Origin of the sequence: Aeromonas caviae, assembly GCF_000819785.1 — a bacterium.
GTDB lineage: Bacteria > Pseudomonadota > Gammaproteobacteria > Enterobacterales > Aeromonadaceae > Aeromonas > Aeromonas caviae.
In genome coordinates this window covers 128,586-178,302 of sequence record NZ_CDBK01000034.1, presented here as the reverse complement: position 1 = coordinate 178,302, position 49,717 = coordinate 128,586, and the positions used below count along the sequence as shown (strand labels likewise).

The window sequence follows — 49,717 nt, the reverse complement described above, 5'->3', positions numbered from 1 at the left end:
GAAAACCAGGGGCGATTCAGTAGGTCTGATTAGCGAAGCGTAATCAGACGTTCGTGAAAACCGGTTGCCGCTGTTCTGTTGGCCACCCCTCTTCTCTCTCTTTTGCCTATAGCTACGGAACAAATGGCGTGGACGATTACGCTTCGCTAATCGACCCTACTTGCCCTGCTTGATTCAACGCTCTGCTGCTTGTCGATGGCTTCACTTGGGATGGTATGTTCCCCCTCATCCCCGACCCTTCTCCCGCAAGGGGAGAAGGGAGCCCAGATCGCAGCAATTTTGGAATGTGTGACAGCTACACCGGTTGGCTGGCGGGATACGATCCCCTCTCCTCTTGGGAGAGGGTGAGGGGAGGCGCCGCTGGGTACAACAAGCCAGGGGAATGGCAACGCCGCCAATCAGTTGTCGAAGTTCCACTCGATGGGCAGCTCAAGATCGAAAACAAGCTGATCCCCGTCGAGGGTGAAGGCCACGCTGGTCTGGTGCTGGTCGTATTCGTCGATAAGGCGGCAGCTCTCGGAAAAGTTGGATTCGTAGCCAAGGCGGGCAGTGCCGCCGGTGCGAGCCTCGTCGAGTTCCACCCCCAGCACCCGCAGGGGCTCCTTCTGGCTGAGCTTGACCCGGCTGTCGCCCACATCCACCAGCCGCTCCAGCAGGGGGAAGAAGTCCTGCTTGTTGGCCTCGATGGCCCGGGAGATGGCTTGCTCCAGCTCGGTGGCGCTGGCAAGGGCGGGATCCAGCGTGTAGCGGGTCTGGATGCTTTCCTGAGTCATATAGTGCTCCTTGGGGCAATGAAACTGCGTCGGCCATCAGCACGATAGGCGGTGAATAAGGCGAACCTAGCCATTAAATAAGGTGGTGATTCATTCTGGTGGATAAAACCATCATAAAAAGCCGATGAAGGCAGCATATTGCTTCTCATCAGGCGGGAATGCGGCCATTGCGCACCAGGGCCCGGCGGATATTTTTGCACATCTTGCCGAAGCGGTTGAGCTCGTCGAAGCTGGGCGGGATGCCGCGATCGATCTGATATTGCCAGTAGCAGAGGTCCGTATCCACCAGCTCCATCAGCTTCTTGGGGCAGCCGATGCAGGTGTTGTCCGGCCCGCATTTGAAGGTATCCGGTTGATAGAGCGGAAATTCCGCCTTCACGGCGTCGATGATCTGCTGCATGGCGGTCATGCGGTCCGGCTTTCTGCTCACGGCTCGTTCCCCGGCGGCTTGTATGGGGGAGTCATTATATCCCTGACAAAATGTGGGCCAATGACGCTTAGGAGGTAGTCCGCCTTGCTTGCAAGCCAACGCACCCCGGATCCTGCGCCAGCTTCCCTCTGGTGGCCTCTTCTGTCTGGCGCCGTTTCGGGTCATGATGAAAGCCCCGAACGAACCACTTTTTGACTGACCCCTCTGGAGGTGTGATGAGACCCTGTGCCCTGCTGTTGCTTTTTCCCCTGGTGTGCCAGGCCGAGGCCAGTCCGAGTGAACCCGTGCAGGAAGGTACCCTGGCCAATCAGCAGCTGATCCGGGATGCCATGGTGGGGGTCGCATCCTGGGTGGCCACCAAGGGGTGTGACGCGCCGGAGCGCTTCGTGCCAGTGGTGCTCCAACTTCCCGAGGGGGAGCCGGGCAGTCGCTATTGGCAGGAGCGCTGGACGGTGACGGGCTGTGGCAACGACTATCCCGTGGTGATCGATTTTCGGGAGACCGGGATGCAGAGCGCCATGTGGACCATTGCCCGATAGGGTCGGCGCCGCCATCTGCGAGCTGCAAAAATGACAACGCCCGGCAAGCCGGGCGTTGGAACAGCGTGAAGGGGAAAGCCCGTCATCAGAAGTCGTGGTAGAGGGGCCAGCCGAGCAGGGGGTGGCGGATCCCGGCGCGCATCTCCATGTTGTCGAGCTTCTCCGGCGAGGCGTCCTCTTTTTGCAACTGCTGGTACTGACGCACAAACCCCAGGGTATGCAGCAGGTTGGGCACAAAGCCCGGGCTCAGCTCCTGACGCAGGGCGGCGGCCATGTCGGCGGGCAGCGCATTCAGCATCAGGGTGAGCTGGGCGGCGAGGTAGTCGGTGTCGTACCAGCCCTCGTCGAGCTCAATCTCCCGCGCCAGCTTGCGCTTGAGATCCTGTTTCACCTTGAGGGGGGCGGCACCGCTGCCCTTGCCGCAGAGGATGCGGTAGAGCAGCGCTTCGGCCAGCTTGTCCTCCATGGTGGGGTGGTCGCTCTCGCAGGCGAAGAAGTGCTGGTCGATGAGCGCCATCAGGCGGCTCTTGTTGTGCTCGGTCAGCGCCTTCTCGTACTCCTGCCACCCTTGCCACTCCTCCACATCGGGCGGGCTGGAGATCTTGTCCAAGAGCCGCGCATCCACGTCACCGTAGAGGCTGTTGCCAGCCTGCTTGGGGCTGACGGTGATGAGCATGGACCAGCCCTTCTGGAACGGCTTGATGGGGCCTTCCGGCGCCTGCAACAGGGCCAGGGCCTTGGCCGGATCCCGTTGGGAGAGCTCCTGCAGACCGAGGCTCACCACGCCGATGACGTCGTGGGCGGCCTGCTCCAGCAGGTGCATCTTGTACTTGTTGTAGTACTTGTCGGCGAATTTGAGGCTCATCAGCACCGCCTTGCCCTTGATGGCGGCGAGCTGCTGCTGACTCAAGAGTTCGTTGTCGCGGCCAAAGCGCAGCACCTGGGTCAGAAAGGGGCCCTGGTTGGCATCGCGAATGACTAACTGCATGAATGGGCTCCTTAATCCAGAAAGCTGAACATGTCGTCGACGTCGCCGTACTCGTCTTCCTCGACCTTGTTCTTCTCTTTGGCCTGCATCACCAGCTCTGCGGCAAACTTGTTGATGATGCCGTCCCAGGTGGAGTGCTCGTTGCGCAGCAGCGACTTGATGGATTTTTCCACCTCGGGGGCCAGCTCGCGAATGAGCATCAAGAGGCTGCGCGGGTCGTCCAGCGCATAGTCGTGGCTGTCTTCGGCCTGCTGGCGCTCGCTGTAGCGCAGGGACTCTTCGAGATCTTCCTCTTCGGCGTGCAGCACGTCGCGATAGCCTTCGTCCTCTTCATAGCGATCGCCGCGATAGAACTCGATAAAGGGGATGGCGAGGTAGAAGAGACCGGCCGGATCTTCGGCCACGCACTCGAGGATCTCCCGCTGCTTGGCTTCGCTATCCTGGGTGCGGATCAGGTAGTTGAGGAAGTCGAAGGTGTGCTGTTGCAGCTCGTCGGCGTTGTTCTTGATCGCCTCTTCCCAGTAGAGGGGCTGCTGGCAGACGATGTCGCGGATCCGCTCCGGGGTCATCAGCTCGGAGATGATGGAGGGGAAGGAGATGTCGTGCTGGCCGTTGATCTGGGTCAGGGTAACGATATCAATGTTTTCAATCACTTCTGCCAGCTGGTCGTCAGACATGGTCTTGGCGATCAGCTCGAACTTCTCGCTGGCCTGCTTCGGCTCGATGACGGCCAGCTCTTTGATCTCGATGGCGGTAATTTCTATCAGACTGTTGCTCATGCCTTGCCCCAATTAGAAACGGACTTCGTCGTACATATCCTGATCGCCCTGGTCGTCGCCATAGCGGTCGCTGCCGCCGTGGTAGTCGGCGTCGGCATTTTCCCCGTCTTCCTCTTCTTCGTCGTGCAGCTCATAGTCGTCATCGCCGCGGTGGCTGCCGCGGGGCAGCGGGTTGTCGAGCAGGAACAGCACGGCGCAGGCTTCCATCAGCTGATCTTCGCTCTGGGCCCGCACCGCTTTGACCAGCGGCAGGGCGGCGTTGTTGAAGCCGACGCTCACCTTGAACTCGTCCCAGGAGGGCTGCTCGCCGCTGGCGAGCCACTTGTTCCACTGCCCCTTGGCTTTGGGCGGGAACTGCACCCGGCCATAGAGGGCGAGCGGCAGGTATTCGGGCATGAACTCCAGCATGCTCATGTCGGCCAGCAGCAGGGCCTTCATCTGGTCGGTGAACTGCTCGAGCCCCTTGGGGTCATCCTGATCCCGGTAGGATTCGATGTTCTCGCTGGCATCGCTTTGCAGGGCCTTGAGCCGTGCCTGGTCCCATTTTTTTTGCATAGTCGCTCTTCTTGCCTGGTGGCTCAGGGGTAGAACTGGTCCCACATCTCCTGCATGGCAGCAGCGGGATCGGTCACGATGACGTTGTTGAAATCCTTGATAAAGGCGGCCCGCTGTTTCGGATCGGACAGCACTTCATAAGCCTGCTTTACCTGGTGCAGCCGGGCGGCTGCCTGCTCTTTCTCTTCTTCGCTCGCCCCGTGCAGCTTGTCGGGGTGGTACTGGTTCGACAGCCGTCGATAGGCTTTCTTGATGTCGTTTTCACTGGCGTTGGACTTGACGCCCAGCACCCGGAAGTAGTTGTTCATGACGGATCCTGCCTCACTGGCATGGTGGAATTCATCCTGTGTCGGCCTGGTGGCGGAACGTCGGCAAACCAGGCTCGGCAAAAACCGGAGATTTTAACGGAAAGCCGGCGCCTCTGCCATGAAAGTGCGGTCTTTCTGTACGAAAAGAGCGGGCGGTGCGAGATGGCGGCGGGGCTACACTGGCAGAGGGGGGCGGCAGGCCCCGGCGTTGCCCGGCCCCCTCTTGTCCGAACCATCCGGATTCTGCCGTCACAAGGAGTCATCGCCATGGTCAAGTCCGCGTTTTTCGTGCTCGCGCTGGCAGGCAGTGCCGCCTCTGCAAGCGACATATTGCCCGCCTCGCCGCTGATGGGGGATGTCACCAGGGCCCAGTTCATGGAGCGCGCCGCCCAGCGCTTCGCCCTGCAGGACAAAAACGGTGACGGCGTGCTGTCGGTTGCCGAGAAAGAGGCCAACCTGGCAAAGCTGGCTGGCGTAATGCAACAGGCTGGCAAGCCGGTCCCGGAGCGGATGAGCCAGCTCAAGCCGTCGCGGGAGACCACCAGGGCCCAGTTCATGGCGCGGCAGGAGGCGCTCTTCACTCGCCTGGACAAGAACGGTGACGGAGTGATCGGGGAGTCTGAGCGTCTCGACATCAAGGCCAATTTGGAGAAGCGGGCGATGGAGGCCGCCCAATAGGACGGGTTGTCAGCCCTCTGATGAAAAAGAGCCCGGTAGCGATACCGGGCTCTTTGCATCTCTGGCATGAAGGGGGCTACCAGCTTGCCCAGAGCAGCCGCAACCTGAGCCCCCAGGCGCTGCTCCAGCCGGTGGTGCTGCTCACCAGAGCCCCATCCTTGATGACGAGGAAGGTTGGCGTCACCCCCACCTGCCAGCGGGCGGCCAGATCCCCGGACTCGTCGTTGTGGGTGGGGAAGGTCAGCCCCTTCTTCGCCATCCCGGCGCGCAACGGCTCATCGCTGCCGGAGCGCAGGGCCACCGTCAGCACATTTTCACCCTCCTGCCAGAGCTGCTCCACCGTGGGAGTGGTGAAGCGGCACACCCCGCACCAGCTGGCCCAGTAGTAGACCAGCAGGGGCTTGCCGCGGCTCTGCTCGGCCAGCGTGGTGGTGGTGCCGTCCTGCAGGGTGAAGGGGGCCTCCATGGCACCCGCCGGCAGGGTGGGGCTGCGCCACAGATCCACCAGGGTGGTGATGACGAGCGCCATCAGCAGCAGCCAGAGCGCCTCCTTGCCCCAGCGGCGCCAGCGGGGGGCCTTTATGCCTGCATCCTCGGCCATGGCTTAGCTCCGCTTGGCCAGCTCGGCTTTGACCAGCTGCTCCAGCTCGTCATAGGGAATGGCACCCGGCACCAGCTGGTTGCCGATAAGGGTCGCCGGGGTGCCTTGCACGCCGAGCAGGGTGCCGATGCGCAGGCTGTTGCGCAGCTCTTCGGTGGCCTTGCCTGCGGGCTTGAGGGTCAGGTTGTCGGTGGCGGCCAGCGCCTTGTTGATGTCCGTCTCGGTCAGCATCCCCTGCTTGCTCATGAGCTTGTCGTGCAGGGGGAGGAAGCGGGCAGGATCCTGTTGCCACAGGGTCAGGCTGTACTGGGCCGCCTTGGCGGAGGTCTGCCCCTTGAACGGCAGCAACTTGATCACCAGCCCCAGATCGTCCGGATAGGCCGCGAGCAGCTTGGCGACCGCCGGGTCGAACTGCTTGCAGTAGGGGCAGTTGTAGTCGGTGAACAGCACCAGGGTCAGCTTGGGATGCTTGGCACCGAGGCGCGGGCTGGTGGGGCTGTTGAACAGCACATCCTGGTTGCCCTTGATGAAGTCACCCATCTGGGCCTGCTGGGTCGCGGCGTTCTGTTTCTCCCAGGATTCGGCTGCCTCGTCGAGGATCCCGGGGTTGGCGATCAGGGTCTCGCGAATGAGCTCCTTGATGCGGGCCTCCTGCTCCGGGGTGAAGGGGGCGGCGTGCAGCGTGGGGGTGCCCAGGGTGGCGGCTACCAGGGCGGTGCAGAGGGTCAGGGTTCGCAATCTCATGGCATTCTCCTTAGAAATGGGTGGCATCGGCCTGAACGAGGCCGGCCTTGTGCAAGCTGTCGAGCAAGTCGGCCTTGTCCAGCAGGGGAGAGAGGATCTCCCCTTCCGGCAGGCCGGGCCCGTAGATCTGGTTGAAGGGAACGGCGGCGGCGCCACGCTGGCGCAGGAAGGCGGAGATGGCATCGCTCGGCCGGCTCCAGTCGCCGCGAAGGGCCACCACGTCCGGGGCCGACAGGGCGCGCTGCACCTCGTCACGCAGCAGCACGTTGTATTTGTTGGCCTTGCAGGTGACGCACCAGTCGGCGGTGACATCCACGAAGACCCGCTTGTTCTGGGCCAGGGCGTCGGCGATGGCCTGCTCGGAGAGCGGCTGCCAGGCGATGCGATCGACGCTGCCACCCCCTTTCACCGTGAGGGCGCCCCCCAGCAGCAGGGCGCCGCCGATGAGTGCCGAGAGGGAGAGGGCTAGGGTGAAACCGCGCAGGCCATAGCGCCAGAGGATGCCCATCAGCAGTGCCAGCACCATGGCGGCCATCAGCCAGCCGGTGGCCGTGCTGCCCAGATGGTTGCCAAGCAGGCTCGCCAGCCAGAGGCTGGAGCCCAGCATCATCAGCCCGAGCAGGATGCGCAGTTGCCCCATCCAGCGCCCCGGTTTGGGCAGCCAGAGGGCGAGGCGCGGCAGGGCCGCCACCAGCAGCCAGGGCAGGCTCATGCCAAGGCCGAGGGCCGTGAAGATGAGCCAGAGCTGGCCGAGGGGCGCCGCCAGTGCAAAGGCCACCGCGGTGCCGAGGAAGGGGGCGGAGCAGGGAGTGGCCAGCAGGGTGGCGAAGCTCCCCTGCAGGAAGTGACCGCCGAGCCCCTCGCCGCCGCGGGTGGCGAGGCGAGTGTTGAGGTTGCTGGGCAACCTTATCTCGAACAGCCCCAGCAGGTTGGCGCAAAACAGCAGAGTCACCGCCACCATGAAGCCGATGAAACCGGCGCTCTGGAACTGGATCCCCCAGCCTACGGCTCCTTGAGTAGCGCGCAGCAGGCTGCTCATGGCTGCCAGCACCCAGAAGGAGGTGATTATCCCGGCGCTGACGGCGAGGAACTGCTTGCGCACGCCTCCTTGTTCGCGCCCCTGCTGCTGCAACACGGTGCCGAGTTTCAGGGCCAGCACCGGCAGCACGCAGGGCATCAGGTTGAGGATGAGACCGCCGAGCAGCGCCGCCCCCAGCAGCCAGAGGAGTGGCTGCCCCGGGGCCGGCAGGGCGAGGGGATCGGCGATGGTGGCGCGGGTCTGCCAGGCCTGCTCGCCGCTGGTGAGCAGCAGGCCGAGGGATTGGCCGCGCAAGTCTGGGGCATCCCCCTGCCAGCCGTCGCTGACCGGCACCCGGGCAATCAGGGTGGTGCCGCTTACCTCGAGCGCGGGCTTGCCGAACTCGGCCCCCTCCAGCGCATCGATGAAGAGCGCAGGTTCCTGCCAGCCTTCTGCCCGCTCGGCCCGCAGTTGCAGCTGGTTGTGCTGGTAGCCGAGCTCGACCCGGGTGTCGGCGGGCAGCGTCTGTGGCAGGGTGCTCATGGCCCGGGCCCAGGCGAAGTCGAAACCGGCCGGCGCCTGCCCATCCGCCGCCAGGGTGAAGGGGTAGTCGGTCAGGATGCAGACGTTGCTGCAGGTGGAGAGGCGCAAGGTGCCCTTGAGCGGCTGCCCGGCCGGGTAGCTCAGGCTCAGGGGGAAGCGTACCTGCTCCTGATAGCCCTGGGTGTTGAGCCCGGCCACCTCGAAGGGGCGCGGCGTGGGCCAGTGCCACTGGAAGTCGCCGACCGGCTCATCCCACAGGATCTGGGGCGCAATGCCCCCTTCACCCGGGCTGTGCCAGTAGGTCTTCCAGCCTGACGCCAGCTGGACATCGAGCAGGATGCGGGTTTGATCCGGGACGTTGCGGTCGGCTTGCAGCCTGACCTTGGCGTGACTGTTCTGGGGGCGGGTGAGCCACCCCGTATCGCTGGCCAATCCGCTGGATTGCCACAGCAGGCTGCCCAGTAGCAGGGCCGCCTTGAAGAGATTCGACATGTGTTGGGTCTCGCAAAAAAATGAGTGACAGCAGGCTGAAAAAGCGCGGCTGAACTCATTCCCGCCAGACGCAGAGGGTGAGGTGCAGTCGCCGCTCCGGCGGCGAGACATTGATGGGGGGAGGCAGTGCCGGCGCGCGCCGTGACAGGGGCACCAGCAGGGCAATCACGAAGGCGATGGCGAAGAAGAGTTGCTCCACGCACAGCAGACTGGCGGCGCTCAGCCACTTGCCGTTGAGCTGGCAGCTATTGGGCTGCACACTGGCGGGCGTGCCCTTGTCAGCCTGGTCGTCTGCTGAGGCGAACTGGGGCAGGGTCTGGCAACTCACTGCGTGATCGAGCAGGGCGAGGCGGGCCAGCGGCTGGGCCGCGCAATTGAGCACCAGCAGGCAGACCAGCAGCAGGAGTCGTGTCGCCGCGCGTTGTTGCAAAATCATGCTCGCCCCGTTCATCAAGATGGCCACATCCTAGCGGGCAATGGCGGGTGGGGCAAGCCGGGGTGGCCGGTGGCGTCCGGGGCTGGTCGGTTCTGTCTGGCGAACGCTTGTTCGCTAAAAGGGGGACCAGTATACTGCGCCGAGTCAAATTCCGAGGTGTTCGATGCTCAAACTTGCCCGTGTGCTGCTGCTGGCACTGCTGCTCGTCTTCTGGTTCCTGTTCGGCCTGTTGCTTTGTCTGGTGCGCCCGCGCCACCCGAACAACGTCTATGTCTTCGCCCGCATGTATCATGCGGTCTGCCCGCTGATCGGCCTCAAGGTCCGGGTGACGGTGGCCGACGAGGTCAAATCGGTGGGACCTGCGGTCTACGTCTGCAATCACCAGAGCAACTACGACATCTTCACCGTGACCGGCGCCGTGCAGCCCGGCGTGGTGGCGGTGGGCAAGAAGAGCCTGCTGTGGCTCCCCTTCTTCGGCCTTATCTTCTGGCTCTCCGGCAACGTGCTGATCGACCGCTCCAACCGCTCCCGCGCCATCGGCACCATCGGCCAGGTGGTGGATCGCATCAAGCATCGCGGCACCTCCATCTGGATGTTCCCGGAGGGGACCCGCTCCCAGGGGCGTGGTCTGCTGCCGTTCAAGGCGGGGGCCTTCCACACTGCCGTCCAGGCCGAGGTGCCCGTGGTGCCCATCGTCTGCTCCAGCTACTTCGGTCAGGTCGATCTCAACCGCTGGGACAACGGCGAGGTGCTGCTGGAGGTGATGGCCCCGGTGTGCAGCAAGGAGCACGGCGCCGCCGGCATCCGCGAGCTCTCCGACACCTGCCGGGAGAAGATGGAAGCCAAGCTGGCGGAGCTGGATGGCAAGCTTGGCCATCGGCCGGCGGCCTGAGCCCGGTTGCAGAGAAGAGAGGGAGCCGCTGGCTCCCTTTTTTATTGGTGAAAATCACCATCTTGTTGGTTTTTTTCACCACGCTGTATCCGGTGAACATCCATCGTTAACTTTCATCTAATTGTAAATAAAGGAAAAAATATTCTGGCACGGCTCTTGTAATGTCATGGGAAGAGAGTGACACCCCATCAACAAGGAGCCAGACCATGAGCGTATTCAGCCGCCTGACCGACGTGATCAATGCCAACCTGCACAGCCTGCTCGACAAGAGCGAAGAGCCGGAGAAGATGCTGCGGCTGATGATCGAGGAGATGGAGCAGGTCCAGGTCGAGATGAGAACCCAGGCCGCCCGCGTCATCGCCGAACAGAAACAGCTGGAGCGCCATCAGCAGGCGCTGCGCAACCAGATCCAGGAGTGGGCAGCCAAGGCCGAACTCGCCATCCAGAAGGGCCGCGAAGATCTGGCCCGTGCCGCCCTCACCGAGAAGCTGGCGGAGATGAAGCAGTGCGAGCGGCTGGAAGAGGACAAGGCGCGGGTGGCCGAAGTGCTGGCCCAGCTCACCGCCGACAGCGAGCGACTGGCGGCCAAGCTGACCGAGGCGCGGGAGAAGCAGAAGATGCTGACCCTGCGCGAGCAGACCGCCCACAGCCGCATCCGCGCCCGTGCCCAGGTGGACAACCAGCGCATGCACGAGCTGGTGGCCCGTTTCGACGGCTTCCAGAACCGGGTCGATCAGCTGGAGGCCCAGCTGGAGGCGGCGACCCTGGGGCAGAATCCGTCCCTCGAGGCCCAGTTCCGCGAGCTGGAGCTGAACGACGAGATTGAGCGGGAACTGGCCCGGCTCAAGGGTCAGAAGGTGGAGGCATAACCATGACACCCTGGCCCAAGGATCTCGCCCATCGCAAGCTGACCGGGGTCTGCGCCGGTCTTGCCAGAGGGCTGGGGGTGTCCAGAGTGACGGTGCGGGTGGTGGCCCTGCTCGCCCTGATCCTGATGCCGCCGCTGGCCCTGGCGCTCTATCTGGTGGGGGTGCTCGTCATGCCTCCCCGCCGTGAACTTCAACGCTGGCTGGGGTGATCTCCGGATCGCCCCGTCGGCAAGTGCAAGCCCGTGAGGAGCACAACATGCTGGAATTTATCGTTTTGATCCTGGTGCTGATCGGCATGGCGCTGACCGGATTCACCGTGCTGGCCATGCTGCTGGTGAGCGGGGTCTTCGTGCTATTTGGCGCCCTGGCCGGCATGTTTGCCCTCATCATCAAGCTGGCGCCCTGGTTGCTGGTGGTGCTGGTGGTGTGCTGGCTACTCAGCAACAGGCGCAAGCAGTCGAACACCTACCGTTAAGCCTCCCTGATTTCGCATCCTTCCTTGGCCACTGCTTGCAGTGGCCCTTTTTATGGGGGCGACACTGTGTCGGTGTGCGGGGTGGCAAGCCAGGAAAGGCTCCAGCCGTGCCACAACGCCGGATCGTGTACCAGGCGCTCCTTGAACGCCTTGCTCTGCTGCTTGAGGCGGTACTCGAGGCGCAGCGCCTCGCGTTTGCCGGGGACCTCCTGCTGCCATACCAGGGAGAGGGGGCCCTTGCCGCGCAGGGCTCTGGCCCCCTTGCCGCTCTGGTGCTGACGCAGTCGCCGCTCGGGATCCGTGCTGATCCCCGCATAGAGTGCCCCGGCGCCGGTGCGCACCAGATAGACAAACCAGCGGGAGGGAGTGGTGGTGACGAGGGTCACGAGGTGCGCCACCTGACCCGCTGGCGCCCAAGCCGGTGCAGGGGCAGCAGGCTCACCAGCAGGCCGGCCCAGACGAAGGCAAAGCCCACGGATTTCACCGGATCCGGGATCTCGCCAAACCAGAAGAGGGCGAGCAGGAAGGCGAGGCTCGGCTCTATGTATTGCAGCAGCCCCACCGTGCTCATGGGCGTGCGCGCCACCGCATAGCAGAACAGCCCCACCGGCAGCAGGGTGGCGGGGGCACTGCCCATCAGCAGCAGTCGCTCGGTCCAGTCACCGGCCATAAACTGGCTGGTGCCCTGCAAGGTCAGCCAGCCGATGATCAGCAGGGCGACGGGCAACTGCACCAGGGACTCCAGATAGAGGCTGGTACCGGCGTCCAGTCTCACCTTCTTCTTGATGAGGCCGTAGAGGGCGAAGTTGGCACCCATCACGAGGGAGAACCAGGGCAGCTCGCCGTAGGAGAAGAGCATGTAGGCGAGCCCCGCCAGGGCGAGCGCCACCGCCAGGTGTTTTTGCGGGGTGAGCTTCTCTTTGAGGAAGAGCACCGCAAAGGCGATGTTGAACAGCGGGGTCATGAAGAAGGCGAGGCTGGTGGCCAGCACCTGGCCCGTGGTCAGGCACCAGGTGAACATGCACCAGCTGATGGACATCACGGGGCCCGCCAGCAGCACGAGGCCGAGCTGCCGGGGATCGCCGCGCAGGGCCCCCCAGGGTACCCGATGGCCGAGGAGCAGAAGCAGGCCTCCCAGCAGCACCACGGACCAGAGCACCCGGTGGGAGAGCAGTTCCCACATGTTGATCTCGGGCATGAACTGGTAATAGAGGGGCAGCATGCCCCACAGCACGAATGAGAGGGCCGCGCTGCCGGTGCCCATCCAGTTCTTCATCTCTCTCCGTTTATTAAACTAAACAATGGCGGCTGCATGATAAGTATCCGCCGCCCCTTTCACAAGCGGGAGCGGGGAGAAAACTCTGGTACTATCGGGCCCATGAACCGACTCGATCCCCTGTTTGAACAGATCCGGGCCTGCCGCCTGTGCGAGGCCCACCTGCCGCTCGGCCCAAGGCCGGTGATCCGCGGCAATGAGCGCGCCCGTCTGCTCATCATCGGCCAGGCCCCCGGCACCCGGGTACACGCCAGCGGCATCCCCTGGGACGATCCCTCCGGCGATCGGCTGCGCTTGTGGCTCGGGGTGGACAAGGCCACCTTTTACGATGAATCCCGCATCGCCATCATGCCCATGGGGCTCTGTTACCCCGGCAGGGGCAAGTCGGGGGATCTGCCGCCGCGCCCGGAATGTGCCCCCACCTGGCACGACAAGGTACTGATGCTGCTGCCCAACATCGAGCTGACCCTGCTCATCGGCCAGTATGCGCAGGCTTACTACCTGAGGGCGGCGGCGAAAGGATCGCTCACCGAGACGGTGCGACACTGGGCGGACTATGGCCCGGCCTGGTTGCCGCTGCCGCACCCGTCCCCGCGCAACACCCTCTGGCTCAGGAAGAACCCCTGGTTCGAGCAGGCGGTGATCCCCCATCTGCAGCAGCGGGTCGCTCCCCTGCTTGACCCGGCAGGCTAGAGCGCCGGCTCGGCCTGGGGCTTGGGCTTGCTGCGGGCCATGGCGACCAGCGGCAGTATGATGCACAGGCACCCCAGCAGCAGCGGCAGCCCTGGCTGTTCGTCAAACAGCCAGACCCCGATGGCGACCGCCATCAGCAGCCCGGTGTACTCCGCCGAGGCGATCTTGCTCGCCTCCGCCTTGCGATAGGCCATCACGCACAGCCCCGCGTAGACCATGATGAGCGCCGAGGAGCCGAAGGCGGGCCACCACATCTGCCATTGCCACTCGCCCCCTTCCCACCAGGCCAGCGCCAGGATGAAGGGCATGCTCAGCACATTGGTGAAAAACAGGGTCTGGGCGATGGGCTGCTGGAGCGGGATACGCTTGATCAGCAGGTTGTTGACCGCCAGGGAGAGCGCCACCCCGAGCGCCGCCAGGGCGGCCCAGTTTACTTCGGTCGGGCGCAGCACGATGAGCACCCCGACGAAGCCGAGCAGCGCCGTCAGCACCTTCTGGCGCGAGAGTGCCTCCCCCGCCAGCCAGACCGCGAGCGGCACCATCAGCAGCGGGGCGGCATAGAAGAGGGCGTTGGCGGTGGCGAGCGGCAGCCGGGTGAGGGCGACCACCATCAGGCAGACGCCGACGGCCCAGATGTGGGCCCGCAGCAGGTGCCACTTGAGGGCTACCGGCGGGTTGCGCCGCCAGGACCAGAGCAGCCAGGGGGCGAGCAGCAGGGCCGCGGAGAGCTGGCGGAAAAAGACAAACTGGAAAATGGGCTGGTCCGGCTCCAGCACCTTGACCAGGGCATCGGAGAAGACCGCCACCATGTTGCCGAGCACCAGATAGAGGATGCCTATCCCGACTGCATTCATACCACCTCCAGATTCAGATGAGGGGAGGGTAGCCCGCGGCCTGTTATCCAGTAAAATGATAAAAAATCATCACGCATGAGAAATTTGGATAATGAAGCTGCCCCCCCTGCGCGCCGTTCAATATTTCGAGGTGGTTGCCCGCCTGCTGAGTTTTTCCCGCGCCGCCCTGGAGCTCAATGTCAGCCAGAGTGCGGTCAGTCACCAGATCCGTCTGCTGGAGGATTTTCTGGGGGAGCGGCTGCTGCTGCGCCAGGGGCGGCTGCTCTCCCTGACGCCCCAGGGGGAGATCTATTTCGAGGGGATCGCCGCCGGGCTGGTCCAGATTGCCCAGAGCAGCGAGCAGTTGCGCGGTGGCGGCGAGATGCGGGTGCGGCTCGCGGTCTACAGCTCCTTTGCGGTGAAGTGGCTGATACCGCGCCTGGCCGGGCTGCGCCAGCTCTATCCCGAGCTGGATCTCAGCCTGGAGATGGTGGCGGAAGATCCCGAGCTCTCCGACAGGGTGGCGGACGGTTTCATCACCGTCTCCCCCGAAGGGCCGGGTTACATGCACGATCTGCTCTATCGGGAGCGGCTGATGCCGGTGTGCAGTCGGCGGATGTGGCAGCAGGTGGAAGGGGAGTGGCCCGCCACCCTGTGGCAGTTGCCGCTGCTCTCCATCCAGGCTATCTACCGCGAGAAGGGGGAAGATTGGCGGCGCTGGGCCGAAATGGGGGGACTGACCATTCCCCCCGAGGCGAGGGTGCACCATTTCAGCCATATCCTGCTCGCGCTGGAGGCGGCGAACTGGGACCAGGGAATGGCGCTCATCAATGACTACATGTTGCAGCCGGAGGATCCGCGTCTGGTGCGGCTGCCCCTGCACGCCCTCGAGACCGGCGACAACTTCTATTTCGTCTTCAAACGCTCGCGCGCCCATGAACCCGCCATCAGCCGGTTGCGTCAGTGGCTGTGGCAGGAGTCGCAGGCGAGCCTGAGACCCGGGGAAAACGAGCCTCTCAGGCGCGTCTGAACGGGCTGGGCGCCCTATGCAGAATGGACGGCACAGCCCACGACGAAGGTGTCTGATTCGGGAGGCCTGATGGCACTGGCGAGACCAGGGCCATCAGGAGCGGGTCAGGTGCGCTTGAACTGGCTCAGTACAAAGAGGGTGGTGGCGCAGACTACGACCGAGGGACCGGCCGGGGTGTCCTGATACCAGGAGAGGGCAAGGCCCCCCAGCACGGCGAGACAGCCTGTCAGGGCGGCAAAGCCGGCCATCTGCTCCGGGGTCTGGCTGAAGCGACGGGCGGTGGCGGCGGGAATGATCAGCAAGGAGGTGATGATGAGCGCCCCGACGAACTTCATGGCCACGGCGATGACCAGGCCTATCAGCAGCATCAGCACGCAGCGCAGCACATCCACCCGCACCCCTTCCACCCGGGCCAGCTCTTCCGAGATGGTCATGGAGAGCAGGGGGTCCCAGAGCCGCCACAGGGTGAGCAGCACCAGGGCGCCGCCGCCGTAGATCCAGAGCAGGTCCATGGGCTGCACCGAGAGCAGGTCGCCAAACAGGTAGGCCATCAGATCCACCCGCACGTTGTCCATGAAGCTCAGGGTGACCAGACCCAGCGACAGAGCGCTGTGGGCCAGAATGCCGAGCAGGGTGTCGGTGGCGACCTGCTGGTTGCGGCTCATGATGACCAGCAGCATTGCCATGGCGAGGCAGCAGACCACGACCGCCAGGGTGAGGTCCACCTGCAGCAGGATGCCGAGGGCAATGCCGAAGAGGCAGGCATGGGAGAGGGTGTCGCCAAAATAGGCCATCTTGCGCCACACCACGAAGCTGCCCAGGGGCCCGGCCAGCAGGGCGATGCCGAGTCCGGCCGCGAGGGCGTATAACAGAAAGCTGTCCACGTGAAGATCCTAGTTGTTGCGAGAGGGCAGGCGGATGACGGGGGCCTGCGGTTCATGATGATGGTGTTCGCCATCGCAGTGGTGATGGTGGGTATAGACCGCCAGCACCTCCCGCTCCGGTCGCCCGAACAGGCGGGCAAATTCCGGGTGGCGGGCCACGCTCTGTGGCTCGCCGTGGCAGCAGACGTGGCGATTGAGGCAGATCACCTCGTGAGTGCTGGCCATCACCAGGTGCAGATCGTGGGAGACCATCAGCACGGCGCAGTGGAACTCGGCGGCCAGCTGGCTGATGAGGGCATAGAGCTCGATCTGGCCCGTGATATCTACCCCTTGCACCGGTTCGTCCAGCACCAGCAGCTCGGGTTTGACCAGCAGGGCGCGGGCCAGCAGTACCCGCTGCATCTCGCCACCGGAGAGCTTTTGCATCCGGTTATCCAGCAGATCCTGGGCGCCGACCCGATTGAGCGCCTCCTCGATGGAGAGGCGGCTGTTCTTGCCAAGCTGCAGGAAGCGGCGCACCGTCAGGGGGAGGGTGGGGTCCAGATAGAGGCGCTGGGGTACATAGCCGACCCGCAGATCGCGGCGGCGGACGATGTCCCCCGAATCTGGGCGGAGCAAGCCCAGCACCAGCTTGCTCAGAGTGCTCTTGCCCGCCCCGTTGGGGCCGACCAGGGTGGTGATTTTGCCTTTGTTCAGGGTAAAGGAGACCTTGTCGAGCACGAGTCGTCCGTCAAATGAGAGACAGACCTCTTTCAGCTCCACCAGTTGGGTCATGACAGCTCCGGGGTTTACAGCCTGTGAGAGTTATAATATAACAGCGATGTTGGTTTGTTATATTATCACACACATACTCCCTGACGAGACCTCTATGCGAATTCTTGCTCTGATCACTGCCCTGATGGCGGTGAGTCTGCCTGTCCGTGCCCTTGAGGTGCTGACCACCATCAAACCCCTGGGCTTCATCGCGGCGGCGATCACCGATGGCGTGAGCGAGCCCGGGGTGCTGCTGCCCACCGGCGCGTCGCCCCACGATTTTTCCCTGCGCCCTTCCGATATTCGCAGCATCAACGAGGCCGATCTGGTGGTGTGGGTCGGTCCGGAGCTGGAAGGCTTCATGGCCAAACCCCTTGCCCGGCATCCTCATGTATTGACCCTGACCCAGGTTCCCGGCATGTCGCTGTACAACTATGCGACCCAGGGGGAGCATGACGATCATCACCATGATGACAAGGATCATGACCATGCCGCCCACGACCACGGCTCGCACGACGAGGGCCATGAAGGGCACCACCACGAAGGGGTGGATCCCCACATCTGGCTGGGTCCAACCCAGGCCAAGGTGATTGCCAAGGCGATTGCAACCGAACTGGGCAAGCTGGACCCTGCCAACCAGGCGCGCTATGCCGCCAATCTCGCGGCCTTCGAGGGCAAGGTGAACGCCCTGGACAAGGTGATCGCCGTGCAGATGGAGGCGGTGGATCAGAAGGGCTACTTCGTGTTCCACGAAGCCTATGGATACTGGGAGCGTCACTACGGCATGAGCTCCAAGGGACACTTCACCGTGAGCCCGGAGCGTCGCCCGGGAGCCAAGACGCTGATTGATATCCGCAAGGCGCTGGAAGAGAAAAAGGCGAGCTGCATCTACGCCGAGCCGCAGTTCTCCCCGGCGGTGATCGAGTCGGTTGCCCGCAATACCGGGGCCAAGGTGCTGCTGCTGGACGAAGTCGGCGAGCAGGTGCCGCTCGGTCCGGACGGTTATCCGCAATTCATGCAGCAATTGGCGGACGCCTTCGCCCAGTGCCGCTAGGCCTTGCCCGACATTGACGATAGAGGCGGCGCGGCCAACTATACTGACCTCCAGCATCTGATATGGAGTGTCAGTCATGAAATGGTTGCTCGTCTCTGCCTGCACGCTGACCCTGCTGGGATCCGGCATACAGGCATCCGGTCTTTCCGAACACATCGCCAGCCCGGAACTCAGGGCAAAAATGCAGGCGGTCTATGGCGCCAGAGCGATCCAGCGGTCCGAGGCCTTCTCTCGTCTGCTGACGCCAAGGGCCGGAACGACGGACCAGCAGAAGCTGGAGCTGGTGAACAACTACTTCAACAACCTGACCTACAGCGAGGATCCCAGACTGTGGGGGGATGATGATTATTGGGCCAATCCGCTGGAGTTCATCGGGGCGAGAGGAGGGGATTGCGAGGACTACAGCATCGCCAAGTACTATACCCTGATGGAGCTGGGGGTCGACGAGAAGAAGCTGCGGCTGGCCTATGTGAAGGCAATTCGTTACAACCAGTTCCACATGGTGACGTTGTACTTCCCGACCATCAAGTCAGATCCCCTGGTGCTGGACAACATCAATGGCCGCATCCTGCCGGGGAGCAAGCGCAATGATCTGCAGCCGGTTTACAGTTTCGATGCCAAAAGCATCTGGATCATGAAATCCCGCCGCGAGGGAACCCTGGCGGGGAGTGCCGATCGCCTGGCCCAGTGGACCTCGATGCAGAGCCGGTTCTCCAGCGAGCATCTGCGCTCCCCCCGTCGCCAGCTATAACTTGCCCGCCGCCTTCAACTCCTCGAAATATTTTCCCGCGCCCGGATGCTGTTCGACACTCAGCACCGGGCCTATTTTGTTGCGCGCCTTGTGAAACAGGTTCGCATAGCCATAGGTCTGTTCGTTGAAACTGGTTTGCTGGCTCAGCATGGCCCGGGTCAGCCGATAGACCTCGTCATCGGGAGTGGCGGCATTGGTCACCAGGGTGGCGGCGATGGCGAAGGTGGGGGTTGCCTTGAGGTTGCCCGGGTAGATGCGTGCCGGCACCTGGCTGCGCTGGTAATACCTGACCCCTTTGAGCAGCTGGTCCCTTACGGGCCCCTCGATCGCCAGGAAGCGCACGGCGCAGCGCTTGGCGGTGTCCAGCACGATGCGGTTGGGATGACCCATGACAAGGCCATAGGCATCGATCTGTTTATTGCACAACGCTTCGGAGAGATTGGCGACGCTCTTCAAATCGAGATCCTGCTCCTTTGCGCCCAGAACATTGAACAGGGCCAATGCCGTTTGACGAGTCCCTGAACTCTTCAGGCCCATGTCGATGGGGGCCAGCTTGAGCTGCTCCAGGGTGGTGATATCCCCATCGGCTCGCACCACTATGGTGAAAGGTTCGGCGTGGGTGGCAAAGAGCGCCCTCAGCTCGGGTTGTGGCTGGGCAGCGAAAGGCCCGGTGCCCTGGCTGGCCTGATAGAGCCAGTCGGACTGGACGAGCGCATAGGGTACCTCTCCCGTTTTCAGCTGGCGGAGATTTTCGATGGACCCGGAGCTGGCCTGTAGTTTGCAGGGCATCGTGGGGTCACTTTTTTTGGCCAGTCTGCAGAACTCCTTGATGACCTGGTAATAGATGCCTTGCTCCCCCCCTGTGCCTATGGTCATGGTGGTCGCGTGCAGGGTCGGTTGCCACAGCAGGGCGAGCAGCAGCAGCGGGATCCTCATGATGCATTCTCCTGAGTGGCATAACCATCGATGCCCCAACTGCGCAGCATGTCCACATCGCTTACGTCGCCGGCTTCCGCCAGCAAGGTGTAGCCGGAAGCATGGAGGCATTGGGAGAGCAGGTTCCAATAAAGGGGGGACTGGGTGAGCTGGCAACTGATGAAGACGGGTCTGATGGGGTCGAGTCTGGCCAGATTGTCGTTGTTCATCGGGATATTGCTGAACGCCAGCTCAATCCCCTGGGACTGGAGTGCAGTCAGTCGCTCCTCGGCCAGGGGAGGGAAGATAGCCAGATCCCAGCGCCAGTCCAGCGTCTTGCCACGAGCGCTGGCCAGCACGTGGGCAAACTGCGCCCAGTCTGGATGGCCGAGCAGGCTGAGAGGTAGCTGGAGCCCTTCCGCCTTCTGGGTCAGCCAGTCGTTGAGCAGCGCCCGAATTTCATCCGGCGAGCTGTCCGTGGTGGGGGGGTGCTTGGGTAACAGGCGGCTGTAGAGCCTGATACTCCCCTGAGTGGAGAAGAAATGCTGCTGATAGGTATTGCCATCGGTGTCGACCAGCCCAACGAGCTTCTGGTGGGTCGGGAGAGCGTCGTGCTTGCCAAGCTGGGTGATCTTGAGCCGTTGTTGCAGCAGGTCCCGCTTGCGTTCAGAGACCAGCTGGTTGATGGAGACGACGACTTCCTGCAATTCGCGAAGCCACGGGGTTGGCAGGTTGCCGCTGAACTGGCGTTTGCGGATCCGGGTCAGTTGCAGACTGACTTGTTCGAGGGGGCGCAGCAGGCGGCGGCACACCCAGGTGATCACCAGGCTGAACACCAGCAGGCCGACGAGCAACGCGAGCCCGGTACGACTGATGGCGTTCCACAGATGCTGGTAGGCGTAACCCTTGTGCCCCTCGAGCGTGAGGGTACCGAGAATACGCCAGCCGTCGGTCAACTCCTGCTCAATTTTAACCGGCGGCATGTCGATAACAGAGGGGAGCCAGCCTGGAATATTTTGCTGTGCGGTGTGGAACACCTTCTGGAACAGCACCTGGCCATCCGGATCCAGCAGGACGACGGAGTTGACGAAACCTCCGTCGAACATGGCGTTCACTATGGTCTCGGCAAGGACCTTGTCATCGTTGAGCAAGGTACCCTGCAGCACCAGCCCCAGCGCGGTGATGGCGGTTTCAAGGTTGGCCGACATCTGGTCGAGAATAGACTGTCGTACCGTGGTGATCTCCAGCACGAGCAGCAGCGCGGCGCCGATGGTGAAGAGGATTAGGATGATTACATTTAACAATTTTGCCAATGACATACCCACTCCATGGAGATGTTTTTGCAACATTTTCTGGGCCGGAGAGCACCACAACCGGACTTGGTTCTTAAAAATAGAAAAAAATGGCTGAAAATGACGATCATTTCTGCCCATGCTGGAAGGTTATGCATAAAATGTGAGTTTCGTGCATGGAGCTATGAACTTTTTGTAAGTATTTAGGTCTAAAAGCCAGATATTCGGTTTTCATAATAAAAACTCATAAAAACAGACCCACAACCACCACCCTTAGATCTAATAACAGGATAGCGGATGAAACGTCTCCGTCCCTTGGTAGCTCAGGCTGCCAATTGGGAACCCCCGGTTCCCCGCAAGCATTTCTATGCCATGCTATTGCTCACGGCCATGACGCTGTCAGCAGTAGCCGTATTGCCAGCTCCCGGTGACATCCTGGAGCGGCCACTGCGTCTGGAGTTGCCGATCGCCACCACGGGCACCGCAACCAACGAAGACAACACCGACTTCAACGACATTCCGGATCACGAGCTGGTCGAGTCAGCTGCTCCCGAAGACGACATCCCGGCCGATGCCACGCCTCAATGGCAGGATTACCGGGTGCGCAACGGCGAGAATCTGACCACCATCTTCAACAACCTGGGGCTGTCCACCACCACCCTCTACAAGGTGCTGGATGCGGATGCCAAGAACAACCTGGCGCGTCTCAAACCCGGTCAGACCATCGAGTTGCTGATCGATCAGGACAACATTCTGCAGCAGCTGAAGATCCGCCTGAACATCAAGCAGACCCTGGTGCTGGAGCGTACCGACGACACCTATAGCGCCAACATGCTCAATGAAGAGGTGGAGTGGCAGCAGAAGAGCTATGACGGTGTCATCAACGGCAGCTTCTACGTCAGCGCCCGCAATGCCGGGATCCCGGCCAACCACATCCAGAAAATTGCCAACCTGTTCCAGTGGCGCCTCAACTTCGCCAAGGATTTGAAAAAGGGTGACAAGTTCAAGGTGCTGGTCCGCCAGGAGACGGTCGAGGGCAAGAGTACGGGCAATACCCAGTTGCTGGGGGTCGAGGTGTTCAGTCAAGGCAAGGCCGTGTCAGCCTGGTTGTCGGAAGATGGCAACTATTATGACGGTCAGGCAAACAGCCTGGAGCGCGGCTTCCGCCGTTATCCGACTCACAGCCGTTACCGGGTCAGCTCCAGTTTCAACCCGAATCGCCGTCATCCCATTACCGGGCAGGTCCGGCCCCATGAGGGGACCGACTTTGCCCTGCCAGTAGGCACGCCCATCATGGCGACCGGTGACGGTGTGGTCCTCAAGGCAACCAGCCACCCGCTGGCAGGCACCTATGTCGTGATCAAGCACGGTCGTACCCTGATGACCCGTTACCTGCACCTGAGCAAGCTGCTGGTGAAACCCGGGCAGAAGGTGAAAATGGGCGACAAGATAGCCCTCTCCGGCAACACGGGCCGTTCCACCGGTGCTCACCTGCACTACGAAGTACGCATCAACAACCGGCCGGTGGATCCCATGAAGATCAAGCTGCCGATGGCGGAGCCGCTCTCCGGCAAGGACAAGCGTCAGTTCCTCGCCAAGGTGAAGAGCTACCGCAAAGAGATGGAGGCGGGCTGAACGGCGCCCTCCTGACGAAAAAGGCCCCGCCAACTGGCGGGGCCTTTTCATTGCAGAACGGCTTCAATAACCCTTGTCAAAGTCGATCCGGCCGTCCAGCTGCTGACCATCGATGAAGCGGATGTAGTTGCGGATGAAGATCTGGGCCACATCTTCCGGGAAGCTGTAGGCGCTGTTGTGGGGCGTCACGATGAGATTGGGCTGGTGCCAGAGCGGGCTGTCAGCGGGCAGAGGTTCCTGCTCGAACACATCGAGCACCGCCATAGCGGGCTTGCCGGCTTGCAGTGCCGCCAGCAGCTCCCCCTCATGGACGGCATTGCCCCTGCCGACGTTGAAGAAGATGGCGCCCGGTTTGCAGTGGCTGAAGCGTTCGGCGGTGAAGAGATGGCGTGTCTCGCGGGTGGCGGGCAGCACGCTGACGATGACATCGGCCTGGGCCAGCATCTTGTTGAGTGCCGGCAACTGGTACACCTGATCGAACCCGGCACGCTCACGGCCACTGTGACTGATGCCGAGCACCCTCATGCCAAAATGCTTGCCGGTGTGGGCGATATGCTGCCCGATGCTGCCGGTGCCGAGCAGCAGCAGCGTCTTTCCCTTCAAGCCCTGATAGGGATGGCTCTGCCAGACGCCCTGTTGCTGCTGCTCGCGATAGAGTGGCAACTGGCGGGTCAGGCTGAGCAGATGGCCGAACACATACTCGCTCATCAAGGGGCCGAAGATGCCGCGGACATTGGTGAGCAGGTAGTCGCGGCGGCAACTGGCGTCCAGCAGCACGTCGACTCCGGCATAAGTCGACTGGAGCCAGCTTAGCTTGCCGGCCTTGGTCAGCAGCGGCTTGGCCCGGGCTGGCTCGGCCATCAGGATATGAGCGTCGCCGATAAGCTGTTCGGCCTCGGCCTGATTGTCGGCCCGAAGAATGTGCAGATGGGGAAGATGGGCCGCCTTGAGCAGGCGTTCATAGTGGCTGTTGTCCTGACTCAACAGCAGCAGGGTACGTTGGCTCATACTCTTGTTCCTTATCGTGTTTATGGCAAGGCGAGAGGGATGCTGTCTCCATCTTACCCCAGTTGATCGGGCAAGATAGTCGAGCAGGGCGCTTTTTCATTTTTAGACGGGGCCCTCGTGGGCTACAATCTGCCCCACATTTTGCAAAGGATCCGACTCCAGTGTTTGGTGACAAGTTTTATAAGCGACTGGCCGAGCTGCAGCCCTGGCAGCAAACCGTCTATACCCTGGCGCTGGCAGAGCGCATGTACCCCAACTATGTGCTCTTTACCCAGGCCTCCGGTTTCGGGGATGCGAGGGCATTCCGTCACGCGCTGGATCAGATGTGGAACTACCTGACGGTCAAGGGATCCCGCGTCAATCTTGGTGCCATTCTGGAAGCGTTTGAAGTCTACATTCCCGATCCCTGCAAGTTTGAATCCTACGGCGCCTATCCGGCACTGGACGCCTGCGTGGCGCTGGGTTGTGCCTACAACTCGGTGATCTGCCGGGTGGGGGAAGAGGCCAACGACGCCAGCCATGCGTCTGTCGGCACGGTCGCCGGCTTCATCGAGATGCTGGAAGAGCGGGATCTCAGCGATGATGAGCTCTATGAGCACGAGTACATGGAAGCGGAGCTGGAGTTCCAGGTCGAACTGCTCAAACGGGTGGCCCATGAACGGGACAGCGACCGCATCCTTGCCATCCGCGCCTTCGCGGCCCAGGACGGCGTCTCCAACATCGGCATCAGCCTGGAGGCGTAACGCCATCGCGTACTGCCCATAAAAAAAGCTCCCGGTCGGGAGCTTTTTTTATGGCTGCGGTTCAGGCCCGCTCTTCAGTCAGGGGGCTGACACTCAGCACGGGGGCGGCATCGATGCCGTCGGCATTCATCATGGCGGAGATGCGTTGCAGGGATGAGAGCAACAACCCCTGCTCCCAGTTCTCCAGTGCCTGAAAGCGTTGAATGAAACTCTCCTGCAAGGGGGTTGGAGCCTGGGCAAGCAGGGCGCGTCCCGCGTCAGTGAGCGTCGCATGCACCTTGCGTTTGTCGGTTTCGCTGCGAATGCGCTGCACCAGCTGGCGGCTCTCCAGCCGGTCCATGATGGTGGTGGCGGTGGCCTGGCTCATGTTGGTGTGATCCGCCAGCTGGCGCATGGAGATCTGGCCAAGCTCGTCGATCCCCTTGAGCAGCAGGAGCTGAGGCGAGGTCAGGCCGGCCTCCTTGATCAAGCGCTTGGAGTGCATGTCGATGGCACGGATGATCTGGCGCAGGGCGATCAGCACTTCATCATGTTTTTCCATGGGGTCTGGGTCATCGCAGGGCTGTGGAGAGGCGCGAAATTCTCCGCCTAATCCATAACAAGGTCAATATGGTTTTTGATGTAATGGTTTTAGCTCTAATGAATATTGTGTTAGGTTATCGGACAATTGCCCCATTCCAACCCGATATTTGAGGAGTGAAATCATGCATGACGACCTGGATATCAAGTCCCTGGTTGCCGACCTGCGTGTGGTCAGAGTTCGCTATGAACTGCCGGATACCGCAGCATTTGTGCGTTATCAACCTGCCTATGACGAGGACCCCAACAACCTCAAGGTACACCACTACGATGGTGAGCTGCCGCTCTCTTGCAGCAATACAGGTTCTTTCAGTCTAAAGGAGTTGGTCAATGAGTTGCGCTATGCCTATGTGCTGGTTCACCTCTTCCCCGACGAGAGTGCCATGAACTTCTATCTGGCGGGTCTGGACAATGGACTGGCACAGCTGGAGTTCATCGGTGGCTCCTATGACTTCAACCGCCTCTGGATCACCAGCGGTGTCTCCAATCTGGGGGTGCCGATGGCGATCTTCCTTGGCAAACGCCACGCAGTGAACGGCCAGCCGTCGGTGACCCTGGTGGATCACCGTGAGCAGGTGGCAGGTCGTCTGGCCTATCGCGCCATCGGCGGTGCCGGCGATCACGTGGGTGAAGACTTTTTCAACAACGACTAAGGAGGCCCGATGCGAGCAACCAAAGGGCTTTTGAAAGGCCTCAATCCCACCATGGCCATGACGGCCCTCACCGTCGTGACCCTCTTCCTGCTGTTCGGCGTCTTTGATCCGGATACCGCAGGCACCTGGTTTACCGGGGCCAAGGACACCATCATTGCTGGCTTCAAGTGGTATTACATCCTGGTGGTCGCCCTGTTCCTGTTCTTCGCCGTCTACTTGATGTTCAGCCGCTTTGGGAGCATCCGGCTGGGCGACGACGACCAGGTACCGGAGTTTGGCTACTTTGCCTGGTTCTCCATGCTGTTCAGCGCAGGCATGGGCATAGGCCTGGTGTTCTGGAGCATCGCCGAGCCCATGTATCACCTGCAGGGCAACCCCTTCATCACCGAAGGCATGACGCCGGAAGCGGCCCAGATCGCCATGCGCCTCACCTTCTTCCACTGGGGTCTGCACCCCTGGGCCATCTATGTGATCGTCGGCCTGTCGCTGGCCTTCTTCAGCTACCGGCGCAAGTTGCCGCTGGCCATCCGCTCCGTGCTCTATCCCATTCTTGGCGATCGCATCTACGGCTTCTGGGGCCATGCCGCCGACGTGCTGGCGGTGTTCGGTACCGTGTTCGGGGTGGCGACCTCCCTTGGGCTGGGAGTCTCCCAGATGAACACCGGCCTCAACCAGATGTTCGGCATGGGCGTGTCACAAGCGAACCAGCTCTGGCTCATCGGTGGCATCAGCCTGATTGCCACCCTGTCGGCCATCTCCGGTGTTGGGCGCGGGGTGAAGATTCTCTCCGAACTCAATATCTGGTTGAGCGTGTTCGTGCTGGGCCTCTTCCTGGTGCTGGGGCCGACCACCTACATCCTCAACGCCTATGTGCAGAACATCGGTGATTACCTGCAGAACATCGTCAAGCTGAGCTTCTGGACCAATACCGAAGCCAACGGTACCTCGGCCTGGCAGTCTAGCTGGACCGCGTTCTACTGGGGCTGGTGGATTGCGTGGGCCCCCTTTGTCGGCATGTTCATCGCGCGCATCTCCAAGGGCCGCACGATCCGTGAATTCGTGCTCGGTGTTCTGCTGGTGCCCTCCCTGCTCGGCATGCTCTGGCTCACCGTGTTCGGCGGGACTGCCATGAACCTGGAGCTGTTCGGTGGCGGCGGCGTAGTGGAAGCGGTCAATCAGGATGTCACCATGGCGCTCTACAAGACGGTGGAACTGCTGCACTGGGAGACCTTCGGCTGGATTGCCAAGGGGGTGCTGACCCTGCTTATCTGCACCTACTTCATCACCTCCAGCGACTCGGGCACGCTCGTGATTACGACGCTGCTCTCCATCGGCGATCAGGATCCCCCCGTGCTGCACCGCGCCATCTGGGGGCTGGGGCAGGGGCTGGTCGCGGCCATTCTGCTGGTCTCCGGCGGACTTGCCGCCCTGCAGGCCGCCAGCATCATCGCCGCGCTGCCCTTCTCGGTCATCATGCTGGCCATGTGCTACTCCCTGATGCAGGGGCTCAAACAGGAGAGCCAGCACCAGTTCGAATACAGGCAGAAGCTCAAGCGCCATCCGGGGTCGGTCAATCTGAGCCTGATGGATCGCATCGGTCCGGGCTGATGACAGGTTCGGTCAAACGAAAGGGGAACCTCGCGGTTCCCCTTTTTCATGCCTGTTCGGCGGTCGGTAGCTACAGCATCTGCTTGAGTCGATAGAGCAGGTCAAGGGCCTGGCGCGGGGTCAGCTCGTCCGGGCGTACTGCTGCCAGCTCCTCCACCACAGGATGGGGTTGCGGGGCGAGAGTGACCGGAGCCGGACGGCTTTCGCCGGCGGCCACCGGAGTGGCACTCTCCAGCTCATGCAGTTTGTGGCGGGCCTGGTGGATCACCGATTTCGGCACCCCGGCCAGCGCCGCTACCTGCAGGCCGTAGGAGCGGCTGGCCGCACCTTCCTGCACCGCGTGCATGAAGGCGATGGTGTCGCCGTGCTCCACCGCATCCAGGTGGACGTTGGCCAGCCCGCTCATCAGCTCGGGCAGGCGGGTCAGCTCGAAGTAGTGAGTGGCGAACAGGGTGTAGGCGCCAATCTTGCTTGCCAGCTGCTCGGCGCAGGCCCAGGCCAGCGAGAGGCCGTCGTAGGTGCTGGTGCCGCGGCCAATTTCGTCCATCAGCACCAGACTGCGGGCGGTGGCGTTGTTGAGGATATTGGCGGTTTCGGTCATCTCCACCATAAAGGTGGAGCGGCCGGAGGCGAGATCATCCGACGCCCCGATACGGGTGAAGATGCGGTCGATGGGGCCGATGCGGGCGCTGTCGGCGGGCACGAAGGCACCGATATGGGCCAGCAGCACGATGAGCGCAGTCTGGCGCATGTAGGTGGATTTACCGCCCATGTTGGGGCCTGTGATGATCAACATCCGCCGCTCCCGCTCCAGCCGTATCGGGTTGGCGATAAAGGGGTCGGTCATCACCTGCTCCACCACCGGATGGCGGCCCGCCTCGATGAGGATCTGATCCTCGTTGATGAGGGTGGGGCAGCGATAGTCGAGGGTCTCTGCCCGCTCGGCCAGGTTGGCCAGCACGTCCAGCTCCGCCAGTGCGGCAGCAGACTCCTGCAGATCGCCGAGGTGGGGCAGCAGGGCGTCGAGCAGCTCTTCGTAGAGACGTTTTTCCAGCGCCAGCGCCTGGGCCTGGGCGGTGAGCACCTTGTCCTCGTACTTCTTCAGCTCATCGATGATGTAGCGCTCGTTGTTTTTCAGCGTCTGGCGGCGGATGTAGTGGGCCGGCACCAGGTGGCTGTTGGCGCGGCTCACCTCGATATAGAAGCCGTGCACCTTGTTGTAGCCCACCTTGAGGGTGTTGATGCCGGTGAGCGCCTTCTCCCGCTCCTCAATGCGGGCCAGGCTGGCGGTGGCGCCATTGGCCAGATCCCGCAGCTCGTCCAGCTCCTGATTGAACCCTTCACGGATGACGCCGCCATCGCGGATGAGCACCGGCGGCACCTCCATCACGGCACGCTCCAGCAGGTCGAACAGCTCGGGGAAGGTGCTCGCCCGCTCGCGCAGCTGCTGCACCGCCTCGTGCTCGCTTTCCGCCAGCAGACGCTGCAACTCGGGCAGCTGAGCAAAAGCCTGCCGCAATCGGGTCAGATCGCGCGGGCGGGCCGAGCGCAGGGCGAGGCGGGCCAGCACCCGCTCCACGTCGCCGACCTGGCGCAGCAATCCGCCCAGCTCGTCGTAAAGGTTCTGCTCGATGAGCTCCTTGATGGTGCTCTGGCGACCTTTGAGGATCACCCGATCGCGGATCGGCTGGTGGATCCAGCGCTTGAGCAGGCGGCTGCCCATCGGCGTGGCGGTGCAATCGAGCACGGCGGAGAGGGTATTGTCGTGACCGCCGGCCAGATTCTGGGTCAGCTCCAGATTGCGGCGGGTGGCGGCATCCATGATGACCGCATGGTCGGGCTGCTCCAGGCGCACGCTGCGAATGTGGGGCAGGGCGGTGCGCTGGGTGTCTTTCACGTACTGCATCAGGCAGCCGGCGGCGCACAGGGCGGTCTCGCTCTGCTCGACCCCAAAGCCCACCAGATCCTGGGTGCCGAACTGCTGGCACAAGAGCTTGCGGGCGGTGCCGAGCTCGAACTCCCACTCCGGGCGGCGGCGCAGACCGCGGCGACCCTCGACATGGTGCAGGAAGGCGAACGATTCGGGGTAGAGCAGCTCCGCCGGATTGGTGCGTTGCAGCTCCGCCAGCAGGGTCTCTTCTTTCTCGAACTGGTTGATGAAGAAGCGTCCGGAGCCGATGTCCATGGTGCCGTAACCGAAGCGGCGGCCATCGTGGTAGACGGCGGCGATCAGGTTGTCCTGCCGCTCGCTGAGCAGCGCCTCGTCGGAGACGGTACCCGGGGTGATGATGCGAATGACCTTGCGTTCCACCGGCCCCTTGCTGGTGGCGGGATCCCCCACCTGCTCGCAGATGGCGGCCGATTCGCCGAGCTGTACCAGCTTGGCGAGATACCCCTCGATGGCGTGATAGGGCACCCCGGCCATCGGGATGGGACTGCCGGCCGACTGGCCGCGCTTGGTCAGGGAGATGTCGAGCAGCTGGGAGGCCTTGCGGGCGTCGTCGTAGAAGAGCTCGTAGAAGTCACCCATGCGATAGAACAGCAGGATCTCCGGGTTCTCGGCCTTGAGAGTCAGATACTGCTGCATCATGGGGGTGTGGGCGCTCAAGTTGGCGCCTGGCGCTTGGTATTGTGCTGTCATGTGCTATTCCAGAAGGTGCTCTTGCGGGCAAACGTCTGCCGTCATGGGTCTGAATCTGGGGGCCATTCTACATGCTCGAGGCAAGATGGTGAGGAGGAATCTCCGTCTTGGGGGCAAAGCCGGCATCCCGTCGCGGATCTGTGCATCCGGATCATGCTGACCAGAGTGGCCTGGGGGGAGCCTGGCCCAGAAGAGGCATGGGGGAGGAGAAATAGCATCCCCGCACGGATGCGGGGATGGGAGAGACGGGGAGAGTGTCGCCCTCAGTACATGGCTTCGTCGCCGCTCAGCATCTCGTGCAGTTTGGCTTTCTGCTCGGGTGTCAGCACCCGGCTCACCTCGAAGAGGTAGTGGGCGCGATGGTAGCGGGCCTCGGCCTGTACGTCGCTGATGGTCTGCAACTGCTTTCTCGCCGCCACTTCATCCCATTTGCCGGACTTGATCATGTTGACGATGACGTCCTGGCCGATTGCGTCGAGCTTGATTGAGCCCAGCTCCCTGGTGGCCTGCTCGCGCAGCCCCTTGATCTGCTCCACCTGGGCGCTGGAGAGGTTCAGCTCCTGGGCCAGGGAGGTCTCGCTCTGCAGCTCGGCGGTGCCCTCGGTGGCAAAGGCATGGGTGGCGATACACATTGCGAGGGCTGTCATGGCGACGTTGAACGGATGCTTCATCCGGCTTTCTCCTTGGTCTGATGGGATGGAAACCGCATGCATGGCGGTGTTGGAACATGATAACGAGCAGCCATGTACTGGAGCTTAAGCGACGACAACTTGCTGACGCAGTGGCCCCGGGGTCGGTTGCCCGAGGAGCGGGGCAACTGCATAATGAGCGCCATATTTCGCCTGGAAGAGGCCGCAAGAGGACGCGATGATGGGACTTGAAGCAGAGATCTCCCGCTTATCCCGGGAACTGGGCGAGGCACTGCTGGTCAGAGGCTGGCTTGCCGCCACGGCGGAATCCTGCACCGGCGGCGGGGTTGCCACTGCCATCACGGATACTGCCGGCAGCTCGGCCTGGTTCGATCGCGGTTTCGTGACCTACACCAACGAAGCCAAACAGCAGATGCTCGGTGTCAGCATCGACAGCCTGTTGCGCCACGGCGCCGTCAGCGAACCCGTGGTGCTGGAGATGACCCGGGGCTGCCTGGCTCGCTCCGATGCGGGTATCTGCGTGGCCATCAGCGGTATCGCCGGGCCTGGTGGTGGCAGCGAGGAGAAACCGGTCGGCACTGTCTGGTTTGCCTGGGCAGATCGTACCGGTCGTCACCACTCCCTGCTTGCCCGTTTCGATGGGGATCGCCATCAGGTGCGCCAGCAGGCGGTCAGACAGGCCTTGTCCGGACTCCTGGCACTGCTCAAATAAATTGGGCTTGATACTGTATGCATAAACAGTATACTTAGCCCAACTTCACTTCTTACTCACGATTCCCAGCGGAGATTGGCATGGATCAGAACAAACAGAAGGCACTGGCGGCTGCGCTGGGCCAGATCGAAAAGCAGTTTGGCAAAGGCTCCATCATGCGTCTGGGCGACAGCAAGACCATGGATATCGAAGCCATCTCCACCGGCTCTCTCTCTCTGGACGTGGCGCTGGGGATCGGTGGTCTGCCGTGCGGTCGTATCGTCGAGATCTACGGTCCGGAATCCTCCGGTAAAACTACGCTGACCCTGCAGGTGATCGCCGAAGCCCAGAAGAAGGGCAAAACCTGTGCCTTCGTCGATGCGGAGCACGCACTGGATCCTATCTATGCCGCCAAGCTGGGCGTCAACGTCGACGACCTGCTCATCTCCCAGCCGGATACCGGTGAACAGGCACTGGAGATTTGCGACATGCTGGTGCGCTCCAATGCCGTCGACGTCATCATCGTCGACTCCGTGGCGGCCCTGACCCCGAAAGCGGAAATCGAAGGCGAAATGGGTGACTCCCACGTCGGCCTGCAGGCCCGACTGATGTCCCAGGCGCTGCGTAAATTGACCGCCAACATCAAGAACGCCAACTGCCTGTGCATCTTCATCAACCAGATCCGGATGAAGATTGGCGTCATGTTCGGCAGCCCGGAGACCACCACCGGTGGTAACGCTCTGAAGTTTTACGCCTCCGTGCGCCTTGACATCCGTCGTACCGGCGCCATCAAGGAAGGGGACGAGGTGGTCGGCAACGAAACCCGCGTCAAGGTCGTCAAGAACAAGGTGGCGCCACCCTTCAAGCAGGCTGAGTTCCAGATCTTCTATGGTGCCGGTATCTCCAAGGAGGGCGAGCTGGTGGATCTCGGCGTCAAGCACAAGCTGATCGACAAGGCGGGCGCCTGGTACAGCTACAACGGCGAGAAGATCGGCCAGGGCAAAGCCAACGTGATGAAGCTCTTCTCCGAAAACAAGGCACTGGCTGCCGAGGTGGAAGTGAAGCTGCGCGAGCTGCTGCTCTCCGGCGCCGCGCCGGTGGAAGAGAAGGCCACGGCTGCCGAATACGACGAGTTTGAAGCCGAAAACGAACAAGAGTTCGAATAAGGAATGAGGAAAGGCCGGGTTGATACCCGGCCTTGTTGTTTATGGCGGATGAATCTGTGAACGAAACGGGCGAGCCCGTCGAATTGACCTTTGAAGAGCAGCTGGCGGCCGCCCGTGCCTACGCCATGCGCAGTCTGGCCCGTCGCGAGAGTGCCGAGTCGGAGCTGGCCAGACGCCTGCGTCAGAAGGGATTCGAGGAGGAGGTGGTCGCCGTTGTACTCGACCATTGCCGTGGCTATGGCTGGGTCAATGACGATCGTTACGGTGCCATGGCGGTGCGGGTTGGTGCGGCCAAAGGCCATGGTCCGCTCAGGATCCGCTTCGATCTGCGCCGCAAGGGGCTGGATGACACCCAGATCGAGGCTGCCCTGGATCAACCCGAGCTCGACTGGTTCGAACTGGCGCTTGCGTTGTTGTCGCGTCGGGCAAAGGCGACCGACCTTGCCGACTTCAAACTGCGCATGAAGTGGCTCAAATATCTGATGGGGCGTGGTTTTACCCAGGAACAAGCCCGTTACGCCCTCTCAGCCATGCAAGGTGAGCAATAGTGGCGCGCCAAGGTTGAACACCTATAGCAACTGGTGTGCGGTGCGGCTGGTGGGGAATATCAGCCCTTCGCCGAGTCTGTCGATGGCGGCCCTGTGGTCGAGCGAGGCATCCCGAAGCCCCCCTGTTGTGACGTCCTTGCGGGTGCTGCTGCCAAACGCTGGCCCCTTGGGGGCTATTTCACCCGCCAAGGGTCCCCACGTTTTACTTTACCCTGCAGAAAACTTACATTAATGCGGTTAAAAGTCCGTATTCGAATCAAGCAGGATTTTCCATGTACATGTCCACGTCAGAGATTCGCGCTGCGTTTCTCGAGTATTTCCGCACCCAGGGACACCAGGTTGTCTCTTCCAGCTCGCTGGTACCGCACAACGATCCGACCCTGCTGTTCACCAACGCAGGGATGAACCAGTTCAAGGACGTGTTCCTTGGCGCCGACAAGCGTGCCTATCATCGTGCCACCACGGCCCAGCGTTGCGTGCGGGCTGGCGGCAAGCACAATGACCTGGAAAACGTCGGCTATACCGCCCGTCACCACACCTTCTTCGAGATGCTGGGCAACTTCAGCTTCGGTGACTACTTCAAACAGGACGCCATCCGGTTTGCATGGGAATTCCTGACCGGTACCCTCAAGCTGCCCAAAGAGCGCCTGCTGGTGACCGTCTACGCGACTGACGACGAAGCCTTCGACATCTGGGAAAAAGAGGTCGGCGTGCCGGCCGATCGCATCGTGCGCATCGGTGACAACAAGGGTGCTCCTTATGCATCCGACAACTTCTGGGCTATGGGCGATACCGGCCCATGCGGTCCCTGCACCGAGATCTTCTACGACCACGGCGATCACATCTGGGGTGGCCCTCCCGGTTCACCGGAAGAGGATGGCGACCGCTTCATCGAGATCTGGAACGTGGTCTTCATGCAGTTCAACCGTCAGGCTGACGGCACCATGGAGCCGCTGCCCCGTCCGTCCGTGGATACCGGCATGGGTCTGGAGCGTATCTCCGCCATCATGCAGGGGGTGCACTCCAACTATGAGATCGACATCTTCCAGGCGTTGATCAAGAAGGCGGCCGAGATTGTCGGCACCACGGATCTGAGCAACCAGTCCCTGCGCGTCATCGCGGACCACATCCGTTCCTGCGCCTTCCTGGTGGCTGACGGTGTCATGCCCTCCAATGAAGGTCGCGGCTACGTGCTGCGCCGCATCATCCGCCGCGCCGTGCGTCACGGCCGCAAGCTGGGTGCTACCGACGTCTTCTTCTACAAGCTGGCTGCCGAGCTGGCCGTGCAGATGAAGGATGTGGCGGCGGAACTGATCGCCCAGCTGCCGCTGGTCGAGCGAGTGTTGCGTATCGAGGAGGAGCAGTTCGTCCGCACGCTGGACAGAGGTCTGCTGCTGCTGGAAGACGCCCTGGCCAACCTCGGTGATGCCAAGGTGATCCCGGGTGAAGTGGTGTTCAAGCTCTATGACACATACGGCTTCCCGGCCGACCTGACCGCCGACGTGGTGCGCGAGCGCGAGATCGGCATCGACGAAGAGGGCTTCAAGGCCGAGATGGAGAAGCAGCGCGCCCGCGCGAAAGAGGCTTCCAGTTTCGGCGTGAACTACAACGACGTGCTGAAGCTCGATTTCGAGACTCCCTTTACCGGTTACAAGCAGCTGAGCCAGAACACCCAGGTGGTCGGTATCTACAAGGATGGTGTCGAGGTCAATGGCCTCATCGCCGGGGAAGAGGCAGTAATCGTGCTGGCGGAAACCCCCTTCTATGCGGAGTCCGGCGGTCAGGTGGGTGACAGTGGCATCCTCAAGGTGGATGACGGCATCTTCGCCGTCACCGACACCCAGAAAGCGGGCAAGGCGATCATCCACAAGGGCTATCTGGAACTGGGTACCCTGGAGAAGGGAGCCGAGGTCGAGGCCGTGGTCGATGGCGACCGTCGTCAGGCCATCGCCCTTAACCACTCCGTGACTCACCTGCTGCACGCGGCCTTGCGCCAGGCGCTGGGTGAGCACGTGACCCAGAAAGGATCCCTGGTGGGCGCCGAGCGCATGCGCTTCGACTTCTCCCACTTCGAAGGGCTGACCATGGCGACCATTCGCCGGATCGAGGAGCTCGTCAACGCCCAGATCCGTGCCAACCACGAGGTGGCCACCCAGCTGATGGGGCTGGAAGAGGCCAAGTCAGCCGGTGCTATGGCGCTGTTTGGCGAGAAATATGAAGACGATGTGCGTGTGGTACGCATGGGCGACTACTCCACCGAGCTGTGCGGCGGTACTCACGCCAAGCGCACCGGTGACATCGGCTTCTTCAAGATCATCGCCGAGAGCGGCATCGCGGCTGGCGTGCGTCGTATCGAAGCGGTCACCGGCAAGAGCGCCATCGATCTGATGCACCAGCTGGGTGAACAGATCGAAGAGGCCGCCGCGTTGGTGAAGGGCGATCAGTTCTCCATCGCCGACAAGGTGCGCCAGGTACTGGACAAGGCCAAGATGATGGAGCGCGAGCTGGAACAGCTCAAGGCCAAGCTGGCGGCGCAGGCGGGTAACGACCTGCTGAGTCAGGTCATCGACATCAATGGCCAGAAGGTGCTGGTTGCCGCCCTGGAAGGGGTCGACCCCAAATCCCTGCGCGGCATGCTGGACGAGCTGAAGAACCAGATGAAATCCGGTGTCGTGCTGCTGGCAACCAGCAGTGATGGCAAGGTCAACCTGATCGCGGGCGTGACCAATGATCTGACCGGCAAGGTCAAAGCTGGTGAGCTGGTCAATCTGGTGGCCCAGCAGGTGGGTGGCAAGGGCGGTGGTCGTCCCGACATGGCCCAGGCGGGTGGTACCCAGCCTGAGGCGGTGCCGGCGGCGCTGCAATCCGTTCACTCCTGGCTGGAAGAGCGCCTGTAAGCGGGCGAGGTGATCTGTGGCACTCTATGTACAGAAGTACGGTGGCACCTCGGTCGGCACGCTGGAGCGGATCGAGGCAGTTGCTGAGCGGGTTCAGCTGACCCGTGCCCAGGGACATGACGTGGTGGTGGTGGTCTCCGCCATGTCGGGCGAAACCAACCGGTTGCTGGGCATGGCCCAGCAGCTGGACCAGGATGCCAACCGGCGCGAGATGGATGTGCTGATCTCCACCGGTGAGCAGGTCACCATTGCGCTGCTGGCGATTGCGCTCAACAAGCGCGGTTGCCCTGCAGTCTCGATGACCGGTGATCAGGTCCGCATCCACACCGACTCCGCCTATGGCAAGGCGCGCATCACCCGTATCGACACCGAGCAGGTGGAAGCCGCACTCGGTGCCGGCAAGGTGGTGGTGATCGCCGGTTTCCAGGGGCGCGATGAGCACAATGCCATCACGACACTGGGCCGAGGGGGTTCGGATACCACTGCGGTGGCCGTGGCTGCGGCCATCAAGGCCGATGAGTGCCAGATCTTTACCGATGTGGACGGGGTGTATACCACGGATCCGCGCATCGAGCCCAAGGCGCGTCGCCTCGATACCATCACCTTCGAGGAGATGCTCGAGATGGCGAGTCTCGGAGCCAAGGTGTTGCAGATCCGTTCGGTCGAGTTCGCGGGCAAGTACCGCGTGCCGCTAAGGGTGCTGTCGAGTTTTGTCGACGGAGAGGGAACCTTAATCACATATGGAGGTGAGAGGATGGAAGCACCCCTGGTATCCGGCATTGCGTTCAATCGCAACGAGGCCAGCCTGACCATTCTGGGTGTGCCGGACAGGCCGACCGTGGCCGCGCAGATCCTGAATCCGATCAGCGACGCCAACATAGATGTCGACATGATAGTGCAGAACACCATGGGGGATGGTACCGCCGACTTCACCTTCACGGTGAATCGCGATGATTATCGCCGGGCCCGCGCCTTGCTGGAGGAGACCGCCAGCGAGCTGGGGGCCGCCTGCGTGCAGGGCAACGGAGAGATCGCCAAGGTCTCCATCGTCGGGGTCGGCATGTGGAATCATCCTGGTGTAGCGCGCACCATGTTCAAGGTATTGGGTGAGGAAGGGATCAACATGCAGCTGATCTCCACCTCTGAAATCAAGATATCCGTGGTGATTGACGAGAAGTACCTGGAGCTGGCCGTGCGTTCGTTGCACTCGGCGTTCGGGTTGGATCAAGAGCCTCATGAGCAGCCCTTGGGAAACAATCCCTGATTGATTTAGTTTCAACCATTTACCATATCGGTATCTTTGTAAGATAATGGCGCATATCGATATAAATACAAAACAGGATACAGGAGCAAGCGAATGCTTATTTTGACTCGTCGTGTAGGGGAAACCCTGATGATTGGTGACGAAGTAACCGTTACCGTACTGGGCGTAAAAGGGAACCAGGTTCGTATCGGTGTGAATGCACCGAAAGAGGTTTCCGTACACCGCGAAGAGATCTACATGCGGATACAGGCCGAGAAAGTCCCGGGCCAACCGAATTTCTAAGCCATTTCATGGCTGCCTGAAGGCGACATCCTGGATGTCGCCTTTTGTTTTTCAGGGGCCTGCAAATCGGCCTGCAGAGCGCGAAACTACTGGGTAAGTGTCGATATTGCTTGAATATTCCACTCTTTGGCCAAATGCTGAGCGAACGCTCTGTTTTCTCCAAAAAAGTGTTTGACTAAAAATCCCTGTGAAGTATTATCAGCCCCGCAAACGGAGAGGTGGCCGAGAGGCTGAAGGCGCTCCCCTGCTAAGGGAGTATGCGGCTTATACCCGCATCGGGGGTTCGAATCCCCCCTTCTCCGCCATTTTGCGCCCGTAGCTCAGCTGGATAGAGTACCTGGCTACGAACCAGGTGGTCAGAGGTTCGAATCCTCTCGGGCGCACCATATTTGACTCTTGGAGTCATGTGTTGACCATCAGCAAGTCGGCACTAAAGAAGGCTTACTGTTGAGTAAGCTTTTTTTATCGTTTGAAAACAGGGCGCCCGTAGCTCAGCTGGATAGAGTACCTGGCTACGAACCAGGTGGTCAGAGGTTCGAATCCTCTCGGGCGCACCATTTCAAGCAATACAATGATTTATGAGCGCCCGTAGCTCAGCTGGATAGAGTACCTGGCTACGAACCAGGTGGTCAGAGGTTCGAATCCTCTCGGGCGCACCATGTTTCAAGCAGTGCAACAATTTATGAGCGCCCGTAGCTCAGCTGGATAGAGTACCTGGCTACGAACCAGGTGGTCAGAGGTTCGAATCCTCTCGGGCGCACCATATTTCAAGCAGTGCAACAAGTTGTGAGCGCCCGTAGCTCAGCTGGATAGAGTACCTGGCTACGAACCAGGTGGTCAGAGGTTCGAATCCTCTCGGGCGCACCATACAGACAGCCTCAACGTCAGTCGGGGCTGTTTTTTTATGGGCGATATCCTCCTCCCCATCATGGGGTTGTCTCTCTCGTGTTCTTCTCCCTGACGCTCCCACGGGGGACGGTTCCCCCTTGCTGCACGTGCCCCCGGGTAACCACTCTCGACGGGTCTTGCCTGGCAGGCTGCTGATGCATCCCGTGGCCGTGCCTGTGGACCTGGGTGCCCTTACCATACGCACTATGCTGTGAGGGGCTGGCGCTCTCTGGCGGCTTGCTGAGGCGTTTGGCGGGCAATAAAAAGGATGCCGCGGCATCCTTTCATGTCTTCGTGGAGAGAATCAGCTTTTCAGCCACTTGCGGATGCGGTTGGCATCCCCGACAGGGGTGCGTTTGCCCACCGAGTTGAGCAGTACGATGGCGAGCTCCTGACGATCCGGTTTGGCACGCATCAGCAGGCAGCGGCCCGCTTCGTCGGTATAGCCTGTCTTGGAGAGGCGTACATCCCAGTCCGGGTTCTTCACCAGCGGGTTGGTATTGTTGAACATCAGGCTGTAGGCCGGCTTGTGAAAGCGCATCTCCCTGCTGGTGTCCTGGGTGAATTCACGGATCAGCGGCTGTCGATAGGCCGCAGAGAGGAGCTTGGCCAGATCCTGGGCGGTGGAGACGTTGCGGGTGGAGAGACCGGTGGAGTCATAGTAGCGGGTGTTGCGCATGCCGAGCTGTCTGGCCTTGTTGTTCATGGCGCGGATGAAGGCCTGGCGACCCCCCGGGTAGTGGCGGGCAAGCGCCGAGGCCATGCGGTTCTCGGAGGACATCAGCGCCAGATGCAGGGCGTCGCGGCGGCTGACCTGGGTGCCCATGCGCACCCGTGAATAGGTGTGCTTGATGTTGTCCCTGTCGTTCTGATCGATGGTCAGGGTCTGATTGAGGTTCTGGCGGGCATCCAGCACCACCAGCGCCGTCATCAGCTTGGTGAGAGAGGCGATGGGGCGCACCCGGGTGGGGTTTTTCTGATACAGGGTCTTGCCGGTGTTGACGTCCATCACCAGGGCACTGCCCGATTTGAGCTGCAGCTTGGCCGGGTCGGGGGTCGCCAGGGCTGTCTGCGAACCCAGCAGTCCCATCAATCCACCTACCAGCGCGATTGCGCGAATCCAACACCCCATACAACCAACTCCATCCACAGCGAAAAAAGGCGCTAGATTCACTCATTTTTGCCCCTGCTTTACAAGAGCGAGCAGGGGGAATTCGCCACTATTTTCCATAAAAAAGGGCCGCCTGTGGGCGACCCTGTGGTTTGTCTCACTCTCTGGAGACGCCGGGCTTGCGTCTGCTCCACCAGCGCCAGACCAGAGCGATGAGGCCGCCCACCAGCAGCACGACCGGCAGGTAGATAATGACGCTGAGAAATTGGGACTCATACTGCGCGGCCAGCTTGGTGTGGCTCAGGTAGTAACCCAGCCCGACCAGGGGGCAGATCCACATGATGGAGCTGATCAGGTTGACCACCAGGAAGCGCCCCTGGGGGATCTCGTTGGCGCCGACGATATAGGGGTAGGCGGTACGCACGAAGGCGATGTAGCGGGCGGTGATCAGGGTGATGATGCCGTACTTGTTGAGCAGGTAGTGCACCTTCTCCTTGTGCTTGTCATCGAGATGGGACATCAGCCTGTGATACATCCGGGTGTGGCCGAGGAAACGCCCCTGCATGTAGCCAAGCCAGGTACCGACGAAGGTCGCCATGATCAGCAGCGGGACCACTGCCATCGGCAACACCCCCTGATAGATCAGCACGCCGGTCAGGATCAGCAGGGTATCCCCTGGCAGGAAGGCGGTGGGGATAAAGCCATTCTCGAGCACCAGGAAGGTCAGCAGGACGACATAGACCATGAAGACCATCTTGGGATCAGAGAGTGTCGCCAGATCCTGATGCATAAAGGCGTGAGCCAGGTGGTAAAACTGCTCCATACATGCAAACTCCGCAGGTTAGCTGGGTTGGTCGGTCAAGGGCATGGCAAGCACCTTGTCGATGCGCAGGCCGTCCATATCCACGATTTCCAGTTGCCACTGTTCCAGGGTGACCAGGTCTCCGGTCTGGGGAAGGCGGCCAAGGAGCAGCATGATAAGCCCTCCAAGGGTGTGATAGTGATGTTTTTCTTCTTCCGGCAGACGAACCAGCTCCAGACAGTCCTTCAATTCTGGCAGCGGAATGAGGCCGTCGAGCAGCCAGCTGCCGTCGGCGCGCTGGAAGGCCCAGTTGTCTTCCCCATCTTCCTGCTGGAAGTCGCCGGCCAGGGTTTCCAGCAGATCCTGCTGGGTGACCAGCCCCTGCAGCTCGCCATATTCGTCCACCACCAGCACCATGTGCTCGGAGTGGGTACGGAAGTGGTTGAGCAGCTCCAGGCCGTTGAGGGTCTCCGGCAGCAGGCTGCCGTCCTGGGTCAGCGCCGCCAGATCGATGGGCTCTCCCTTGATGTAGGCGTGCAGCACCTTGCTGACGTTGAGGATGCCGACGAGATCCGACAGGCTGCCGTCACAGACAGGGAAGAAGCTGTGGCGATACTCCACCAGACGTTGGAGGTTCACTTCCAGCGGCAGTGACAGGTCAAGATAGCGGATGTCGCTGCGCGGCACCATCAGGGAGGCCAGGCTGCGTTCGTCGAGGCGGAACACGTTGCGCAACATAGTGTGCTCATGGTCCTCGATCACCCCCGCTTCGGAGCCCTCCACCAGCATGGCGTGGATCTCCTCCTGAGTGACATTGTTGCTGCTGCGCTGATCGACCCGCAGCAGCCGCAGGCTGGCGTTGGTGGAGGCGGAGAGCAACCAGACGAAGGGACGGGTCAGGGTCGCCAGCCAGAGCATGGGGCGGGCTACCAGACAGGCAATGCGCTCGGCGCTGAGCTGTCCGAGGCGTTTGGGCACGAGCTCCCCTACCACGATGGAGAGATAGGTGACCAGCACGACCACGATGACGGTGGCGAGCAGGCTGCTGCTCTTGGGGGAGAGCCCCCACTCCTGCAGCCAGAGGGCGAAGGGCTGGGCCAGCAGGGACTCGCCATAGATACCGTTGAGCAGGCCGATGCTGGTGATGCCGATCTGCACGGCGGAGAGGAAATGGGTCGGATCTTCCCCGAGCTTGAGGGCGATGGCGGCGGAGCGGCTCCCTTCGCTCGCCATTTTGGCGAGGCGTGCCTTGCGTGCCGTCACGATGGCGATTTCCGACATGGCGAAGACGCCATTGAGCAAAATCAATCCAAACAGGATCAATATTTCCATACTGCAGCAGCACTCCCGATAGAAAAGACCGCTGGCAGTGTAATGAATTTGCGGGCTCTGCGCTTGTGAAAGGAGGTGATTTGGCTCGTGAATTTTTGAATATCGCCCCGGCGGGAGGGATAAAACTGCGGGGCAGGAGAGGGAGAACTGAACCCATGACATGAAAAAGCCCCCGATAAACGGGGGCTTGTCATGTTGCGCTGTGGCTTAGAGCGCTGCGATCTCGGCCTGCTGGGCTTCCAGCTTGGTCAGCTGGAGACGGTAATCTTCCAGCTTCTCGCGCTCCTTGATGATGACCGCTTCCGGCGCCTTGGCGACGAAGGCCTCGTTGCCGAGCTTGCCTTCGATGCGGCCGCACTCGCCCACCAGACGGGCCACCTCTTTGGCCAGACGGGCCAGCTCGGCTTCCTTGTCGATGAGACCAGCCATCGGGATCATCAGCTCGGTGGCACCGATCAATTTCTTGACCGACAGCGGGGCGGTTTCACCTGCGCCAAGTACGCGGATGGATTCCAGACGGGCCAGCGACTTGAGGAAGGCCTCGTTGTCAGCGGCGCGCTGGGTATCCTTGGCATCGCACTGGAGCAGCACGTTGAGGGGCACGCTCGGCGCCACGTTCATCTCGGCGCGGATGTTGCGGATGCTGACGATGAACTCCTTCACCCACTCCTGATCCGCCATCGCGGCGTCGTCCACCTTGGCGGCGTCGAATTCCGGGAAAGCCTGAATCATGATGGTGTCGGCGTGCACGCCGGCCAGCGGGGCGACCGATTTCCAGATGGTTTCGGTGATGAACGGGATGATCGGGTGTGCCAGGCGCAGCAGGGTCTCGAGGACACTGACGAGGGTGTGGCGGGCAGCGCGCTGCTCGGCCTCGGAGCCCTTGGTCAGTACCGGCTTGGTCAGCTCCAGATACCAGTCACAGAACTGGTTCCAGATAAATTCGTACAAGACGCCTGCAGCGATGTCGAAGCGGTAGGTATCGAGGGCGGTGCGGAAGTCACGGATGGCCACTTGCAGCTGGGACTGGATCCAGCGATCCGCCAGGCTGAACTGCATCTCGCCACCGGCAAAGCCGCAATCCTGATCTTCGGTGTTCATCAGCACATAGCGGGAGGCGTTCCACAGCTTGTTGCAGAAGTTGTTGTAGCCATCCAGGCGCTTCATGTCCCAGTTGATGTCACGGCCGGTGGAGGCGAGCGCCGCCAGGGTGAAGCGCAGGGCGTCGGTACCGTGGGCATTGATCCCTTCCGGGAACTGCTTGGCGGTGCGCTTGGCGATCTTCTCGGCCATCTGCGGCTGCATCATGTTGCCGGTGCGCTTCTCCAGCAGATCTTCCAGGGAGATGCCGTCGATCATGTCGAGGGGGTCCAGCACGTTGCCCTTGGACTTGGACATCTTCTGGCCTTCTTCGTCACGGATGAGGCCGGTGATGTAGACGGTCTTGAACGGGACTTGCGGCTGGCCGTTTTCGTCCTTGATGAAGTGCATGGTCATCATGATCATCCGGGCGATCCAGAAGAAGATGATATCGAAGCCGCTCATCAGCACGTCGGTGGGGTGGAAGGTCTTGAGCGCCTCGGTGTTGTTCGGCCAGCCCAGGGTGGAGAAGGTCCACAGGGCGGAGCTGAACCAGGTGTCGAGCACATCTTCGTCCTGACGCAGCACGGTCACGGACGGGATGCTGTGCTTGGCGCGCACTTCCTCTTCGTTGCGGCCCACGTAGACGTTGCCGGCGTCGTCATACCAGGCCGGGATGCGGTGACCCCACCACAGCTGACGGGAGACGCACCAGTCCTGAATGTCGCGCATCCAGGAGAAGTACATGTTTTCGTATTGCTTCGGCACGAACTGGATGCGGCCATCTTCCACCGCCTCGATGGCGGTCTTGGCCATGGGGGCCACGCGCACGTACCACTGGTCGGTCAGCATGGGCTCGATGGGCACGCCGCCGCGATCGCCGTAGGGCTGCTGCAGCACGTGATCCTTGATCTCGGCCAGGAGGCCCAGCTCGTCCAGCTTGGCGACGATGGCCTTGCGGGCGGCGAAGCGCTCCATCCCGGCGAACTCGCTCGGCAGGGCGGCATCATAGGCGGTGCTGGGGTTGCCATTGGTGTCGACCACTTCGGCCTCGGCACGCACGTGGGCGTCCAGGGTGAAGATGTTGATCATCGGCAGGTTGTGGCGCTTGCCCACTTCGTTGTCGTTGAAGTCGTGGGCCGGGGTGATCTTCACGCAGCCGGTGCCCTTCTCCATGTCGGCGTGTTCGTCGGCGACGATGGGGATCAGGCGGTTCACCAGCGGCAGCAGGATGTGCTGGCCGATCAGCGCCTTGTAGCGCGGGTCTTCCGGGTTCACCGCCACTGCGGTATCACCCAGCATGGTTTCCGGGCGGGTGGTGGCGACGATCAGGTGATCCTGACCCTCGGCGGTCTTGGCGCCGTTGGCCAGGGGATAGCGAAGGTGCCACATGTGGCCCTTTATCTCGCGGTTTTCCACTTCCAGATCGGAGATGGCGGTGTTGAGCTTGGGATCCCAGTTCACCAGACGCTTGCCGCGGTACATCAGGCCATCTTCGTAGAGACGGACGAACACTTCCTGTACGGCAGCGGAGAGGCCTTCATCCATGGTGAAGCGCTCGCGCTCCCAGTCCACGGAGTCGCCGAGGCGACGCATCTGGCGGGTGATGGTGCCGCCGGACTCTTCCTTCCACTGCCAGATCTTGTCGATGAAGGCGTCACGGCCGTAGTCGTGACGGGTCTTGCCCTCTTCGGCGGCGATCTTGCGCTCCACCACCATCTGGGTGGCGATACCGGCGTGGTCGGTGCCCGCCTGCCACAGGGTGTTCTTGCCCTGCATGCGGTTGTAGCGGATCAGGGTGTCCATCAGGGTCTGCTGGAAGGCGTGACCCATGTGCAGGCTGCCGGTGACGTTGGGCGGCGGGATCATGATGCAGAAGGAGTCTTTGCTGGTGTCGCCGTGGGGCTTGAAGTAACCCTGGGCTTCCCAGTGCTGATAGAGCGCCTGTTCGATGGCGTTGTGATTAAAAGTCTTTTCCATGGTCTCGCCGTATTCTGGATGGATGGAGTCTGGTGTTGAGTCGTGGTGGATCGCGGGTGGTGCAGTCAGGGCTGCGCCGGATCCGGTGCGGCAAGGACGGGCTGATCCCTCATCTCGAGGGTATGGCCCGCCTGGCGATAGTGCTTGTAGCGCTCGCGGGCTTGCTGCTTTTGCGTTTCGTCAGTGGGGACAAAATCTACCACTTGAGCGAAGTGTCCTGCAAACAAAGGTGTCTGCCGGGCCAGGTTGATGAGGCAGGCATAGCGCCGCCGTGGCGGCTGATGGCCTATCTCCACCGGAGCCTGACCGCTCTCCCCCTGCAACTGGTGCGGCACGAAGCGATCGGGCGGCAACTGCCACAACAGCTCGTCCAGACGCAGGGCCTGGGCCTCGTCCTCGCACAGCAGATAGAGGTGGCCTGCGCTCCAGCCATCGGCCGCAAGCTGGCAGGCGAGGCGCTCGACGGCGGAGGCATCCGCATCATCGGGCTGGCTCATCAGGTAAAAGGTCACTTGGCTCATCAGGTCGGTCCCGTTTGGCTGTGACGGACAGCGATTGGCCGTCTTCGGGAGCCGCGTCTGGCACGGACTTCCCGGATTCTCTCAATGAAACAAGGAAGAGGCAGGCCTCTTCCTTGTGATACAGGGTAACGCCTTCTCGCATCGCTCTTCGAGTCGATGGGGAAGGGGATCACTCCTTGTCTTCGACGTCCGCCACGCCGGCCCGGTTGAGCAGGAACTGGGTCAGCAGGGGCACAGGACGGCCGGTGGAGCCCTTCTCCTTGCCGCTCTTCCAGGCGGTCCCTGCGATATCCAGGTGGGCCCAGTTGTACTTCTTGGTGAAGCGCGACAGGAAGGCGGCGGCGGTGATGGTACCGGCCGGACGGCCACCGATGTTGGCCATGTCCGCGAACGGGCTTTCCAGCTGCTCCTGATACTCGTCGAACAGGGGCAGACGCCAGGCGCGATCGCCGGCCTGTTCGGAGGCGTTGAGCAGCTCGTGGGCCAGGGGGTTGTGGTTCGCCAAGAGGCCAGAGGTATGGTGGCCCAGGGCGATGATGCAGGCACCGGTCAGGGTCGCCACGTCGATCACGGTCTCGGGATCGTAGCGGTCCACATAGGTGAGGGCATCGCACAGCACCAGGCGGCCTTCGGCGTCGGTGTTGAGTACCTCGACGGTCTGGCCGGACATGGTAGTGAGGATGTCACCAGGGCGGTAGGCGTTGCCCCCCGGCATGTTCTCGCAGCCCGCCAGCACGCCGATGACGTTGATGGGCAGCTGCAACTGGGCCAGGGCGTGCATGGTGCCGAGCACGGAGGCGGCGCCACCCATGTCGTACTTCATCTCGTCCATGCCGTCTGCCGGCTTGATGGAGATGCCGCCGGAGTCGAAGGTCAGCCCCTTGCCCACCAGCACGATGGGCTTGGCGTCGGCGTTGCCCTTGTACTCGATGATGGCCATCATGGCTTCGTTCTCGGAGCCGCGGGCCACTGCGAGGTAGGAGTTCATGCCGAGCTCGGCCATCTCCTGCTCCCCCACCACCCTGGTGGTGATGTTGTCATAGGCATCCGCCAGACGGCGGGCCTGGGAGGCGAGGTAGGCGGGATTGCAGACGTTGGGCGGCATGTTCGCCACGTCGCGGCAGATGCGCACCCCTTTCGCCACGGCCAGGCCGTGGTTGATGGCGCGCTCGCCTATGGTCAGTTCCCGACGCGTCGGCACGTTGAAGACCAGCTTGCGCAGCGGACGGCGCGGTTCGGCCTTGTTGGTCTTGAACTGATCGAAGCTGTAGAGGCCCGCCTTGGTGGTTTCCACCGCCTGACGCACCTTCCAGTAGGTATCCCGACCCTTGACGTGCAGCTCGGTCAGGAAGCAGACCGCTTCCATGGAGCCGGTTTCGTTCAGGGTGGTGATGGTCTTGTTGATGATCTGCTTGTACTGGCGCTCGTCGAGTTCGCGCTCCTTGCCGCACCCGACCAGCAGTACGCGCTCGCTGAGCACGCCCGGTACTTGATGCAGCAGCAGCATCTGGCCCGGTTTCCCTTCCAGGTCGCCACGGCGCAGCAGCGAGCTGAGGTAGCCGTCGCTGATCTTGTCCAGCTGTTCGGCAACCGGAGAGAGGCGGCGGGGCTCAAAAACGCCGACCACGACGCAGGCACTGCGTTGCTTCTCAGGACTGCCACTCTTTACACTGAACTCCATGGAATCTCCTACATCCTAAAGACAAAAGGCACCATTTATTGAATAATGCGGTGCTTGTTGGGGTATCAGAGGCGGAGCGAACAGTCACAGGCTCCGCAGTTCAAACTGGTAAAAATCCAATATAGGGCCCTATTTTTCAGGCATTCGACTAAAAACACAAGTTTACTTGGGAATGACTGTGATCGTTTTCCGATATTTGTTCAGGGAGACCCTGAAAACCCAGCTGGCGGTGCTGTTCGTGCTGCTGCTTATCTTCGTCAGCCAGCAATTTATCCAGATCATTGGCGATGCCGCCGATGGTGAGGTGCCGACGCGCCTGGTATCCACCCTCCTGCTGCTCAACCTGCCGAATATGGCGTTGTTGATGCTGCCTATCAGTCTGTTTTTAGCCATTCTGTTTGCTCACGGCCGTTTGTACGCTGAAAGCGAAATGACGGTGATGCACGCGGTGGGTTTCAGTCACCGTTTCATCATGGGCAGCGCCCTGGTGCTGGCCCTGCTGACCGCCGCCGTCGCGGCGTTCAACACCGGCTGGGTCGCCCCCCAGGCCAAGGAGCGGGAGTACCAGGTGATCGACGAGTTCAAGGCCGATCCCGGTATCTCTTTCCTGCAGGCCGGCCGCTTCATGGAGCTCGACAAGGGGCGCCTGGTGGCCTACATCCAGGATCTGAACGACAAGGGGTCGGAGTTGCAGAAAATCTTCGTGCTGCAACGGGCCGAGGGTGGCTCACCCCCGTCAGTGGTGGTGGCCAACGAGGGGCAGGTGACCGCCGACAGCAACGGCTTGCAGTGGCTGACCCTGAAGGATGGTTCGCGCTACGAGGGGCATTTCACCGGCAAGCAGTTCCAGGTCTCGGAGTTTCGTGAATACAGCCTGGTGATCCGCCAGCAGGAGATGGAGCAATCCAACCGCAAGGCGGCGGCCAAGCCGACCCTGGCATTGCTCGGCACCCAGGACAACCAGCTGATGGCCGAATTGCAGTGGCGCCTGTCGCTGCCCCTCTCCATCCTGGTGCTCACCTTCCTGGTGGTGCCGATGGCGCGGGTCAATCCCCGTCAGGGGCGTTACGCCAAGCTGCTGCCGGCCATCCTGCTCTATCTCTCCTATTTCCTGCTGCTCAGTGCCGCCCGGTCGGCCATCGACAGCGGGCGTCTGCCCCACTGGCCCGGGATGTTCCTGGTGCCCCTGGTCTATCTGCTGCTGATAGGGTTGCCTCTCAACCTGCAGGGCACCAGCTGGTGGAACGGGGTCAAAGGGCAATTGTTCAAGAGAAAGTCAGCATGATGCTGCAACCTGGGAGTCTCTGCTGATGTTCGGCATTCTCGATAGATACATAGGCAGGGTCATCTTCATGTCGATCCTGCTGTGCGAGCTGACCCTAGTCGGGCTGGCCGCGCTCATCAAGTACGTGGAGCAGTTGAAGGCGGTCGGGGAAGGCAACTACGACATGCTCAACGCCCTCTACTACGTGCTGCTCTCCATGCCCAAGGAGGCGGTGCTCTTCTTCCCCCTGGCGGCCCTGCTCGGTGGCCTCATCGGCCTGGGCCAGCTCGCGACCAGCTCCGAGCTGGTGGTGATGCAGGCGGCGGGACGCTCCAAGATCAGCATCGTCATGGCGGCGCTCAAGACCGCCATTCCCCTGATGCTGCTGGTGGGGCTGATGGGCGAGTACGTCGCACCGGCCGCCAAGCGGATGGCGGATGACATCAAGGCGGGGGCCATGTCGGAAGGGCGACTCACGGTCTCGGCCTACGGGGTATGGGCACGGGATGGCAACAACTTCGTCAACATCAACGGGGTGCGCAATGATGGCGCCCTGACCGGCATCACCCTCTACCGCTTCACTCCGTCCCGCAACCTGATCGACGTGGTGCAGGCGAAGGAGGGGGTGTTCGAGGATCACCACTGGCTGCTGAAACAGGTGCACATCACCCGGTTTGACGATCCCACCCGGATCCAGGACGAACAGCATGCCCAGATGGCCTGGCAATCCGAGCTGACCCCCAAGCAGCTCGGGGTGGTCAGTATCGATCCCGAAAACCTGCCCATCTCGGGGCTGCGGGACTACATCGGTTATCTGGATGCCAACAAGCAGGATGCCGGACGCTACAAGCTGGAGATGTGGCGCAAGCTGCTCTCACCGCTCTCCGTGGTGGCCATGATACTGCTCGCCTCCTCCTTCATCTTCGGCCCGCTGCGTTCGGTGAGCATGGGGGCGCGGATGCTGATGGGGATCATGACCGGCTTCGCGGTCTATGTGAGCGACAGGGTGTTCGGCCCGGTCAGCCTGGTCTATGCGGTCCCGCCCATCCTCGCGGCCATCGCACCCAGCCTGCTGTTTGGCGGCATCTCCTTCTATATCCTGAGCCGCAAGCAGTAGCGGCCTGAAGGACGGCGGGCTGCTGACAACAGGCGGCCATCGCATCCCGATGCACCGTTTCCGTCAAGGTTCTGGGCTGCAAGCAGTCAGTTCTGGTCAACAAAAAGGGCACCTCGGGGTGCCCTTTTTCGTTGCCGTCTTGGGATCAGCGATTGAGCTGCTCCAGGTTTTCCGTCTTGCCAAGCACCACCACCTCGCACTCGGCCCAGATGTCCTGGAAGGCGCGGGGGCGGGCGCGATTGAACACACACAGCAGGTTGCCCAGGCCAAAGGCCGAGGTAGCGAGCCGGATCAGGGCCTGGGTGACGCGAATGTTGCTGCCGTCCAGGTTCTGGATGCGCAGGCGCCAGGCCCGCATGCCGATGGTCTGGCCGGCGCGGACCCAGAACCAGGTGTAGAAACCGCAGATGACGAAGGCCAGCCAGGCGCTGTAGAGGGGGCTGGTGAGCAGCCAGGCGGCATCCTTGCCCTCGGGGACGTGCGCCATGCCGGTGGCCAGCAGCAGGTGGGCCACCCCCATGCCGATGAAGCCGGCGATGATCAGCAGGGCAATCACCACCAGATAGTCATAGAGCAGGGCGCCGAGACGGCGCAGCAGACCGGCAGACGGATGCCGGGGAGCAGGCTGGAGAGGGGAGGGGGTCTTGCGCTTGGCCATGATGATTATTCCATTAATATGATGCGGGCATTCTATGTAACTGGCTTGGCATCGGCAAGGCGTTGAATAAATGAGCAAACAACGGTGGGCGCAAGAAAAACACCTTGCATGGCCAAGCGCCATTCGTATAATCCCTCGCAGCTGCCCGGGTGGCGAAATCGGTAGACGCAGCGGATTCAAAATCCGCCGTAGCAATACGTGTCGGTTCGAGTCCGACCCCGGGCACCATCAGATTCCATGACAAAAGGCCATCCTCGCGGATGGCCTTTTGTTTTTCCGGGCGGTGCGAAGAGGTGTACCCTCAGACCCTCAGACCC

The 49,717-nt window shown here is 61.8% G+C and carries 50 protein-coding genes and 7 tRNA genes; 29 read left to right on the top strand and 28 right to left on the bottom strand.

Annotation, left to right across the window (positions count from 1 at the left end):
- Positions 1-398 precede the first annotated feature (398 nt).
- Together BN1120_RS04920 and BN1120_RS04915 are read right to left on the bottom strand one after the other, a co-directional pair.
- Positions 399-773 carry a hypothetical protein gene (locus BN1120_RS04920; RefSeq protein ID WP_042014970.1) on the bottom strand — a complete coding sequence of 125 codons (375 nt, stop codon included), beginning with the start codon at positions 771-773 and terminating at the stop codon, positions 399-401.
- A gap of 148 nt (positions 774-921) precedes the next feature.
- A complete protein-coding gene (locus BN1120_RS04915) occupies positions 922-1,173 on the bottom strand; it encodes a hypothetical protein (RefSeq protein ID WP_039039818.1) in 252 nt (83 codons plus the stop codon).
- 245 nt (positions 1,174-1,418) lie between these two features.
- On the opposite strand from BN1120_RS04915, the gene BN1120_RS04910 reads away from it, so the two are divergent.
- Positions 1,419-1,742 carry a hypothetical protein gene (locus BN1120_RS04910; protein ID WP_042014969.1) on the top strand — a complete coding sequence of 108 codons (324 nt, stop codon included), beginning with the start codon at positions 1,419-1,421 and terminating at the stop codon, positions 1,740-1,742.
- Between the two features lie 85 nt (positions 1,743-1,827).
- Here the strand turns inward: BN1120_RS04910 and atcC are convergent, their stop codons facing one another.
- From atcC to atcJ, 4 genes are read right to left on the bottom strand one after another with little or no spacing between them, the layout of a single operon-like run.
- Positions 1,828-2,730 (bottom strand): cold adaptation protein AtcC, encoded by a 903-nt coding sequence (gene atcC, locus BN1120_RS04905; RefSeq protein ID WP_042014968.1) that lies wholly within the window; start codon positions 2,728-2,730, stop codon positions 1,828-1,830.
- Positions 2,731-2,741: 11 nt separating this feature from the next.
- Positions 2,742-3,509, bottom strand: a complete 768-nt coding sequence (atcB, locus tag BN1120_RS04900) for a cold adaptation protein AtcB (protein WP_026035107.1) — start codon at positions 3,507-3,509, stop codon at positions 2,742-2,744.
- 12 nt (positions 3,510-3,521) lie between these two features.
- Positions 3,522-4,064 carry a cold adaptation protein AtcA gene (gene atcA, locus BN1120_RS04895; RefSeq protein ID WP_042014967.1) on the bottom strand — a complete coding sequence of 181 codons (543 nt, stop codon included), beginning with the start codon at positions 4,062-4,064 and terminating at the stop codon, positions 3,522-3,524.
- Between the two features lie 23 nt (positions 4,065-4,087).
- Positions 4,088-4,372: a cold adaptation protein ActJcold adaptation protein ActJ gene (gene atcJ / locus BN1120_RS04890; protein WP_024943298.1), complete on the bottom strand. Its 285-nt coding sequence runs from the start codon at positions 4,370-4,372 to the stop codon at positions 4,088-4,090.
- 267 nt (positions 4,373-4,639) lie between these two features.
- Here atcJ and BN1120_RS04885 point away from each other — a divergent pair, with 267 nt between their 5' ends.
- Complete coding sequence (locus tag BN1120_RS04885; protein WP_042014966.1) at positions 4,640-5,050, top strand: EF-hand domain-containing protein; 411 nt, start codon at positions 4,640-4,642, stop codon at positions 5,048-5,050.
- 76 nt (positions 5,051-5,126) lie between these two features.
- On the opposite strand, the gene BN1120_RS04880 is transcribed toward BN1120_RS04885, so the two are convergent.
- Genes BN1120_RS04880 through BN1120_RS04865 form a run of 4 tightly spaced genes read right to left on the bottom strand, consistent with a single transcriptional unit; the run spans position 5,127 to position 8,884 of the window.
- Positions 5,127-5,651, bottom strand: coding sequence for a protein disulfide oxidoreductase (locus tag BN1120_RS04880; protein WP_042014965.1), 525 nt, complete (start codon positions 5,649-5,651; stop codon positions 5,127-5,129).
- Between the two features lie 3 nt (positions 5,652-5,654).
- Positions 5,655-6,395, bottom strand: a complete 741-nt coding sequence (locus BN1120_RS04875; protein ID WP_010672791.1) for a DsbA family protein — start codon at positions 6,393-6,395, stop codon at positions 5,655-5,657.
- Positions 6,396-6,405: 10 nt separating this feature from the next.
- A complete protein-coding gene (locus BN1120_RS04870) occupies positions 6,406-8,448 on the bottom strand; it encodes a protein-disulfide reductase DsbD family protein (protein WP_042014962.1) in 2,043 nt (680 codons plus the stop codon).
- Between the two features lie 55 nt (positions 8,449-8,503).
- Positions 8,504-8,884, bottom strand: a complete 381-nt coding sequence (locus tag BN1120_RS04865; RefSeq protein ID WP_039039817.1) for a hypothetical protein — start codon at positions 8,882-8,884, stop codon at positions 8,504-8,506.
- Between the two features lie 163 nt (positions 8,885-9,047).
- On the opposite strand from BN1120_RS04865, the gene BN1120_RS04860 reads away from it, so the two are divergent.
- From BN1120_RS04860 to pspG, 4 genes are all read left to right on the top strand, one after another.
- Complete coding sequence (locus BN1120_RS04860) at positions 9,048-9,776, top strand: 1-acylglycerol-3-phosphate O-acyltransferase (protein ID WP_039039739.1); 729 nt, start codon at positions 9,048-9,050, stop codon at positions 9,774-9,776.
- 206 nt (positions 9,777-9,982) lie between these two features.
- Positions 9,983-10,645 carry a phage shock protein PspA gene (pspA, locus tag BN1120_RS04855; protein ID WP_010672795.1) on the top strand — a complete coding sequence of 221 codons (663 nt, stop codon included), beginning with the start codon at positions 9,983-9,985 and terminating at the stop codon, positions 10,643-10,645.
- Between the two features lie 2 nt (positions 10,646-10,647).
- Positions 10,648-10,854, top strand: a complete 207-nt coding sequence (locus BN1120_RS04850; protein ID WP_010672796.1) for a PspC domain-containing protein — start codon at positions 10,648-10,650, stop codon at positions 10,852-10,854.
- A 47-nt stretch (positions 10,855-10,901) separates the two neighbouring features.
- On the top strand, positions 10,902-11,120 hold the full coding sequence (pspG, locus tag BN1120_RS04845) for an envelope stress response protein PspG (protein WP_010672797.1): 219 nt from the start codon (positions 10,902-10,904) through the stop codon (positions 11,118-11,120).
- A 50-nt stretch (positions 11,121-11,170) separates the two neighbouring features.
- Here the strand turns inward: pspG and BN1120_RS04840 are convergent, their stop codons facing one another.
- The gene (locus BN1120_RS04840; RefSeq protein ID WP_042014960.1) at positions 11,171-11,506 is read right to left on the bottom strand and encodes a GIY-YIG nuclease family protein; all 336 of its coding nucleotides are present in this window, start codon (positions 11,504-11,506) and stop codon (positions 11,171-11,173) included.
- Positions 11,503-12,396, bottom strand: a complete 894-nt coding sequence (rarD, locus tag BN1120_RS04835; protein WP_042014958.1) for an EamA family transporter RarD — start codon at positions 12,394-12,396, stop codon at positions 11,503-11,505. Before rarD ends, BN1120_RS04840 begins: the two co-directional genes overlap by 4 nt.
- Positions 12,397-12,498: 102 nt before the next feature.
- Here rarD and BN1120_RS04830 point away from each other — a divergent pair, with 102 nt between their 5' ends.
- Positions 12,499-13,089: a uracil-DNA glycosylase family protein gene (locus tag BN1120_RS04830; protein ID WP_010672800.1), complete on the top strand. Its 591-nt coding sequence runs from the start codon at positions 12,499-12,501 to the stop codon at positions 13,087-13,089.
- Here the strand turns inward: BN1120_RS04830 and BN1120_RS04825 are convergent.
- Entirely contained in the window at positions 13,086-13,943 is an 858-nt protein-coding gene (locus BN1120_RS04825) for a DMT family transporter (RefSeq protein WP_010672801.1), read from the bottom strand. The two genes, BN1120_RS04830 and BN1120_RS04825, sit on opposite strands and share 4 nt — an antisense overlap.
- A gap of 91 nt (positions 13,944-14,034) precedes the next feature.
- Here BN1120_RS04825 and BN1120_RS04820 point away from each other — a divergent pair, with 91 nt between their 5' ends.
- Positions 14,035-14,952 (top strand): LysR substrate-binding domain-containing protein, encoded by a 918-nt coding sequence (locus BN1120_RS04820; RefSeq protein WP_042014956.1) that lies wholly within the window; start codon positions 14,035-14,037, stop codon positions 14,950-14,952.
- 104 nt (positions 14,953-15,056) lie between these two features.
- Here BN1120_RS04820 and znuB read toward each other — a convergent pair whose 3' ends face one another.
- Entirely contained in the window at positions 15,057-15,836 is a 780-nt protein-coding gene (gene znuB, locus BN1120_RS04815) for a zinc ABC transporter permease subunit ZnuB (protein WP_010672803.1), read from the bottom strand.
- 9 nt (positions 15,837-15,845) lie between these two features.
- Positions 15,846-16,610, bottom strand: coding sequence for a zinc ABC transporter ATP-binding protein ZnuC (gene znuC, locus BN1120_RS04810; RefSeq protein WP_010672804.1), 765 nt, complete (start codon positions 16,608-16,610; stop codon positions 15,846-15,848).
- A 94-nt stretch (positions 16,611-16,704) separates the two neighbouring features.
- On the opposite strand from znuC, the gene znuA reads away from it, so the two are divergent.
- Complete coding sequence (gene znuA / locus BN1120_RS04805; protein WP_010672805.1) at positions 16,705-17,643, top strand: zinc ABC transporter substrate-binding protein ZnuA; 939 nt, start codon at positions 16,705-16,707, stop codon at positions 17,641-17,643.
- A 76-nt stretch (positions 17,644-17,719) separates the two neighbouring features.
- Positions 17,720-18,394 (top strand): transglutaminase-like cysteine peptidase, encoded by a 675-nt coding sequence (locus BN1120_RS04800; RefSeq protein WP_041212317.1) that lies wholly within the window; start codon positions 17,720-17,722, stop codon positions 18,392-18,394.
- Here BN1120_RS04800 and BN1120_RS04795 read toward each other — a convergent pair.
- Both BN1120_RS04795 and BN1120_RS04790 read right to left on the bottom strand, forming a co-directional pair.
- Positions 18,389-19,330 (bottom strand): TAXI family TRAP transporter solute-binding subunit, encoded by a 942-nt coding sequence (locus BN1120_RS04795; protein WP_042014953.1) that lies wholly within the window; start codon positions 19,328-19,330, stop codon positions 18,389-18,391. The genes BN1120_RS04800 and BN1120_RS04795 overlap by 6 nt on opposite strands.
- A complete protein-coding gene (locus BN1120_RS04790) occupies positions 19,327-20,628 on the bottom strand; it encodes a LapD/MoxY N-terminal periplasmic domain-containing protein (protein WP_042014952.1) in 1,302 nt (433 codons plus the stop codon). The genes BN1120_RS04795 and BN1120_RS04790 overlap by 4 nt, the downstream gene beginning before the upstream one ends.
- Positions 20,629-20,898: 270 nt before the next feature.
- On the opposite strand from BN1120_RS04790, the gene mepM reads away from it, so the two are divergent.
- Positions 20,899-22,236, top strand: a complete 1,338-nt coding sequence (mepM, locus tag BN1120_RS04785; RefSeq protein ID WP_010672809.1) for a murein DD-endopeptidase MepM — start codon at positions 20,899-20,901, stop codon at positions 22,234-22,236.
- 63 nt (positions 22,237-22,299) lie between these two features.
- Here the strand turns inward: mepM and BN1120_RS04780 are convergent, their stop codons facing one another.
- A complete protein-coding gene (locus BN1120_RS04780; RefSeq protein WP_010672810.1) occupies positions 22,300-23,244 on the bottom strand; it encodes a D-2-hydroxyacid dehydrogenase in 945 nt (314 codons plus the stop codon).
- A 161-nt stretch (positions 23,245-23,405) separates the two neighbouring features.
- Between BN1120_RS04780 and BN1120_RS04775 the strand changes: the two genes are divergently transcribed.
- A complete protein-coding gene (locus tag BN1120_RS04775) occupies positions 23,406-23,987 on the top strand; it encodes a YjaG family protein (protein WP_042014951.1) in 582 nt (193 codons plus the stop codon).
- Positions 23,988-24,048: 61 nt separating this feature from the next.
- Here BN1120_RS04775 and BN1120_RS04770 read toward each other — a convergent pair whose 3' ends face one another.
- Positions 24,049-24,528, bottom strand: coding sequence for a MarR family winged helix-turn-helix transcriptional regulator (locus tag BN1120_RS04770; RefSeq protein WP_010672813.1), 480 nt, complete (start codon positions 24,526-24,528; stop codon positions 24,049-24,051).
- A gap of 163 nt (positions 24,529-24,691) precedes the next feature.
- Between BN1120_RS04770 and BN1120_RS04765 the strand changes: the two genes are divergently transcribed.
- Together BN1120_RS04765 and BN1120_RS04760 are read left to right on the top strand one after the other, a co-directional pair.
- Positions 24,692-25,219 carry a hypothetical protein gene (locus BN1120_RS04765; RefSeq protein ID WP_010672814.1) on the top strand — a complete coding sequence of 176 codons (528 nt, stop codon included), beginning with the start codon at positions 24,692-24,694 and terminating at the stop codon, positions 25,217-25,219.
- 9 nt (positions 25,220-25,228) lie between these two features.
- Positions 25,229-26,827 (top strand): BCCT family transporter, encoded by a 1,599-nt coding sequence (locus tag BN1120_RS04760; RefSeq protein WP_010672815.1) that lies wholly within the window; start codon positions 25,229-25,231, stop codon positions 26,825-26,827.
- Positions 26,828-26,897: 70 nt separating this feature from the next.
- Here BN1120_RS04760 and mutS read toward each other — a convergent pair whose 3' ends face one another.
- On the bottom strand, positions 26,898-29,468 hold the full coding sequence (gene mutS, locus BN1120_RS04755) for a DNA mismatch repair protein MutS (protein WP_042014950.1): 2,571 nt from the start codon (positions 29,466-29,468) through the stop codon (positions 26,898-26,900).
- A gap of 263 nt (positions 29,469-29,731) precedes the next feature.
- The gene (locus tag BN1120_RS04750) at positions 29,732-30,139 is read right to left on the bottom strand and encodes a Spy/CpxP family protein refolding chaperone (protein ID WP_039040926.1); all 408 of its coding nucleotides are present in this window, start codon (positions 30,137-30,139) and stop codon (positions 29,732-29,734) included.
- Positions 30,140-30,338: 199 nt separating this feature from the next.
- Here BN1120_RS04750 and pncC point away from each other — a divergent pair, with 199 nt between their 5' ends.
- The 12 genes from pncC to BN1120_RS04690 all read left to right on the top strand — a co-directional run bounded on the left by pncC (position 30,339) and on the right by BN1120_RS04690 (position 37,833).
- Positions 30,339-30,830, top strand: a complete 492-nt coding sequence (gene pncC, locus BN1120_RS04745) for a nicotinamide-nucleotide amidase (protein WP_042014980.1) — start codon at positions 30,339-30,341, stop codon at positions 30,828-30,830.
- Positions 30,831-30,910: 80 nt separating this feature from the next.
- Positions 30,911-31,975, top strand: a complete 1,065-nt coding sequence (gene recA, locus BN1120_RS04740; protein WP_010672819.1) for a recombinase RecA — start codon at positions 30,911-30,913, stop codon at positions 31,973-31,975.
- Between the two features lie 41 nt (positions 31,976-32,016).
- Entirely contained in the window at positions 32,017-32,523 is a 507-nt protein-coding gene (locus BN1120_RS04735; RefSeq protein WP_042014949.1) for a regulatory protein RecX, read from the top strand.
- Between the two features lie 272 nt (positions 32,524-32,795).
- A complete protein-coding gene (gene alaS / locus BN1120_RS04730; protein ID WP_041212325.1) occupies positions 32,796-35,420 on the top strand; it encodes an alanine--tRNA ligase in 2,625 nt (874 codons plus the stop codon).
- Positions 35,421-35,436: 16 nt separating this feature from the next.
- Complete coding sequence (locus BN1120_RS04725; RefSeq protein WP_010672822.1) at positions 35,437-36,684, top strand: aspartate kinase; 1,248 nt, start codon at positions 35,437-35,439, stop codon at positions 36,682-36,684.
- Between the two features lie 93 nt (positions 36,685-36,777).
- Entirely contained in the window at positions 36,778-36,966 is a 189-nt protein-coding gene (gene csrA / locus BN1120_RS04720) for a carbon storage regulator CsrA (RefSeq protein WP_005315760.1), read from the top strand.
- Positions 36,967-37,178: 212 nt separating this feature from the next.
- A tRNA-Ser gene (locus BN1120_RS04715) sits at positions 37,179-37,271 on the top strand.
- Between the two features lie 4 nt (positions 37,272-37,275).
- Positions 37,276-37,352: transfer RNA gene (locus BN1120_RS04710), tRNA-Arg, on the top strand.
- Positions 37,353-37,446: 94 nt separating this feature from the next.
- A tRNA-Arg gene (locus BN1120_RS04705) sits at positions 37,447-37,523 on the top strand.
- Between the two features lie 25 nt (positions 37,524-37,548).
- Positions 37,549-37,625, top strand: a tRNA-Arg gene (locus BN1120_RS04700).
- A 27-nt stretch (positions 37,626-37,652) separates the two neighbouring features.
- Positions 37,653-37,729: transfer RNA gene (locus BN1120_RS04695), tRNA-Arg, on the top strand.
- A 27-nt stretch (positions 37,730-37,756) separates the two neighbouring features.
- Positions 37,757-37,833: transfer RNA gene (locus tag BN1120_RS04690), tRNA-Arg, on the top strand.
- A gap of 325 nt (positions 37,834-38,158) precedes the next feature.
- Here BN1120_RS04690 and pbpG read toward each other — a convergent pair.
- From pbpG to pepA, 6 genes are all read right to left on the bottom strand, one after another.
- On the bottom strand, positions 38,159-38,944 hold the full coding sequence (gene pbpG, locus BN1120_RS04685; RefSeq protein WP_010672955.1) for a D-alanyl-D-alanine endopeptidase: 786 nt from the start codon (positions 38,942-38,944) through the stop codon (positions 38,159-38,161).
- A 178-nt stretch (positions 38,945-39,122) separates the two neighbouring features.
- Positions 39,123-39,788 (bottom strand): DedA family protein, encoded by a 666-nt coding sequence (locus BN1120_RS04680; protein ID WP_039040923.1) that lies wholly within the window; start codon positions 39,786-39,788, stop codon positions 39,123-39,125.
- 18 nt (positions 39,789-39,806) lie between these two features.
- Positions 39,807-41,099 (bottom strand): hemolysin family protein, encoded by a 1,293-nt coding sequence (locus BN1120_RS04675; protein ID WP_029313724.1) that lies wholly within the window; start codon positions 41,097-41,099, stop codon positions 39,807-39,809.
- Positions 41,100-41,306: 207 nt separating this feature from the next.
- On the bottom strand, positions 41,307-44,159 hold the full coding sequence (locus tag BN1120_RS04670) for a valine--tRNA ligase (RefSeq protein ID WP_042014948.1): 2,853 nt from the start codon (positions 44,157-44,159) through the stop codon (positions 41,307-41,309).
- Positions 44,160-44,224: 65 nt separating this feature from the next.
- Positions 44,225-44,680 carry a DNA polymerase III subunit chi gene (locus BN1120_RS04665; RefSeq protein WP_010672959.1) on the bottom strand — a complete coding sequence of 152 codons (456 nt, stop codon included), beginning with the start codon at positions 44,678-44,680 and terminating at the stop codon, positions 44,225-44,227.
- 169 nt (positions 44,681-44,849) lie between these two features.
- Entirely contained in the window at positions 44,850-46,361 is a 1,512-nt protein-coding gene (gene pepA, locus BN1120_RS04660; protein ID WP_010672960.1) for a leucyl aminopeptidase, read from the bottom strand.
- Between the two features lie 172 nt (positions 46,362-46,533).
- On the opposite strand from pepA, the gene lptF reads away from it, so the two are divergent.
- On the top strand, positions 46,534-47,646 hold the full coding sequence (lptF, locus tag BN1120_RS04655) for an LPS export ABC transporter permease LptF (RefSeq protein WP_042014947.1): 1,113 nt from the start codon (positions 46,534-46,536) through the stop codon (positions 47,644-47,646).
- Positions 47,647-47,671: 25 nt separating this feature from the next.
- Positions 47,672-48,742 (top strand): LPS export ABC transporter permease LptG, encoded by a 1,071-nt coding sequence (lptG, locus tag BN1120_RS04650; protein ID WP_041210919.1) that lies wholly within the window; start codon positions 47,672-47,674, stop codon positions 48,740-48,742.
- Between the two features lie 145 nt (positions 48,743-48,887).
- Here the strand turns inward: lptG and BN1120_RS04645 are convergent, their stop codons facing one another.
- Positions 48,888-49,400: an RDD family protein gene (locus BN1120_RS04645; protein WP_010672963.1), complete on the bottom strand. Its 513-nt coding sequence runs from the start codon at positions 49,398-49,400 to the stop codon at positions 48,888-48,890.
- A gap of 143 nt (positions 49,401-49,543) precedes the next feature.
- Between BN1120_RS04645 and BN1120_RS04640 the strand changes: the two genes are divergently transcribed.
- A tRNA-Leu gene (locus BN1120_RS04640) sits at positions 49,544-49,628 on the top strand.
- Positions 49,629-49,717: the final 89 nt, after the last annotated feature.

Excerpts from the sequence above, each read along its gene's own strand:
- atcA (WP_042014967.1), bottom strand. The coding sequence starts at position 4,064 with ATGCAAAAAAAATGGGACCAGGCACGGCTCAAGGCCCTGCAAAGCGAT.
- pepA (WP_010672960.1), bottom strand. The coding sequence starts at position 46,361 with ATGGAGTTCAGTGTAAAGAGTGGCAGTCCTGAGAAGCAACGCAGTGCC.
- pncC (WP_042014980.1), top strand. The coding sequence starts at position 30,339 with ATGGGACTTGAAGCAGAGATCTCCCGCTTATCCCGGGAACTGGGCGAG.
- lptG (WP_041210919.1), top strand. The coding sequence starts at position 47,672 with ATGTTCGGCATTCTCGATAGATACATAGGCAGGGTCATCTTCATGTCG.
- BN1120_RS04875 (WP_010672791.1), bottom strand. The coding sequence starts at position 6,395 with ATGAGATTGCGAACCCTGACCCTCTGCACCGCCCTGGTAGCCGCCACC.
- BN1120_RS04735 (WP_042014949.1), top strand. The coding sequence starts at position 32,017 with ATGGCGGATGAATCTGTGAACGAAACGGGCGAGCCCGTCGAATTGACC.
- BN1120_RS04830 (WP_010672800.1), top strand. The coding sequence starts at position 12,499 with ATGAACCGACTCGATCCCCTGTTTGAACAGATCCGGGCCTGCCGCCTG.
- BN1120_RS04675 (WP_029313724.1), bottom strand. The coding sequence starts at position 41,099 with ATGGAAATATTGATCCTGTTTGGATTGATTTTGCTCAATGGCGTCTTC.
- csrA (WP_005315760.1), top strand. The coding sequence starts at position 36,778 with ATGCTTATTTTGACTCGTCGTGTAGGGGAAACCCTGATGATTGGTGAC.
- znuA (WP_010672805.1), top strand. The coding sequence starts at position 16,705 with ATGCGAATTCTTGCTCTGATCACTGCCCTGATGGCGGTGAGTCTGCCT.
- BN1120_RS04645 (WP_010672963.1), bottom strand. The coding sequence starts at position 49,400 with ATGGCCAAGCGCAAGACCCCCTCCCCTCTCCAGCCTGCTCCCCGGCAT.
- BN1120_RS04860 (WP_039039739.1), top strand. The coding sequence starts at position 9,048 with ATGCTCAAACTTGCCCGTGTGCTGCTGCTGGCACTGCTGCTCGTCTTC.
- lptF (WP_042014947.1), top strand. The coding sequence starts at position 46,534 with ATGACTGTGATCGTTTTCCGATATTTGTTCAGGGAGACCCTGAAAACC.
- BN1120_RS04800 (WP_041212317.1), top strand. The coding sequence starts at position 17,720 with ATGAAATGGTTGCTCGTCTCTGCCTGCACGCTGACCCTGCTGGGATCC.
- atcC (WP_042014968.1), bottom strand. The coding sequence starts at position 2,730 with ATGCAGTTAGTCATTCGCGATGCCAACCAGGGCCCCTTTCTGACCCAG.
- mutS (WP_042014950.1), bottom strand. The coding sequence starts at position 29,468 with ATGACAGCACAATACCAAGCGCCAGGCGCCAACTTGAGCGCCCACACC.
- BN1120_RS04825 (WP_010672801.1), bottom strand. The coding sequence starts at position 13,943 with ATGAATGCAGTCGGGATAGGCATCCTCTATCTGGTGCTCGGCAACATG.
- alaS (WP_041212325.1), top strand. The coding sequence starts at position 32,796 with ATGTACATGTCCACGTCAGAGATTCGCGCTGCGTTTCTCGAGTATTTC.
- BN1120_RS04880 (WP_042014965.1), bottom strand. The coding sequence starts at position 5,651 with ATGGCCGAGGATGCAGGCATAAAGGCCCCCCGCTGGCGCCGCTGGGGC.
- pspA (WP_010672795.1), top strand. The coding sequence starts at position 9,983 with ATGAGCGTATTCAGCCGCCTGACCGACGTGATCAATGCCAACCTGCAC.
- pspG (WP_010672797.1), top strand. The coding sequence starts at position 10,902 with ATGCTGGAATTTATCGTTTTGATCCTGGTGCTGATCGGCATGGCGCTG.
- pbpG (WP_010672955.1), bottom strand. The coding sequence starts at position 38,944 with ATGGGACTGCTGGGTTCGCAGACAGCCCTGGCGACCCCCGACCCGGCC.
- BN1120_RS04765 (WP_010672814.1), top strand. The coding sequence starts at position 24,692 with ATGCATGACGACCTGGATATCAAGTCCCTGGTTGCCGACCTGCGTGTG.
- BN1120_RS04665 (WP_010672959.1), bottom strand. The coding sequence starts at position 44,680 with ATGAGCCAAGTGACCTTTTACCTGATGAGCCAGCCCGATGATGCGGAT.
- BN1120_RS04780 (WP_010672810.1), bottom strand. The coding sequence starts at position 23,244 with ATGAGCCAACGTACCCTGCTGCTGTTGAGTCAGGACAACAGCCACTAT.
- BN1120_RS04770 (WP_010672813.1), bottom strand. The coding sequence starts at position 24,528 with ATGGAAAAACATGATGAAGTGCTGATCGCCCTGCGCCAGATCATCCGT.
- recA (WP_010672819.1), top strand. The coding sequence starts at position 30,911 with ATGGATCAGAACAAACAGAAGGCACTGGCGGCTGCGCTGGGCCAGATC.
- BN1120_RS04910 (WP_042014969.1), top strand. The coding sequence starts at position 1,419 with ATGAGACCCTGTGCCCTGCTGTTGCTTTTTCCCCTGGTGTGCCAGGCC.
- rarD (WP_042014958.1), bottom strand. The coding sequence starts at position 12,396 with ATGAAGAACTGGATGGGCACCGGCAGCGCGGCCCTCTCATTCGTGCTG.
- BN1120_RS04920 (WP_042014970.1), bottom strand. The coding sequence starts at position 773 with ATGACTCAGGAAAGCATCCAGACCCGCTACACGCTGGATCCCGCCCTT.
- BN1120_RS04885 (WP_042014966.1), top strand. The coding sequence starts at position 4,640 with ATGGTCAAGTCCGCGTTTTTCGTGCTCGCGCTGGCAGGCAGTGCCGCC.
- BN1120_RS04670 (WP_042014948.1), bottom strand. The coding sequence starts at position 44,159 with ATGGAAAAGACTTTTAATCACAACGCCATCGAACAGGCGCTCTATCAG.
- BN1120_RS04750 (WP_039040926.1), bottom strand. The coding sequence starts at position 30,139 with ATGAAGCATCCGTTCAACGTCGCCATGACAGCCCTCGCAATGTGTATC.
- BN1120_RS04680 (WP_039040923.1), bottom strand. The coding sequence starts at position 39,788 with ATGGAGCAGTTTTACCACCTGGCTCACGCCTTTATGCATCAGGATCTG.
- znuC (WP_010672804.1), bottom strand. The coding sequence starts at position 16,610 with ATGACCCAACTGGTGGAGCTGAAAGAGGTCTGTCTCTCATTTGACGGA.
- atcJ (WP_024943298.1), bottom strand. The coding sequence starts at position 4,372 with ATGAACAACTACTTCCGGGTGCTGGGCGTCAAGTCCAACGCCAGTGAA.
- BN1120_RS04790 (WP_042014952.1), bottom strand. The coding sequence starts at position 20,628 with ATGTCATTGGCAAAATTGTTAAATGTAATCATCCTAATCCTCTTCACC.
- BN1120_RS04915 (WP_039039818.1), bottom strand. The coding sequence starts at position 1,173 with ATGCAGCAGATCATCGACGCCGTGAAGGCGGAATTTCCGCTCTATCAA.
- BN1120_RS04870 (WP_042014962.1), bottom strand. The coding sequence starts at position 8,448 with ATGTCGAATCTCTTCAAGGCGGCCCTGCTACTGGGCAGCCTGCTGTGG.
- atcB (WP_026035107.1), bottom strand. The coding sequence starts at position 3,509 with ATGAGCAACAGTCTGATAGAAATTACCGCCATCGAGATCAAAGAGCTG.
- BN1120_RS04760 (WP_010672815.1), top strand. The coding sequence starts at position 25,229 with ATGCGAGCAACCAAAGGGCTTTTGAAAGGCCTCAATCCCACCATGGCC.
- mepM (WP_010672809.1), top strand. The coding sequence starts at position 20,899 with ATGAAACGTCTCCGTCCCTTGGTAGCTCAGGCTGCCAATTGGGAACCC.
- BN1120_RS04865 (WP_039039817.1), bottom strand. The coding sequence starts at position 8,884 with ATGATTTTGCAACAACGCGCGGCGACACGACTCCTGCTGCTGGTCTGC.
- BN1120_RS04820 (WP_042014956.1), top strand. The coding sequence starts at position 14,035 with ATGAAGCTGCCCCCCCTGCGCGCCGTTCAATATTTCGAGGTGGTTGCC.
- BN1120_RS04850 (WP_010672796.1), top strand. The coding sequence starts at position 10,648 with ATGACACCCTGGCCCAAGGATCTCGCCCATCGCAAGCTGACCGGGGTC.
- BN1120_RS04795 (WP_042014953.1), bottom strand. The coding sequence starts at position 19,330 with ATGAGGATCCCGCTGCTGCTGCTCGCCCTGCTGTGGCAACCGACCCTG.